Below are 56,826 nucleotides of genomic sequence, written 5' to 3' on the forward strand. Positions count from 1 at the left end.
GACGATCCGAGAATCGGCGAACTGTGCTTTCGGTGTCGCGCGCTTGGCGTTCGACGCGGGAGCTGCCCTCCTGTCCGTTGCCGTGGCGGTACCGGTCGCCTTCGCCGTGGGCGAGGCGAGATCGATGGCACTCACGGCACGTGGTGACATCACGCCGGCCGCCGGGACGGCGGACAGCGAGCATGTGCACGACCTGGGGACCGTCGTCGAACTGATCTAGCCGGCACCGAATCGTTCTACCCGCTCGTCACCCCGTGGTGGAGTGTGCTCCGGTCATCAGGGCGGCGAGGTCGTCCGGTTCGAGGAACGACGGGGGCGGCGGTGGCCCTCAGGCGTACAGCCCTTGCAGGCCGTGGAGCACTTCCGGTGACCAGAGTCCGTCCTCGGGGACGGTGTCCATGTCGGAGTAGTACTCGGAGAAGTTCCCCGCCGGGTCCGTGAGGTACCAGAAGAAGTTCGCGCCGGCATAGTGCCGTCCGAGGCCCCAGAAGTGGCGTTCGGGGTTGTTCTCGAGCATCGTGTGGGCGCCGCGGCCGACCTCGTCGATGTCGTCGACCTGCCAGCTGGTGTGATGCAGGAAGTTCACCGGTGCGGCCATGACGGGGACGGTGTGGTGCTCGACGGAGCACCGCAGGAACGCGGCGACGTCGGCGATCGTGGCGTCCGTGTCGAACGCGGAGTCCTCGTGGTTGGCGCCCTCGAGAAGGCGCAGGCGCACCGTCTCCCCCCGGCGTCGAAGTTCCTGTGCCATCCGCAGGCTCTGCTGCACCGACGTGACCGAGTCACCTGTTCCGTGGAGCAGGAAGACCGGCACGTGGATGTCGTGCGCCCTCGCGAACGGGCTGATGGCGGCGAGCTCGCGATCGCTTACCGCCGACTCGTCGCCACCCAGTAATCGGGCTCTCAGGTAGCGAGATGACGGCGGTGCGGGGACCCCTGACGGCCAGTCCTGCTCGAGGATCTCCCGAGGTATCGGCGAGCAGGTGTCCGGGCGGTCGAGGTCGCCGCGGGAGGTGAGGTCGTAACATCCGAAGTAGCCGACAGCGGCCTGCACGGGTGGACCCGGCACGTCGTGCGGTGCCTGCCGAATCGCCGGAGCGGCGGTGGCCAGAAGCGCGAGATGGGCACCTGCCGATGCGCCCCAGAGAGCGACACGATTCGCGTCGACACCGAAGGCTTGTCCGGGACCTTTCAGCCACTCGATCGCGGTCACGATGTCGAGGATCTGGGCGGGGAAGGGAGCCACAGTGGAGGGGCGGTAGTCGATGCTCGCGACAGCAAATCCGTGCCGCGCGAGCCGCTCCGCCCGTGCGGCATGACTCTTGCGAGATCCGATCATCCAACCACCGCCGTGCAGGTAGAGGACGACGGCGGTGGCGGCAACGCCGATCGGCAGAGACAGCTCGAGCCGGAGGACGTGCCCGTCGGGGCGCCCGAACTCGATGTCGGGACAGGATTGGATCTCGTATCGGGCGGACTGCCCGACCGGGGTTGTCACGTTGCCGTCACCTCTTCGTCTGGTCGCGGGATCCACTCATCGGGGTGGCCCGTGGCTCAAGGGTGGCGGATCAGGCAGTATTCGGGAATCGGCAGTTCTGTTTGGGGGAAATCCATCGGACGAATAGCGTCAGTTCGGGATGTGATTCGGGGTCGGCGGAGAACGACGGGGCCCCCGGCGCGGGAATACTCTGACTCATCCTCGCCCCTCCGAGGCCTACTCTTCTTGAAAGATGGTAATTCCATGGCAGATTCACGGATCAAAACCCTGAGACCGGCCGAGTTGGACGTCGAGCAGAAGGCGTTGTACGACAGCATCGTGACGGGTCCGCGCGCACAGGGGCCCCAGCTGTTCGCGCTTCGGGATGACGAGGGCAGGCTCAACGGCCCCTTCGGGTTGATGTTGCACGTGCCCGGACTCGGTTCTGCGCTGCAGGAACTCGGGAGTGCGGTGCGCTATCGGACGGCGATGACCGCCCGGATCAGAGAAATCGCGATACTCACGGTCGCTGCCGCAACGGAGAGCGAATTCGAACGCTATGCCCACGAACGGGTCGGACACGCCGCCGGGTTGAGCGCCGAAGAGACGACGGCACTTCGGAGCGGCGAGTTTCGTTCCGAAGACACCACCGAACAGGCTGCGTACGACGTGTGCCGTCGTCTGCTCGCGGGCGCCGGCACCCTCGGAGACGAGGACTTTCGTCGTTTCGAAGCCGGCCTCGGTCACTCGGCATTGCTCGAACTCGTGGTCCTGGTCGGCTATTACCGGACCCCGTCTCAGATGATGAATGTGTTCGGCGTCGGCGCACCGGCGGGTCTCGAAGACGAGTAGAACACCGCAGCATCTGTTTCAGCGCCGGCGGGGACGGCGCAGCCGGAGCCGGCTGTAGGTGACGACCGCGAGCACGCAACTGATGAGCACCAGCATGGCGATGTTGAGCAGCCACCACGATGCGGTGTGCTGCCAGAGCGTGTCGGGTTCGGTGCCCGTGGCGTTCGTGCGCAGGTCCACTGTCGAGGCGGCGGCCGCGAACCCCCAGCGGGACGGGAAGAGCCACGACACCTGTTCGAGCACGGCGCGTCCGGTGATCGTGATCAATCCTCCGCACATCACCAGCTGCACCATGATCGTGACCACCAGCATCGGCATCACCTGCTCGTTCGAGCGTGCCACCGACGACAACGCCAATCCGACGAGGACGCAGGAGCAGGTGGTGACGGCGATGTCCACGATCAATTCGACGGAGCCGGAGGGGATCACGCTGCCCCGGCCCGGAAAGCCCTTGCCCACGAACACGATCATCACCATGATCACCGACTGCACGATCGCGGCGGCGCAGAAGACGACGATCTTCGCCGTCAGGTAGGCGGACGGCAGCAGCCCGGCGGCGCGTTCGCGGTGATAGATCATGCGCTCACCGACCAGATCGCGGATGGTCAGTGAGCAACCCATGAACGCGGCGCCGAGGATCAGCACGACCAGGATCTGGGTGAGTTCACCGGATTCGTCGAGGCCCGACGGACCGAATCCGGTGTCGCCGGGCACGAGCACGGCCAGGCCGCCGAGCACGAACGGGAGAAGGGACAGGAAGATCAGGTACCCCCGGTCGGCGCGGATCAGCCGCGCCTGCCGGCGGACGACGGTGCTCAGCTGCTTGCGCCGCGACGTGTGCGCGGGACTGCCGAGAGGTCCGGGCGGACTCGGTGGTGGCACCTCTACGGCGGGGCGGGTGGCGCGGTACTCGGCGAACACCCCATCGGGGTCGGCCGCGACGCGGGCGAAGATGTCGGCCCAATCGGTGCTGCCCAGTGCGGCCCCGACCTTGTCCGGCGGTCCCACGTAGGCGGTCTTGCCGCCCGGTGCGAGGAGCAGGACCTGATCGCACATCTCGAGGTACGACAGCGAATGCGTGACGATGACGACGACGCGGCCCGAATCGGCGAGGCGGCGCAACGTCGCCATGATTTGCCGGTCGAGCGCAGGGTCGAGGCCCGACGTCGGTTCGTCGAGGATGAGCAGGGACGGGCCGGTGAGCAACTCCATCGCGACGGACGCGCGTTTGCGCTGTCCGCCGGACAGCCGATCGACCCTTGTGTCGGCGTGTTCGGACAGCTGCAGCTCGTCGAGCACGGTCTCTATCACCTCCTCGCGGTCGGTCCGGCTGGTGTCCGGCGGCAGCCTCAGCTCCGCGGCGTAGCCGAGCGCCTGCCGGATCGTCAACTGCCGGTGCACGACGTCGTCCTGGGGGACCATTCCGATGCGGGAGCGCAGCACCTGGTATTCGGCGTGCACGCTGCGCCCCTCGAACTCGACCACACCTTCCGTGGGGCGTTCCGAACCGGAGATGATGGTGGCCACCGTGGTCTTTCCCGCGCCGGAGGGTCCGATCACCGCGGTGAGACTGCCGGGCTGGGCAGTGAACGTGACGTCCTCGAGCAGCCGACGCCCGCCTTCGATGGTGAGTCCGACGCCGTCCACCCGCAGCCCGCCTGCGGTCGGAGCCACCGCCTGTCGTGGAACGAGCCTGCCTTCCTGCACGCTGAAATCGGTGTTGCCGATCGTGACGACGTCGCCGTCGGTCAGCTGCGCGCGCGACACCCGGATGCCTCCGACGAACGTTCCGTTGACGCTCCCCAGGTCGTCTATCTCGAGGCCGGACGGCACGTTGTGGACGATGGCGTGATGGCGTGAGGCCAGCACGTCCCGGACGACGATGTCGTTGTCGGGCGACCGTCCCACCGTGAGGGATCCTTTCGGGACCGCCTCGTGCGGGGTCGGGGTCGGGGGCGGAGCGCTCGGGGCGCCTACGCCGATCGTCGATTCGTCCCATCGAGCGCCCACGTCCTGTCGCGTGGCGTCCGGGTCCTCGACCGAGATCCGCACGACCGGCCCCTCGGCCGCGTCACCCAGGCGGACGACGACGGGGTTCGTGACGGAGACCTTTTCTCGGCGCGCACCGTCGACGTAGATTCCGTTCTTGCTGCCGGAGTCGACCAGCTGCCATCCCTCGTCCCAGGTGAGCCGTGCATGCTCGCGCGACACCACCGGATCGACGATCGTGATCTCCAGCTGCGGATCCCGGCCGATGCGGACGGCCTTGCCCGCGCCGTAGCTCGTCCGGCCGTGTTCGGTCTCGACCACGACCCGCGGGTGCGCTGTGTTCGCCCGGTCGTCCATCGCCACGGCCTCCGGTCAGCGTCATCGGGCGTAGAGCGTCGACTCCGTCCATGGTCGCATGCACGGCCCGGGGTTCGTCGGCATAACGGTCACTCTCGGTATTCCCGCGACCAGGAAGTGAGGAACACTGAGCCGGGTGAGTACGTCCTTGGCGAATCCCGGTGTCGGACTGGCTGTGCTGTGCACCGTGATGGTCGTGTGCGCGGCGGTGATCTACCGCGTCACTGACCTCGGCAGCCCACTCGTCGTACCGGCCGCGGCGATTCGCGGCGCCGCCCAGCTCGCCGCGGTGTCCCTCATCCTGGCCGCGGCTCTCGCGCATCTGTGGTCCTCGATCCTCGTGTTGACCGTAATGTTCGCGGCGGCGGTGGGAACGTCCGCTCGGCGCGCGAGAGCCGGGCGGTCGGCCGCGTGGCTGGCGCTGTCCCTCGCTGCGGGTGTGGGTATCGTCGTGCCGTTGATGCTGGTCAGCCGGGTGGTTCCGCTCGAAGGTGTCGCAATCGTTCCCGTCGGCGGAATCGTGCTCGGCGGTGCGATGACGGCCACCTCCCTCGCCGCGCGACGCGCGCTCGATGCGGTCGAACAACGATGGGGTGAGGTGGAGGCGGGGCTCAGTCTCGGACTCGACGTCCGCGATGCCCGCATGGAAGTGGTCCGGTCCGCGGCCTCGGACGCGTTGCTCCCGGGACTCGATCAGACCCGGACCGTCGGGCTGGTCACCTTGCCGGGGGCGTTCGTCGGGGTGCTTCTCGCGAGCGGTTCCGCCGTCCAGGCCGGGGCGGTCCAGATCCTCGTCCTCGTAGGGCTGCTGCTCGCGCAGACATGTGCGGTGGCCGTGACGATCGAACTGGTGGCCCGGGAAGCCGTTCACCGGCCGAGACTCCACACCGCGTGAACGTGAAGGATCCGGGTCTGGCCCGAACGCCGGTCAACTACATCGTCGGTCCCGCATACTGGTCGGTGGTCGGTCCCTGCTGACGAGGCGGTGTCTTGTGGTGCATCCCGAGGTATTGGTGGTCGGAGCGGGTCCGGTCGGTCTGACGGCGGCGATCGAACTGCGCAGGCGAGGTGTCGCCTGCCGCATCATCGATCCCCTGCTCGAGCCACCGCAGTACGCGAAGGCGGTGGGGATCCAACCGCGCAGCCTCGAGGTGTTCGAGAGCATGGGTGTACTGCGGCACATCCTGGACGCGGCGATCCAGATGCGCGGGCAGATCGTGTACGTCAACGGCGACGAGGTCGCCCGTCTGGAGTTGGCGTTACCGGCCGACGTCCCGTTCGAATTCATCGGTCTGCCCCAGTACGAGACCGAACGCATCCTCACCGAATACCTGGCCACGTTCGGAACCACGATCGAACGAGGTACGAAGCTGACGGCGTTCGAGCAGGACGACGACGGCGTCGTCGCCACGGTCACCGGCGCGGACGGCGACGATACCGTCCGAACCCAGTACCTTCTCGGCTGCGACGGCGCCCACAGCGTCGTCCGCAAGGGCCTCGGCCTCACCTTCGAAGGCGGTGCGTTCGTCGAGCAGTACATGCTCGGCGACGTCGAGGTCGACTGGTCCATGCCACGTGGCTACGGAATCCGGTCGATGCATCAGACGGACGGCGAGACCGACGATCTGCTCGTGTGCATTCCGCTACCCGGGCGCCGCCGCTACCGGATGTCGATGCTGGTGCCACGCGACCTCGCGGGCACCGGAACCCCGGCGACCGACAAGATCGCGCACGGATTCGAAGCGGGACCCAAACCGGAGCTGAACCACATCCAGGCCGTGCTCGACCGCCTGTCACCCGAACCGACGCGGGCGTCGAACCTCCGCTGGTCCTCCGTCTTCCGGATCAGTCACCGCATCGTCGACTCGTACGGGCGCGGACGGGTGTTCGTCGCGGGCGACGCCGCCCACATTCATCCGCCGACCGGCGCGCAGGGCATGAACACCGGCATCCAGGACGCCCACAACCTGGCGTGGAAGGTCGCGCTGGCCGTGTCCGGCGCCGCGGCCTCCGATCTGCTGGACAGTTACGACGCCGAACGGCGGCCCGTCGGCGAGGAGGTGGTGGGACGCACTGTGCGCAGCGCCCGGGAGGGGATCGGGGCGGGGTCGTCGGATCCCGACTACGTGATCCGACGCGAGGCTCAACTCCTCATCAGCTATGCGGACAGTCCGATCGTCGCCCAACCGGAGTCGAATGCGGCGCTCACCCCCGGCAGCCGGGCACCGGACGCCCGTGGGCTGACCCGCGCCGCGGTCGCGTTTCCCCTCCGGCTGTTCACTCTCCTCGCGGGACGGAACCACACGTTGCTGCTGTACGCCGACGAATCGGTCGACGCGCGCGGGCTGGAACTGCTCGAGGCCGCGGCGACGTCCGTGGAGTCGGCGACCCAGGGACTCGTCGACACGTACCTCGTCGCGTCGCCGTCCGCCGATGTCGGGGAAACGGTGCTACCCCTCGTCCGGGACAACGACGGCGAGTTCGCGCACGCGTACGGCGCGGAGGGTTCCGCCGCGTTCGTCGTCCGTCCGGACGGCTATCTGGGATTCCGGCAGAGTCCGGTCGCGGTCGACGGTCTCACGGAGTACCTGAAGTCGACTTTCCGCTGAGCTCGGCGGCGGGCGGGAGCCCACGCCGGATGTCGCCCGGCGCCGGCTTGCCGAGCGGCGATCCGGCCCGGGTGGCCGAATCCAGCAGCCACGGCACGCTCGTGACCATCACCCCGGAAGTGAACAGCAACCTCCCCTTGAGGCGCAGCGCACTCTGGTTGTGCAGCAGGTGTTCCCACCAGTGGCCCACCACGTACTCGGGGATGAAGATGGTGACCACGCCGTCCGGGATCCGCTTCCGGACGGATTTCACGTACCCCACGATGGGCCGGGAGACTTCACGGTACGGCGATTCGAGGACCTTCAGTGGCACCGGAACCTCGTACTTCTCCCACTCCCGCTGCAGTTCTCCGGTGTTGGCGCTGAGCACGGTGACCGCCTCGAGCGTCGTCGGATGGGTGGCGCGGGCGTAGGCCAGCGCCCTGGCGGTGGGTTTGTTGAGCACCGACACCAGCACGATGGTGTGCACCTGGGAGGGCAGGGTGAAGCTGTCCTCGTCGACGACGAGAAGCGCCGCGATCCGGTCGTAGTGCCGCCGCACCCCGCGCATCAGGAAGAACAGGATCGGCATGGCGATGACCACGAGATAGGCACCCTGGGTGAACTTCGTGATCGTGACGATGATCAGAACGGTGCCGGTGAGGACGGCGCCGGTGCCGTTGAGGGCCCGCCGGCCGTGGATGCGACGACGTTCGCGGGCGTCGGATTCGGTTGCCAGCACACTGTTCCAGTGCCGGACCATGCCCGCCTGGCTGAGAGTGAAGGACGTGAACACGCCGAGGATGTACAGCTGGATGAGGTGGGTGACGGACGCGTCGAACAGGACGATCAATCCACCCGCCGTCACGGCGAGAAGCACGATGCCGTTGCTGAACGCCAGCCGGTCGCCGCGAGTGTTCAGCTGGACCGGGAGGTAGCGGTCGCGGCCGAGCACCGACGCGAGCAGCGGGAAACCGTTGTAAGCGGTGTTCGCGGCGAGCACGAGGATCAGCACGGTGGTGGCCTGGACATAGAAGAAGCCGATGTTGGTGGTGCCGCCGAACACGGCCGCCGCGATCTGGGCGATGACGGTGCGCTGCGGATCGGTCTCGCAGTTCCCGGCGAACCCGATCAGATCGCACGGGTTCACCGCGACGTGCACCTTGGTGACGATGGCCAGCGCCGTGATTCCCGCGAACATCACGATGGCCGTCGCCGCCATCGCCATGAGTGTCTTCGCGGCGTTGGCGCTCTTGGGTTTACGGAACGCAGGCACCCCGTTGGAGATCGCCTCGACACCCGTCAACGCGGTACATCCGGACGAGAACGCGCGCAGCGCGAAGAACACGAGGGCCACACCGGTCAACCCGGACAGTTCCGGTTCGATGGTGTACCCGGCACTTTCGGCGACAGGTGTCGAGCCGGCCGCGACGCGGACGAATCCCGTCACGATCAGGATCATCACCCCGGCGATGAACCCGTACGTCGGGAAGGCGAACGTCGTCCCGGATTCGCGGATCCCGCGCAGGTTCATCACCGTCAGCAGCACGACGAACGCCACGGCCAGCGCCACCCGGTGCGTGTTCAGCGCGGGCACGGCGGAGATGAGATTGTCGACGCCGGCCGACACCGACACCGCCACCGTCATGACGTAGTCGATGAGCAGTGCCGACGCCACCGTCAGCCCCGCGGACGGACCGAGGTTCTTGGTGGCCACCTCGTACGAGCCGCCCCCACTGGGATAGGCGTACACCACCTGGCGGTACGACAGGGCGACCACGGCGAGCAGCACCACGACCCCGATCGCCAGATACGGCGTCAGGTAGAAGTACGCGAGACCGCCCAGGGACAGGATCAGCAGGATCTCCTGCGTCGCGTACGCCACGGACGACAGAGGGTCGGAGGCGAAGATCGGCAGCGCCAGTCGCTTGGTCAGTAACTGCTCGCCGATGTCGTCGCTGCGCAGCGGGCGTCCCAGAGCCAGCCGCCGGACCGCTCGAACGAGAGTCACCACCAGTTCAGCGTAGAACCTGGTGGATCATGGCGGAATGGACGCTGCCGGCTGGTGCATGCTGGGTGCACCGTGGGATTGCTCCGGCTCGGCTCGTGGCGAACAGGCAGCGCCGCACGCGTTTCGGGAGGCCGGCCTGTCCGCGATGGTCGGCCGGGATGTCGGTGACGCCGCGACCGTGATCGACCGCACCGACCGGGACGAACGGACGGGCGTGATCGCACTGTCCGAGACGGTGCGGGCCGCTCACGCGTTGGCGGATCTGGCGGTCGCGATGACGGACCTGCCGGGCCGGCGACCGCTGGTGGTCGGCGGCGGAGCTTGCGGTGCTCACCGGAGTCGGCGCCGAGGCATTGATCACGCTGGCCGGGACGCCCCCGATGGTGGGGGCGAGCGACACCGTTCTGATCGGTCATCGCACCGAGAGCCTGGACGCGGCGTCCGCCGCCGAACTGATCCGGTTGGCATCCGACTTGCGCCGCATCGACGCGCCGGCCGTCGTGCGTGACCCCGTCGCCGCAGGTCGGCAGGCTGTCGCAGAGCTGGCCGGCACAGGCGACGGGGTGTGGTTGCACCTCGACCTGGATGTGCTGGATCCCGAGTCGCTCGACGCGGTGACGTACCCCCAGCCGGGAGGCCTCGACTGGGATCAACTCGCCGACGTGGTCGCGCCACTGGCGCGGTCACCTCGACTCGTGGGAGTCAGCGTCGCCGACTTCCGCCCCGATCTCGATCCCACCGGCGACCAGGCGACCCGAGTGCTCGACCTTCTCGGACGCACCCTGCCGTGAGCGGGAAGATCCGGGTTCCTGTCGTCGTTGGACTGGGTCGGCACCGCCACGGACTTTCGTGATCGAGCTCACATCCATCCCTCTTGGGAATTGATCGCAGGGTTGGCATGTTAGTTGAGTGAGTAACGCTCAACTTATAGGAGGCTGAGGAATGCCAGCATTCTTCGGGCCGGAGGGCCCAGGTCGCATCGATATCAGTCGGCTCATGAGTCGCTCCACCCAGGAGCTCATGGCTGCTGCTGCCCGTTTCGCCGCAGGTCGTGGCGATGCGGAACTCGATGCACTCCACGTTCTGCGCGTCATGACAGAACACGAACCCGTCACTTCTCTGATGCGCCGCGCAGGCGCCGACACGTCGGCCGTAGCCGATGCCGTCGAACTGCGTCTGCCTCAGAGCCGTGACACGTCAGGCTTTGCAACACCCGCACTGAGCGGCGCGCTGAAGACGGCGCTGCTCGAGGCACACCAACTCGCGCGCGCCCTCGGGTCCACCTACATCGATCCCGAGCACCTCTTCCTGGCGCTCGCCGCGGATCAGGACCACGCCGCCGGACGCCTGCTCGCGTCCGAAGGAATCACCCCGGAGCGCCTGCAGACCGCCGTGCAGGGTGGATCGGTGGAGGAGGAGTCCTCGAACTCGGGGACCCCCACACTCGACAAGTACGGCTTCGACCTCACCGAACGCGCACGCGGCGGCGGAGTCGACCCGGTGATCGGGCGCGCCGACGAGATCGAGCAGACAATCGAAATCCTGTCGCGCCGCACCAAGAACAACCCCGTGCTGGTCGGTGAGGCCGGCGTCGGCAAGACGGCGGTCGTCGAGGGCCTGGCCCAGCGCATCGTCGACGGCGACGTCCCCGACCGCCTGACGGGCAAGCGCATCGTCCAGCTCGACCTGTCGAGCATGGTGTCGGGCACCCGGTACCGCGGCGACTTCGAGGAACGCCTCAACAAGGTGATCGACGAGATCTCGGCCCACTCGGACGAGCTGATCGTCTTCATCGACGAGGTCCACTCCATCGCCGGTGCCGGTGGCGGCGCCGACGGCGCGATGGATGCGGGCAACATCCTCAAGCCGAAGCTCGCCCGCGGTGAGCTGCACATCGTCGGTGCGACGACGCTCGACGAGTACCGCAAGCACATCGAGAAGGACCCGGCGCTCGAACGCCGTTTCCAGCCGGTGACGGTGGCGGAGCCGAGTGTCGACGATGCGGTGGCGATCCTGTCCGGTCTGCGTGACCGGTACGAGGAGCATCACGGCGTCCGCTACACGGACGAGGCGATCACGGCGGCCGTCGAGCTGTCGGCCCGCTACATCGGTGACCGCTTCCTGCCGGACAAGGCGATCGACCTGATCGATCAGGCCGGAGCCCGGTTGCGGCTGCGGATGCCGAGCGTCGATGTCGAGGCTCTGCGGGCGAAGCTCGCGGAACTCGAGCAGGCCAAGGAACAGGCCGTCGCCGACGAGCAGTACGAGAAGGCTTCGCGACTGCGGGACGAGACCATGGAGGTCCAGGCCCGGATCGAGGGGAAGGCGGTCGGCACGACCGACGTGACGCCCGAGGTGACTGCCGAGCAGATCGCCGAGGTCGTGTCGCGGGCCACCGGAATCCCGGCCAGCCAGATGACCGAGGAGGAGAAGGAACGCCTCCGCCGGCTCGAGGACGAACTGCATCGTCGTGTCATCGGCCAGGACGACGCCGTGCGGGCCATCGCCCGGGCGGTGCGCCGCAGCCGCACCGGTATGAACGATCCGGATCGTCCTGTGGGTAGCTTCCTGTTCCTCGGACCGACCGGTGTCGGCAAGACCGAACTGGCGAAGGCGCTGGCCGCCACGCTGTTCGGTGACGAGAACAAGATGCTGCGACTCGACATGAGCGAGTTCGGTGAACGTCACACGGTCAGCCGGCTCGTCGGTGCCCCTCCCGGCTACGTCGGATACGGGGAGGCAGGACAGCTCACCGAGCAGGTCCGCCGGAACCCGTACTCGGTGATCCTGCTCGACGAGATCGAGAAGGCACACCCCGACGTGTTCAACACGCTGCTGCAGGTGCTCGACGACGGTCGGCTCACGGACGGTCAGGGCCGGACGGTGGATTTCAAGAACACCGTTCTGATCATGACCAGCAACCTGGGATCCGACATCATCTCCAGCAAGTCGGGTGCGCTGGGCTTCAGCACCGGTGACGCCGAGGCTTCGGAGAAGCCGCTGCGGGATCGGGTGATGGGCCGGCTGCGCGAGTCGATGCGTCCGGAGTTCCTGAACCGGATCGACGAGATCGTGATCTTCCGCAAGCTCGACACCGAGCAGCTGCACCGGATCACCGACCTGCTGCTGGACGACAGCCGGAAGCGGCTGCAGTCCAAGGGCATCGAGATCTCGTTCAGCGAGGACGCGGTCGATTGGATTGCCGAGCACGGACACCAGCCCGAGTTCGGGGCGCGACCGTTGCGCCGGTCGATCCAACGGGCTGTCGACGATCGGATCGCCGATCTGCTGCTCGACGACGTCCTCGTCGAGGGTGGCAGCATTGCGGTCGGAGTGTCCGACGACGAGTTGGATCTCGTAGTCGGCTGATCCCGACGTGAGTGGCAGAGTGTGCTTCGGCACGCTCTGCCACTCACGTGTGTGGGTAGCCCCTTGCCCGCCCTCGCCATCTCGGATCAGCACCCGGTGATGAGCTGTGCGACGTGCACTGTCACCTGTGCGGTGTGCAGGGCCGCAGTGTGATCCGGGTGTGTGCCCGGAGCGTTGCCCTCCACGCCGGAGAAGAGCCGAATTACCGTCGACTCGCGGTGTGTGCTCGCTTCCGAGAGGGTTACCTACTACCCAGCCTGTTCAGTCGAGCAACTCGACTTCCCAATTCTCCCTCTGCACTTGCAGATCGATTTCCCGGATCTGCCGGGCGAGATCGTCGGCCGTCCGCCGAAGATCCCGGACGGGCAACGCCGCGACGAAGACGAGTTCGGAGCGGAGTTGCCTGCCGTATCGATCCTGCTCACGACCGGAGGCGGCATCCGCGGCGGCGGACACCACCCGGTGCCGGATGCGCAGCATGTCCCGGCGGGCCAGCGCGTCCGTGATGCTCGCGTCGCCCAGTGGCGCAGCGGTATTCGTTCGATTGATTCTTCGGACGAGGACCTCCAGGCGGTCCAGGACCTCCTCGAGTTCGACGAGGAGCGCCGCGGCGTCCTCCGCCGGCGACTCGCCCTCCTGATGACGCGCATTGGTGAGGATGCGCGACTTGAGGTGCTCCACCCGACGCGTCAGATCGCCGCGTTCGGCCAGTGCCTCAGCCAACTTCACGGTCACCTCCTTTCTCGAAGTCGTTGTAGGGCATCGCAAATAGGGGACCACGAAGTGCCCGTCCGGGCGCGGAGGGGTCGCGGCACCGCCGGGATGCCGAGCGAAGCGCGTCGAACGCGCGGGTGAATTCCCCGAACCGTTGTGCCGGAGAGATGTCTCGGTGGGCGCTCATGCGCCTTTCGTCGAGTCGAATTCGAGCATCTTCAATAGGTACCACATCCCCGCCCGTGTGACGACAGTCAATTCGCCCCAGGTGAGTGCCGAAGTGTGTTCCGCCGTTCGTTGGCACTCACGTGCTGGTGAGGGCGACTATCGTCGAGGGCATGCGAGCGGAAGACGGCGAATTGACCTCCAAGCACCAACCGTTGCTGGTGCTGAGCAAGATCACGGAGATCCTCGATGCGTTCAGCCTGTCGCGGCCGTCGATGACGCTGGGCGAGATCCATCAGGCGACGGGTCTGCCGACGTCGACGGTCCAACGGCTGGTCAGCAACCTGGTGGCGCAGGAATTCCTCGACCGGACCGGCGACCAGATCCGGATCGGCGTGAAGATGGCGTTCTGGGCCGCGACGGCCACCAAGGGACTCGACGTGCTGACTGTCGTGACGCCGGTGCTGAAGGAGATCCGCGACGCCACCGGCGAGACCGCCAGCTTCTTCCGGGTCGAGCAGGGCTACCGTGTGTGCGTGGCCATCGCGGAGACCGAGCACGCGCTGCGCCGGAACATGTACGTCGGGAAGATCGTCCCACTGCCCGCGGGTTCGGCGGGCCGGGTGTTGCTCGCCTGGAACCCGGACCTCACCGAACAGGTCCTCGCCGGCCCCATCGAGCCGATGACCGAGGGCACCGTCACCGACACCGCGGTGCTGCGCGAACTGATCCACCAGGCCAAGGCCGACGGGTACGCCATCACCGCGGGGGAGCGGGAGGACAGCGCCTCGGGATTGGCTGCGCCTGTGTTCGATTCGTCCGCCGACGTGATCGGTGCCTTGGCGATCAGCGGGCCGACACTGCGCATGCCGCGCGAACAGTGCGAGAAATGGGTGGATCTGCTCGTCGGCAGCGCCGAGCAGGTCACCCGGACGCTGGGTGGCCGCTACCCGTCATGAGCTGCGCCGCAATCGCGCGGCCGGCTTCGTGCATGGCCACCGCGTCCGTGGCGACGAGGACGCCGGCGAACCGGGACCGGTAGTCGCCGAGATCGTCGCCGACGGAGCCGACGACGGCGTACACCGGGGTGGTGCCCGCGCGGGCGAGGATCGCGGAGATGATCTTGCCCGCCTTCGTCTGTCCGTCGAGCCTGCCCTCGCCGACGACGATCGCCGACGCGTCCGCGGCCAGGGTGTCGAAGCCGATCACGTCGAGGATGTAGTCGGCGCCCGAGCGTAGTTCGGCGCCGTACCGCGCCCACATCCCGCCGGAGAACCCGCCTGCCGCACCGGTCCCGTCGACACTCGACGGGTCGCGGGGCAGAGCCCGCGCCTTCGCCTCGAGTTGCCGCGTGAGGACCTGCACGGCGCCCGCGTCGGCGCCCTTCTGCGGTCCGAACACTCGGGCGGCGTCGACGTACCGGGTGGTGACGTCGGTCAGCACGGTGACGGCGGCGCCCCGGAGTCCGCCGCCCGCCTCGATGGCGGCGATGGCCCCGGTGCCGCCGTCCGTGGTGGCGGACCCGCCGGCCGCGACGACGATGTGCCGGGCACCGCGCCGGGCGGCATCGGCGACGAGCATCCCGGTGCCGTAGGTGGTGGCGGTGATCGGGTCGCGGGGGCCGTCGTGCGGCGTGGTGATCCCGGAGGCTGCGGCGATCTCGATGACCGCGGTCCCGTCGTCGGACAGTCCGTACGTCGGCCGGCACGGGCTGCCCCAGGGGTTGCGGGCGCGGGTGGTGACCGGGCGCAGTCCGAGGGGGACGGTGAGAACGTCGAGGGTGCCCTCGCCGCCGTCGGCGACCGGCAGCCTGATCGGGGCACCGCCGGACGACTCGACCCCGCCGGCGACGGCGTCGGCGACCTCGCCTGCGGTGTAGGTGCCCTTGAAACTGTCGGGGGCGATCAGAACCGTCATGAGTTCCACGCTTCCGGGTTGACCGGATGCGGGGGAATCCGGTTCTGCGCCATGGCCACAGCGTTCTCGGCGCACAGCCTCGCCATCTCGGCGCGCACCGACACCGTGGCACTGCCGAGGTGGGGGAGCAGCACCGTGTTCGACAGTTCCGTGAGCCCCGGGGCGAGCGCGGGTTCGTCCTCGTAGACGTCCAGCCCGGCCCCGGCGATCTCCCCGGACTTCAGGGCGGCGACGAGGGCGGTTTCGTCGACGACGGGACCGCGGGCGGTGTTGATCAGGATCGCGGAGGGTTTCATCGCCGTCAGCACGCCCGCATCGACCAGGTGGCGGGTCTGCGCGTTGAGGGGGACGTGCAGCGACAGGTAGTCGCTGGTGGCGACGAGGGTTTTCCAGTCGGTGTGGGTGACGAGTCCGGCGAATTCGCCGAGTTCCTCGTCCGTCACCGGCCGGTCGCCGGGAGGCCGGGGGCAGAACTGCACCTGCATGCCGAAGGCCAGTGCCCGTTTTGCGGTCGCCCGCGCGATCCGGCCGAATCCGGCGAGACCGAGCGTGCGTCCCGAAACATCCTGGCCGAGGAGCAGGTTCGGTTCCCATCCGGTGAACTGCCCGGCGCGAACGAACGTGTCGGCCTCCACGGCGCGGCGGGCAGTGGCCATGATCAGCAGCATCGCGACGTCGGCGGTGGCGTCGGTGAGCACACCGGGTGTGTTGCCGACGAGTATCGAGTTCGTGGTGGCCGCCACGATGTCGACGTTGTTGAACCCGACCGCGTAGTTGGAGATCCCGCGGATCTTCGCGACGGCCAGGAGGTCGGCGTCGAACGTGTCGCGAAGCTGGGACACCACCACGTCGTAGTCGCCGGACACGCAGACCTCCCGCAGCCGGGCAGCGTCCGGAAGCTCGTCGGGGACATCGACGCTGCCCGCAGCGCGCAGCAGCGTGAGAGCGGGTTCGGGGATCGCAGTGGTGACGTAGAACCGGGCGCCGCTCATCGGCCGCCGCCGATGACCCACTCGAACGCGGTGGCATTGGAGCGTGCGCCCTGCGCGGCCTTGGACCGGTTGGCTTCGCCGAGTTCGGCGAGCGTCTTCTCGGACAGTTCCACGAGCGATCCGAATGTGGTGGGGTTCAGCCAGTCCGGGCGGGTGGCGAACAGCAGATCCTCGCTGGCGGTGTTGCCGCTGGCGCCGGGTGCGAACGGGCAGCCGCCGAGTCCGCCGAGGGCGCCGTCTACGGTCATGGCGCCGGCCGCGACCGCGGCGAGACTGTTCGCGACCCCCAGCCCCCAGGTGTCGTGGCCGTGGAAGACGATGCCCCGCTGCGGGGTTTCGAGCCGTACCCGGGAGACGAGCGAGTACACCTCGGCGGGAACGGCCTGGCCGAGGGTGTCGCAGACGACGACGTCGACGGCGCCGTGGGCGCGCGGATCGTTGGCGATGTCGATCACCCGCTGCTCCGGCACCCGGCCCTCGAACGGGCAGGTGAACGACGTCGCGATGCACAGCTGGATGCTGCCGCCGACCTCCTGCGCGAGTTCGATCGCGGCGGGCATCGCGGCGAGGCTGTCCTCGGTGGAACGTCCGATGTTCGCCTGGTTGTGGGAATCGGAGGCGGAGAAGCAGTACTGGAAATGGCGTGCGCCGGCGGCGGCGGCCTTCTCCACGTGCCGGGGCGTCGCCACCCACACCCAGCAGTGGTCCAGTTCCTCCGCGGTCAGCTCCGAGATCACCTCGACGGTGTTCGCCATCGGCGGGACGAGGTCGGGACGGGCCATCGACCCGATCTCGAGCGCGGGCACGCCGAGTTCGAGGAGCCGCCGGGCGATCTCGAGCTTCCGGGCGGTGGACAGCATCTTGCCCGTCAACTGCAATCCGTCTCGCAGGGTGACGTCGCGGAGCAGGGCGCGTGATTCGAAGGACTGCGTCATGAGAGGCCACCTACTGTGTCGTTGACGATGGAGTCGATCTGTTCCGGGGTCTTGCCGAGCACTGTTCCGAGGACCTCGCGGGTGTGCTCGCCGAGGTCCGGTCCGACACTGCGGATGGGCAGTGACTTGCCGCCGATCACCGGGACGATGCCGGGGAATCCGACCTGCTTCGGCTCGGCCTCACCGGTGTCGACGGTGAACTGCTGAATCATGTTGCGGGCCGCGTACTGCTCGTCGCTGCAGATGTCGGCGGCGGTGTTGATCGGACCCGACGGCACCCCCGCCGCATCGAGGACCTTCAGCGCCTCCTCGCGCGAGTGCTGGATCGTCCACTCACCGATCGCCGCGTCCAGTTCGTCGCGGCGCGCCCACCGTCCGGCGTTGGTGGACAGATCCGGGTCGGCGCCGAGGTCGGGGCGGCCGATGGTGTTCATGTAGCGCTGGAAGATGGCGTCACTGTTGCCGGCGATGATGATGCTGTCGCCGTCGCTGCAGATGTACGCGTTCGACGGGGCTATACCCTCCATCCGGCCGCCGACGCGTTCGCGTTTGATGCCGTACGCGAGGTAGTCGGGAATCAGCGATTCCATCATCGACAGGATCGATTCGTTGAGTGCGACGTCGATGATCCGATGCGGCAGGGACGGACCCTGGGTTCCGGCGACCTTCGCGGCCTCACGCTGGAACAGGGCCATCACCGACCCGAACGCCGCGTAGAGGCCGGCGATCGAGTCACCGATCGACACCCCCACCCGCACCGGTGGCCGGTCCGGGTCGCCGACGAGTTCACGGAATCCGCCCGCGGCCTCCGCGACCGCGGCGAACCCCGGGCGCTGCGACATCGGCCCGGTCTGCCCGAACGCCGAGATGCGGGTGATCACCAGGTCCGGATTGGCCGCGTTCAACGCGTCCGGTCCGATGCCCCACTTCTCCAGGGTGCCGGGCCGGAAGTTCTCCAGCAGGATGTCGCACTTGGCGGCGAGGTCCAGGACGAGCTGCCTGCCCTCTTCGGTGCGCAGGTCCAGCACGATCGACTTCTTGTTGCGGTTGATCGTGCGGTACAGCATCGAGGTGTCGCCGGAGTAGAGCCGCCAGTTGCGCAGTTCGTCGCCGGTCTTCGGGCGCTCCACTTTGATGACCTCGGCCCCGAAGTCGGCAAGCATCCGGCCCGCGGTCGGGGCGGCGATGTAGTTGCCCAGCTCGAGTACCCGAACCCCGTCGAGGGGCCGAATGGTGTTGTCGGAGAACATGGTGATCCTTAACTGATAGTGACGCTCAGAGAACGAGGCTCATGGGCAGGACGAGCAGTATTGCGACGACCGATGCCACCGATACTCCCACCGAACACGTCTTCAGCGTGCCTCGTGTGGTCTGACCCATCAAGGACTGCAGCAGCCAGAACGTGTTGCTGGTGACATGCACCGCGAACAGGGAGCCGGCGCCGGCGGCGAGGGCGATGAGGACCGGGTCGAGGCCGAGGGTCGGTGCGATGGGGGCGAGGACGCCCGCGGCGGTGATCGCGGAGATGGTCACCGAGCCGACGGCGACGTGCAGGACGGCGGCGATCACCCACACCATCAGGAGCGGAGCGGCGTGATTGGCGGTGAAGTGCTTGCCGAGGATGTCGCCGAGACCGGCCGCGGCGATGGTCGCGGCGAGGGACCCACCGACGCCGGTGAGGATGAGGATCTGGCCGCTCTCGCTGAAACCGCTGGCGATCGCCTTCTGGACGCGGTGCTGGCCGATGCTGAGCCGTCCGACGAAGCTGGTGCCGATCAGTCCGATCAGCAGCGCGATGAGCGGCTCGGACACGAACGACACGACGGGATTACTGATCTCGGCGATGTCCAGGATCGCGCCGGTCGCGATGAGCAGGAGGGAGACGAGCAGCGGAGCGAGGAGCAGGATCAGGGGGCGGTCGTGCGCCGCGCGCTCGGCCGTGACCTCGGTGACGGTCGCGGTGCGTTGCGCCTGGGCGACGCGTCCGCCGGCATCGGGCCGAGGGGTGGTCCCGCCGCTGCCGCCGTCGGTCCACTGGTCCTCTTCGTCGTCGACGACCGTCTGATGGAAGTGCTCCTCGTCCTTCTCCGGGTTCCACCAACCGCGGGTGAACAGGAACGACATGATCGCGACGGAGATCGCCACGGTCGGGATCACCAGGATCAACCCGAAGATCAGCATCTTGCCGAGCGGTACACCGAGAAGTCCGGCGAGGGCGAGGGCGCCGACACCGGGAACCATGAGCACGATGCCGCACTCCAGGCCGATGGCGAGGGCGGTGGCCATGCGTGCGGTCCCGACCCGGCCGACCTTCGGTGCGAGGTTGCGGGCGAGCGGGGCGGAGATGACGAGCAGGACGTCGAGGAAGATGGACTGCAGCAACGTCGCGATCGTCAGCGACATCGCATAGGGCATTCGTTTCGGCCCGAACACCCGCAGAAGTGTTCCGACCAGGCGCTGGATCGCGCCCATTTCTTTCAACATGGCGCCCATCAGGACGCCGAAGGCGATCAGAAGTCCCACTTCGGCCATGATGTCGCCGAAACCGGTGCTGATGACTTCCACCGTTTCGGCCGTGCCGAGTCCCGTCGTGAGTCCGAGGTAGGCGGATCCGACGACCAGTGACACCACTGGGTTGAACTTGAAACGCACGATCATCAGAACGACCGCCGCGACGGCGACCGTGGTGTTGATCAGGATTGCTACGTCTGACATGTGCGCGTCCTTATCGAGGAGGCGGGGTAGTGACTGGTGTCACAGGTACACCCATATTATGAGCACACACTCACGATATAAGCAATTGGCCTTCGGCCCCGTGCGGGTGGAATACTCGACGCATGGTCGTGCTGGATCCGTTTGCGGTGGGACGGCCGACGGCCGCCGAGCGCAGAGCGTCGGAGGACTGGAGCGAGATCCAACTCTGGTCCGACCGCGTGTACATGCCCTATGTCGTGCGTCCGCTCGGTGTCGGGCTGTCGCCCCGGTCGAGCATGTACTCCACGAAGATCGGCGACATCACCGTCACCCGGTTCTCCTACGGAATCCCCGTCTCGGTCGGCGACTTCTCGTCCGACGCAGGAAACGCGCTCGTTCTCACGACCATCCGGGGCAACGCCCGGCACCACCTCGACCACGACGCCACCGCGGACACACCGGCAGGTGACACGTTCGTCGCCGACTGCAGTCGCGTCGACTACCTCGTCGAGTTCTCGCCCGACCACGTCCAGCTCAATCTCACCGTTCCCCATGCGTTGCTCACGGACACGGCTGTGCGCTGGTGGGGATTCGACCCCGGAGATCTTCTCTGGCAACGCAAATGCGCCATCGGCGGCGGTGGATCCGGCTGGCAGGCGCTGCTCGCTTACGCGATGCGGACGACGGGAGAGCTACCGGGGCACGCCACCGAGGGGCGCATCGGACTCAACCTGCAGGAGTTGCTGGTCGGGCACCTGCTCACCGAATGGGCGGCTCGTGCCGGAGTGGACCCGGACAGGTCCACCGGCCCGGCGGCGCCCGGCTATGTGCGGCACGCCGTCCAATACATCCGCGAGTACGCCCGCGAACTGCCGACCGCTTCCGACATCGCCGACGCGGTGGGTGTCAGCGTCCGCACCCTGTCCGGGTCGTTCCGGAAATACCTGAACACCACCCCGGCCGAGTACGTGCGTGAGCAGCGCCTCCAGGGCATCCGGGAGGAACTGCTCACCGCATCGCCGGGCGAGACCGTCGCCTCGATCGCCGGCGCGTGGGGATACGTCAACCTCGGCCTCTTCGCGGCCGCCTACCGTCGCCGGTTCGGTGAGAATCCGTCGCAGAGCAGGGCCTTCGGCCCCGTGAGTGGTTGACGAGTCCAGAGACTCCTCAACCACTCACGGGCCGCGGAGCCGCCTACAGCTCCGCGCGGACCAGCTTCGCCGCGTCGACGAGGTTCCGCAGCGACGCCTCGACCTCGGCGGGACCACGGGTCTTCAGACCGCAGTCGGGGTTGACCCACAGCCGTTCCACCGGCACCGCCTTCAGCGCCTCCCGCAGCGACGCCGCGATCTCCTCGACACCGGGCACCCGCGGCGAGTGGATGTCGTACACGCCCGGGCCGACGCCGAGATCGAAGCCGACGGCGTTGAGGTCGTCGAGGACCTCCATGTGCGAGCGCGCGGCCTCGATGGAGGTGACGTCGGCGTCGAGCCTCGCGATGGCCTCGATGACCTCACCGAACTCCGAATAGCAGAGGTGGGTGTGGATCTGCGTCGAGTCCGAGACCCCGGACGTCGCGAGACGGAACGCCCCGACCGACCAGTCGAGGTACGCCGGCTGAGCCGCGGCCCGCAGGGGCAGCAGTTCGCGCAACGCGGGCTCGTCCACCTGGACGATCCGGATGCCCGCGCCCTGCAGGTCCACCGTTTCGTCGCGGATGGCCAGCGCCACCTGGTTGGCCGAGTCGGCCAACGGCTGGTCGTCGCGCACGAACGACCACGCCAGGATCGTCACCGGACCGGTGAGCATGCCCTTCACCGGACGCTGCGTGAGTGACTGCGCGTACGTGATCCATTCGACCGTCATCGGGTGGCTGCGGCGCACGTCGCCGTACAGGATCGGCGGGCGGACGCAGCGGCTGCCGTACGACTGCACCCAGCCGTTGTCCGTCGCGAAGAACCCGTCCAACTGTTCGGCGAAGTACTGCACCATGTCGTTGCGTTCCGGTTCGCCGTGCACCAGCACGTCGAGGTCCAGCTTCTCCTGCAGCGCAACCACATCGGCGACCTCGGCGCGCATCCGGTTCAGGTACTCGGACTCGTCGATCTCACCCTTGCGCCGCGCCGCGCGCGCGACCCGGATCTGCGTCGTCTGCGGGTAGGAGCCGATGGTGGTGGTCGGCAGCACCGGAAGCGACAGCGCCGACTGGGCTTCCCGACGTTCCGCGGCGGGACTGCGCCCCGGATCGGACGCGGTGAGCGCGTCCAGCCGGGCACGGACCGTGGCGTCGTGCAGACGCCTGTCGGTGCTGCGGGTGGACGCCGCCGCGCGGGCGAGCGCGAACTCGTCCTCGACGGATTCACGACCGCTGGTCAGTGCGGTGCCGAGGGTGACGACCTCGCGGACCTTCTCGGTACCGAACGCCAGCCACGACCGCAGCGCCTTGTCGAGTCCGGTCTCCGCGTCGAGCGTGTACGGGACGTGCAGCAGCGAGCACGACGTCGAGACGGCGAGCGAACCGGTGCTGCCCAGCAGGGTGCCGAGCGACGCCAGTGCCGCGTCCAGGTCGGTGCGCCAAATGTTGCGTCCGTCGACGACGCCGGCGACGACGTGCTTGCGGGTCAGATCGGGAACGGTGGCGAGAGTGTCGGATCCGGCGACCAGATCGATCGCAATTCCCTCGACACCGGTCGAGGCGATGGCGGGGAGTGCGTCACCGAGGCTGCCGAAGTAGGACGCGAGGAGGATCGCCGGCCGCGACGGTGCCGCGGACAACCGGTCGTAGGCACGCTTGGCCGCCGCGATCTCTTCCGGTGTGCGGTCGGCGACCAGCGCGGGTTCGTCGATTTGCACCCACTCGGCGCCGGCGTCGGCGAGCCGACCGAGCAGGTCCGCGTACAGCGGGACCAGTTCGTCGAGGCGGTCGAGGAGGGGTACCTCCGAGCCGACGGCCTTCGACAGCAGCAGGAACGTCACCGGACCCACCACCACCGGGCGGGCCGGAATGTCCAGGGCACGTGCCTCTTCGAGTTCGCGGAGCACCTTCGACGGGTCGAGGGCGAACGTCGTCGATGGGGAGATCTCGGGCACCAGGTAGTGGTAGTTGGTGTCGAACCACTTGGTCATCTCGAGCGGGGCGATCGTGTGGTTGCCGCGGGCGGCGGCGAAGTAGCGGTCGAGGTCGCTCTCGATGCCGGCGACACGGTCGGGCAGGGCGCCGAGCATCGCCGCGGTGTCCAGCACATGGTCGTAGTACGAGAACGTGTTGACGGGAACGGAGTCGAGCCCGGCGTCGCGCAATCTCGTCCAGGTCCGGCGTCGCAGATCCTGGGCGAGCGCGTCGAGCCCTTCGGCGTCGAGGCGGCCGGTCCAGTACGACTCGACGGCCTTCTTCAGTTCGCGATTCGGACCGATGCGAGGTGAGCCCAGCACGGTCGCGGTGAAAGAAAATGTCACGGTATCTCCAGTTGCGTACGCGGTACGGCTACCGCCGGCAAACGGGTACACCTCTCGAGCCCAGGGACCTGCTGCAGCGCGAGAAGGTCTACACGCCCAATCCACGAGGCGGTAACCGTCGGGCACGGCGTGCCCGACACAGTCGGCAGGTCTTCGGACTTGCAGGCAGCCGGTGTGACATCACACCGGACCTAGTGGCCGTCGCTTCCCAGGCGGTTGCCCAGTGCATGGTGACGGCGGTCGTTCCTGCTCACCGCTGCGGGACAGTCCCGGATTCTCACCGGGTTCCCTCTCACACGCGGACTCCGGAGAGGCCGACGTGCTTCGACGCCAGGTGCGGTCTTCGGGGCTCCTCACGACCGTGCCGGGCGAACCAGCTGCACCGGCCAGCATAGGCCTCCGGCCCGTGCGCCTTCTTGGTAGCCCCAACTACCAAAAAGGGGCTCTACTGCTGTGATCGTGGGTGGTAGCTGGGCATCGTAGGGGCGCACGCCGTTGTCCCAGTAGCGTTCTGGCTTGTCTAGGGTCAGTCGGCTACATGTGTGGGAGAACGGCGTGCGCGAAGCCAGGATATGGCGTCAGGTGTTGGGTGTCGAAAAGACGGTGATCGAGCACGTTGATTTCGATGCCACGGCCGTGGCGGTGATCGTCGCGGTCCGGCCGCAGGCCCGGGCCCGGTCCCGGTGCGGGCTGTGCGGTCGCCGTAGCCCCGGCTACGACGGCGGCACCGGGCGGCGGCGATGGCGCGGCCCGGACTGCGGCCTGGTCCGCACCTTTATCGAGGCCGACGCCCCACGGGTGTCCTGCCGCGAACACGGGGTCACGGTGGCCGCTGTGCCCTGGGCCCGGCACCGCGCCGGGCACACCCACGCGTTCGACCAGACGGTGGCGTGGCTGGCCACGCACACCTCGAAGGCCGCGACCTGCGAGGTGACGCGCACCGCCTGGCGCACGGTCGGGGCGATCGTGGACCGGGTGTGGGCCGACACCGCACCCGCCCGGGACCCGCTGGCCGGGCTGCGTCGGATCGGGATCGACGAGATCTCCTACAAGAAGGGCCACAAGTATCTGACGGTCGTCGTCGACCACGACTCCGGCCGGCTGGTGTGGGCCGCCCCCGGCCGCGACGCGGCCACCCTGTCCGGGTTCTTCGACCGGCTCGGGCCCGAACGCTGCGCGAAAATCACCCACGTCACCTCGGACGCGGCCGGGTGGATCGGATCGGTGGTGGCCCGGTACTGCCCGGATGCGATCCGCTGCGCGGACCCGTTCCACGTGGTCGCCTGGGCCACCGAAGCCCTCGACGCGGTCCGCCGGGCCGCGTGGAACCGGGCCCGGGCCACCGAGAACGCCTCCCGCGGCGGCGGCTGGAAACCACGCCGCCGCCCGAAGGCCGGACCAGCTCAAACGGTGAAACGCAGCCGGTGGGCGTTGCTGAAGAACCCGGACACCCTCACCACCGGGCAGCAGGCGACGCTACGGTGGATCGAACTGCACGACCCGGTGCTGCACCGCGCCTACCTACTCAAGGAAACCTTGCGGTTGATCTTCCAACTCCCGGCCGAGAACGCCGCCACCGAACTCGATCGATGGATCGGCTGGGCGAGACGGTCCCGGATCCCGGCCTTTGTCGCGTTGCAGAAAAGCATCCGCGCCCACAAACCCGCCATCCTCGCCGCCATCGAACACGGCCTGTCCAACGGGCGCATCGAATCGGTCAACACCAAAATCCGCCTCATCACCCGACGCGGATTCGGGTTCCACACCCCCGAGGCCGTCATCGCACTCGCGATGCTCAGCCTCGGGGGCGCTCGACCACAACTACCCGGCCGAACCCACCCACGAATGAGTCAGTAGAGCCCAAAAAGGCGCACGAGCCCGGAGGGCCTACAGCCAGCCGTTCGACTCCGCGGCGCGGACGGCCTCGGCGCGGGTGCTGGCGCCGGTCTTGCCGATCGCCGAAGACAGGTGATTGCGTACCGTGCCTGCCGACAGGAACAGTGCGGCAGCGATCGAGGCGACCGGCGCACCGTCCCGCGCCGCCCGCAGCACGTCGGTCTCCCGGTCGGTGAGCGGTGATTCCCCGCTGACGAGACTGTCGGCGGCGAGAGCCGGGTCGACGACGCGCAGTCCGGCATGGACGCGCCGGACGGCGTCGGCGAGCTGCCGGGCCGGGGTGTCCTTCACGACGAACCCCGATGCACCGGCCTGCAGTGCCTTGCGCAGGTACCCGGGACGACCGAACGTCGTCACGATCAGGACGCGGGTCTGCGGCATCTCGGTCCGCAGTGCCGTGGCCGCGGCGATTCCGTCCAGGCCGGGCATTTCGACGTCGAGGAGCGCGACGTCGGGGGAGTGCTCGCGCGCCGCCGCGACGACCTCGTCGCCGCGCCCGACCTCCGCGACGACCGTGAGGTCCGCCTCCAGGTCGAGCAGGGCGGCGAGGGCACCGCGGACGAGTGCCTGATCGTCGGCGAGCAGCAGCCGGATCGTCACGGGGCCTCTTCCTTCAGCACGTGCAACGAGAACCCGCCGGGTTGCGGATGGGTGATGACGACCCGGGCTCCGGCGGCGGCGGCGCGCTCCCGAAGGCCCACCAGCCCGTTCCCGTGCACGGATTCACGACACCCGGCGCCGTCGTCGACGACGGTGACCTCGCGTTCGCCCACCGTCACCGAGCAGTGCGTTGCGCCGCTGTGCCGGACCACGTTCGTGACACCCTCCCGGACGGTCCACGCGAACAACTCGCGCAGTCCGGTGGGCACCGACTCGGTGCTGTTGGGCAGCTCCGCCTCGATTCCGGCCGACCGCAACGCTTCCCCGGCCCGGGCGATCTCCACCGGAAGCGACAGCCCCCGGATTCCCTGCACGGCCTGCCGGACGTCCGCGAGCGCGTCGCGGGAAAGGCGTTCCAGGTCTGCCACTTCCGTGCGGGCCCGGTCGATGTCGATGTCGAGGAGCCGGCCCACGAGTTCGGCCTTGACGGTGATGACGGTGAGGGAGTGCCCCAGGATGTCGTGGAGGTCGCGGGCCATCCGGGTGCGTTCCTCCTGCACCGCGAGCCGTTCGCTCGCTTCCCGTTCCCGGACCAGTTCGATGTTGCGGTTGATCAGCTTGGTCACCCCGAACATCGCGAACGCTGCCGCGCACACGCCCAGCGAGAGCCCGGTGCCGGACCCCCAGTCCAGCACCGTGGAGATCACTTCCACGAGAACTGCGACGGTCAGGGCGGTGATCCCGCCGAGCCACGCGGGGAACAGCATGACCGCGGAGACGGCGAGGAAGACGCCGGCGGACAGCCCCGACGACCCGACGGCGACCACCATGACGGCTGCTAGTACTACAGTCGCGTTTATTTTGATCTTGTCGGTGTGTCGGCGCAGGTTCCGGCAGTCGCAGGATGCATGGTCCGTGTGTGGGCGATGATGTGTGCGTGGCGCATGTGCAGGAGTGGGCGGAGGGGCTGGCGGAGATCGATGCGTTGATCGGGCATCGTTTCGCCAGGTCCGAGCCCCGCAAGCATGCGGTGGAATACGTGCAGGGGCTGCTCTCGGGTGAGGAACGGAAGAATTCGTGGACCCTGTCCGAGCGTGCGGGCGATCGGTTGCCGGACGGGATGCAGCGACTGCTCTCGACGGCGGACTGGGATCCCGACGCGGTCCGCGACGACGTCCGCGATTATGTGGTCGATCATCTTGCGGATCCGTCCGGTGTGTTGATTCTCGACGAGACCGGGTTCTTGAAGAAGGGCACCCGCTCGGCCGGGGTGGCCCGCCAGTACTCGGGGACCGCGGGCAGGATCGAGAACTGCCAGATCGGGGTGTTCTTGACCTATGCCACTGCGGTGGGTCGAACGTTGATCGACCGAGAGTTGTACCTGCCCAAAGCCTGGACCGATGACCGTGACCGCTGTGCGCGGGCCGGGATCCCCGCCGAGCGTGAGTTCGCGACCAAACCCGAGCTGGCGATCGCGATGCTCGAACGTGCCGTCGCCGCGGGCGTGCCGGCACGGTGGGTCACCGGAGATGCCGTGTACGGGCAGGTGTACCAGCTCCGTGCCCGGTGCGAAGAGCTCGGATTGTCCTATGTGCTCGCTACTTCGGTGAACCAACGCGTCATCACCGTCGACGGCGCCGAACTGCGGGCCGACGAGGCGATCGCGGCGTTGCCTGCCCAGGCCTGGCGAACCCGCTCGGCCGGCGAAGGCAGCAAAGGTGTCCGGCTCTACGACTGGGCGCGCACCCCGATCCGCGGGCTGAACTGGCCGACGACGGTGTACTGGCTCCTGGCCCGTCGCAGTCGCACCGACCCGGCGGATCTGGCGTACTACCTGTGCCACTGCCCGGCGCGCACCACCTTGACCGAATTGGTCACCGTCGCCGGAACCCGGTGGGCGATAGAGGAAACCTTCCAGACCGCGAAGGGCCAGACGGGCCTCGATCACTACCAGGTTCGGCAGTACGCGGGCTGGTACCGGCACATCACCCTCTCGATGCTCGCGCACACCTTCCTCACCGTCACCCGGTCAAAAAGGGGGCCCGAGAACCCGGCGACGACAGCGAGTTGATCGCACTGAGCGTGCCGGAGATCCGACGGTTGCTCTGCCAACTGATCTGGACGTATCTACCCGATCCCCGGCACGTCCTCGCCCGCTCCCACTGGCGCCGCCGCCATCAACACCGAGCCCGGCAAAGCCACTACCGAGCCCGAGGACACCTGCCCTAAACGCGACTGTAGTACTAGCCCGAACAACGCCACCACGAGCGGTACCGCCTGGTTCAGCGGTGGCCGAAACTCGTTGTGCGCGCGCCGGGTATGCGACCACCGGAACATCGCAAGGTACGTCACCGCGAATGCCAGCGTGGCGATCATCCCGATCCAGCCCCGGACCTGATCGCGGGCGGCCCACCCGTCGAGGAACGGCTGGAACAGGAAGACCGTCCACGCGGCGGCGAAAATGAATCCGAAACGGCCCCATCGCCTGGTCACGACGGGGCCGTCGGGGGTGGTCACGGCAGTCACGATACCGCCGTCACACTCGCTCGGTGTCGCGCTGGAAACGCCACGCCGCACCGCCGACGAAGATCGCCAGCCACACCGCGACGTTGAGGAGCCACGTCCACTGCATCGCCTCACCGGTGAGCGGTGCGTGCACCAGCTGACTCAGCCCGTACGTGGGCATGAACTGCGCGATCGACGCCCACACCGAACCGCCCTGAAGCGGCATGAACAGCCCGCCCGCGAAGCCGAGCACGGCGAGCCCGGGGCCGAGGATCTGCATGACGTTCTCGCTCGGCAGCAGGTACCCCATGAACAGGCCGAACGCGGCGAACACTGCGGATCCGAGCCAGGTGATCAGGGCCGTCGCGAACCACAGGGACGTGTCCATCCGGACGGACGTGAACGCGCCCACGAGGTAGACGACGCCGACGGCCCCGAGCCCGAGCATCATCGCGACGAGCACCTTGACGAAGATGTAGACCCCGGGGGACAAGGGGGTGAGCCGCAACTGCCGGCTCCATCCCGACGCCCGTTCCACCGACACCGTCGCGCCGCCGCTCGTCGTCGCGATCATCGCGCCGTACAGCGCCATGCTGATCATCACGTACGCCGAGACGTTCCCGTTGCCCGCGCTCTCACCCGAGTAGCTGGGGTTCAGGCCGAAGATGAGGAAGAAGACGACCGGCATGACGAGAGTGATGATCATCGTGCGCCGATTGCGCAGCAGCCGGCGCAGTTCGAGTCCGAGGAGGGTGGTGTTGAGGCCGCCGAGCGGGGGAACGCGGCGGGGTGCGGCGAGGGTGGTCATCAGTTCGATCCTTCCGTGGCGGAGTCGTCGGAGGTGAGCGCGATGAACGCGTCTTCGAGTCCTCGGGAGACGATTTCGAGGTCGCAGGCCGGTGTCTGCGTGAGGAGGTGGCGGGCCACGGCGTCGGTGTCCGTCGAGTGGACGAGGACGCTGTCACCGCGCACCTCGATGCTGTCGGCGCCGGGAATCGCGAACAGCTGTTCCCTGTCGGCGCCCGGGAAGTGGGCGCGCACCGTGCGTCCCGAGGCCAATGCCTTCACCTCGGCAGCGGTGCCGTCGGCCACCACTTTTCCCTTGCGCACCAACACGATCCGGTCGGCGTAGGCGTCGGCCTCCTCGAGATAGTGCGTCGCGAAGACGACGGTCCGGCCGCTGTCCGCGTCGGCGCGGATCGCCGACCAGAAGTCCCGCCTGCCCTCGACGTCCATGCCCGTGGTCGGCTCGTCGAGGATCAGCAGCTCGGGATCGGAGAGCAGTGCCATCGCGAACCGCAGTCGCTGCTGCTGACCTCCGGAACACTTGCCCACCAACCGGTTTGCGAGATCGGCGATGCCGGCCCGGGTGAGGACCTCGTCGACCGGCCGCGTGTCGGCGAACAGGCTCGCGGTGAGCCGGACGGTCTCCTCGACGGTCAGTTCCTTCAGCAGGCCGCCCGTCTGCATGACCGCCGAGACCAGACCCTTCGCGATCGCGGTGCGCGGATCGGTGCCGAAGACGGACACCTCACCGGCTGTGGGGCGGGACAATCCGAGGACCATGTCGACGGTGGTGGTCTTGCCGGCGCCGTTGGGGCCGAGGAACGCGACGATCTCGCCGGGCCGGATCTCGAGGTCCAGGCCCCGGACGGCGTGAACGTCACCGAAGTGCTTGTGGACGCCTCGCAGGCTGACTGCCGGAGCCGGCGACGCGGAGGCCTTCGTGGAGGTGTGGAGCGCTGTCGATGTCATGCAATCAGCGTGCGATCCCGACCGTCGCCGACCCCCACACGTCCGTCACGACCTCACCGTGACAAATGTCAGGGGCCAGGGGTAGGTGTGGCGCCGATCGGGGGCAGCCGTTACTGTGGGCGCCATGCAGCGCGCATATTTCTGGTTTAGCAGGCCGGCCCCGGGTGGGCCGGTCGGCGTAACCACGCGCTGACTTCTTCCACCCCAGAGCCGGATTACAGACCGGCTCGCGGGAATCTCCACAGTCTTCGAGGGCCGGCCTGAGAACAGGAACCCGAACCCATGACTGTCACCCTCGACACCACTACCAGCACTGATCGGCTGGACGACCAGCGCACCGTGAGCATCAGCCCGCTGGTGGCCCCGTCTGTCGTGCGCCGCGAACACGCCCCTGACGACGTCGCGTCCGCGACCGTGCGCTCCGGCCGCGCCGACACGGTGAACGTGCTGAACGGCGACGATGATCGACTGCTCGTCGTGGTGGGCCCGTGCTCGGTGCACGACCCGGACGCCGCCATGGACTACGCCCGCAGACTCGCCGCGAAGGCCGAGGAATTGCGCGACGACCTGCACATCGTGATGCGGGTCTACTTCGAGAAGCCGCGCACCACCCTCGGCTGGAAGGGTCTGCTCAACGACCCGCACCTGGACGGCACGTTCGACATCGACACCGGGATCCGCATGGGCCGCAAGCTGCTGCTCGACGTGTCCTCGCTCGGCCTGCCGGTCGGCTGCGAGTTCCTCGACCCGATCATGCCGCAGTACATCGCGGACCTCGTCACGTACGGCGCGATCGGTGCCCGCACCGCCGCCAGCCAGGTGCACCGCCAGCTGTGCAGCGCGCTGTCGATGCCGGTCGGGATCAAGAACTCGACGGAGGGGGACGTGCAGGTGGCGGTCGACGGCACCCGCGCCGCCGCGGCGAGCCACGTGTTCCCCGGCACCGACCTCGACGGGCAGGCCGCGCTGATCCGCACGGTCGGTAACCCCGACTGCCACGTCATCCTCCGCGGGGGCAGCGACGGACCGAACTACGACGCGGAGACGGTGGCGGACACGCTCGCCCGGCTGCGCAAGGGCGGTCTGCCGGAGCGGGTCGTCATCGATGCCAGCCACGGCAACAGCAGCAAGAACCACGAGAAGCAGGTCGACGTGCTGAACGACATCGCGGTGCGGCTCGAGGAAGGCGAGAAGGGGATCGTCGGTGTGATGGTGGAGAGCTTCATCGAAGCCGGTCGTCAGGACCTCACGCTCGGGAAGGCCGAGGACCTCACGTACGGCCAGTCCATCACCGACGCGTGCATCGACTGGAACACGACGGCGGCGCAGCTGGACCGTCTCGCGCAGGCAGTGGCCGCACGTCGGAAGTGATCACCGCACGCCTCTCGTGCGGAACTGCACGCTGATCCGCGGTCCGAGCGGGCGGGTGCTCTTCGGTACGCAATGCTCCCAGGTGCGCTGGCAGGAACCACCCATCACCAGCAGGTCACCGTGGCCGAGCGAGTACCGGATCGAGTGCCCGCCGCCGCGCGGACGCAGCAGCAGCGGACGCGCGGCGCCGAGCGAGAGGATGGCGACCATGGTGTCTTCGGTGCGGCTCCGGCCGGTGTCGTCGCCGTGCCAGGCGACGCTGTCGGAGCCGTTGCGGTAGAAGCAGAGTCCGGAAGTGGCGAACGTCTCGCCCAGTTCGGGCAGGTAATGCGTGCTCAGGGCGTCGCGTGCCGCGACCAGCAGCGGGTCGGGGAGCGGCTCACCCTCCGGGTAGAACCGGAGGAGGCGCGGGACGTCGACCACCCGGTCGTACATCTGGCGCCGCTCCGCCTTCCACGGCACCGTCTCCGCGAGCGTGGTGAACAGCTCGTCGGAACCGGTCAGCCACCCCGGCCGCACGTCGACCCACGCTCCCGCCGTGAGCATGCGACGCTGCACCGTCGACCCGAGCGCGCCCAGATCGACACCGAACGACGCGTCGTCGAACAGTGAGGCCTGGAGCGCATGCCGCGCATCCGCGGAAGTCATGCCGCCATGCTACCCGATATTCGAACGTATGTTCTTATCGTTGTCGGGGCGGGAAGTACGCCGTCGCTCGGAGAGAAACCACGCGACCGCGCCCAGGAGCGGGACGGTCCAGACGGCGACGAACCAGAGTGCGCCGCGGAGGACACCTGGTCTCGCCAGGACTATCGAGAGGGTCGCCGACATCGAGATCGCGAACGCCATTCCGATGGTGAAGAGCGTGAGCAAGGAGAGGACGAGGAACGTGCCGAAGCCCGGCATGCAGTCCATGTTCTCCCGCGCGCATTCGCTGAGGCCGGCTTCGGCGAATGCGCTCATGGAACCGAGCGCAGTGACCTCCGCGCAGACGCACCCGATCTCTGTAGCCGCACTACTTTTCGGGCCCTAGAAGTGCGGCTGCGAAGAAGGGGTGCGTCTGTGCAAGGACGCGTTTGACGACAGAAGTTACCGCGGCACGGCAGGCTCGCGGTCGTCGCCGGTGTCGACGGTCGCCTTCTGCCTGCTCGGCCACCAGAAGGCGCGACGTTCGAGTGCCGACAGGCTCGGTACCAGCATCGGGGCCATCGCGAAGGCGGCGATGGCGACACCGATCGCGACACCGAAGCCGAGTTCGGCGAGGTTGGCCAGTCCGGTGAGGGTCAGGGAAGCAAAGGTCAGCGCCAGGATCAGACCGGCGGCGGCCACCGTGGGAGCGTCGTTGGAGACGGCGATCCGCGCGGACTCACGCGGGGTGTACCCGTTGCGGAATTCCTCTCGCAGTCGCGAGGCCAGCAGGATGTTGTAGTCGGTGCCGATCGCGACGACGAACAGGTACAGCACGATCGGAATCGAGAAGTCGATCCCGTCGTAGCCGAGGCCGTGCAGGAACAGGAGCACCACGGCGCCGAGCGTGGCGACGAACGTGAGGGCGACGCACACCAGCAGGTTGAGCGGGGCCGGCACTGCGAGCAGAAGCAGGGCGAGAATCAGCGCGATGGCGACTGCGGCGACGGGGAACACGAGGCGCGTATCCGCCGCGAGTTGCGCGCGGACGTCGACGAACGTGGATGTCTGCCCTCCCACAACGACTTCCGAGCCGGGGACCGCTCCGTGGGCGGCGTCGCGGATCGGTCCCTCGACGAGGTCGAGGGACGCGTTCGAGTAGGGGTCGTCGGCGAGTACGACGTTGACGAGCGCGGCTCGACCGTCCTGACTGGGTCGCGGCGGGGCGACCGAGGACACTCCCGGCACCTGCGTGAGAGCGGTGACGAGCGGGGTCAGCGACGCGGGATCCAGCGGTCCGGGAGCCACGACGTACACCTGCGTCGGGCTCAGCGCACCCGCGGGGAAGGATTGATCGAGGGTGTCGAAGGCCTGCTGTGACGGCGTGTCGGAGGGCAGTTCCCCCAGCGTGTTGTACGTCGACTTGTAGCCGGACGCGAAGGAGGCGAGCGCGATCAACACGACGCCGATCGCGACGGCGAACACCGCTGGCCGGCGCCCGATCGCGGCGCCGATCGAGGCGAACGGGGTGTGGGGGCTGTCGTGCCCCGGTCCGAGCGGCCAGAACAGGTGGCGGCCCAGCACGGTGAACACGGCGGGGATGAGCGTCAACGCCGTCACCAGCATGACGGCCACGGCGACGATGAGTCCCGGCGCGAGCGTGGTGAGCGAGCCGAGTTTCGCCAGTAGCAGGGCGGCGAACGCGACGATGACCGTGAGCGCCGACGACGCCACGACGCGCCCGACGACGTCGGTGGAGAACACGAGGGCCTCTCGATGGGTGTCGGTGGTGGACCCTGCCGCGGCCTGCTGCCGGAGACGTTCGCGATAGCGGAACAGCAGGAAGACGATGTAGTCGGTGCCGACACCGAAGAGGACGACCACGAGTATGGATTGCAGCGATGTGCTGACCTGGAAGTCGAACAGATCGGCGAGCACGGCGGTCAGTCCGGTGACCACCGACAGCACCACACCGATCACGACAACCGGCAGCACGGCGATGACGGGGCTGCGAAAGATCAGGCCGAGCAGGGTGAGGATGACGATCACTGTGGCGATCGTGATGACCTTGTCGGCGTTGTCGTAGGCGGCGGTGGTGTCGACCTGAATGGCCGCGTTCCCGGTCAGCCCGCTCACCAGGCCGGTGCCGTTCAGTTGCTGCTCGGCGTCGCCCCGGATGACCGGCACGGCGTCGTTGACCTGGTCGTCGCCGGGTTGTCCGTCGAACACCACCTGCAGTGCGGCGGCCTTCCCGTCGGCGGACAGCGACGCAGGCGACCCCTGCACGCTCACGACTCCCGGGATCGCCGAATTCTGCAGCGTGGTCGCGAGATTCAGTGCCGTCTGCTGGTCGGCGGGTGACAGCGGGGCGGCGTCGGCGCGGACCACCACCAGGCTGCCGGTGGCGCCCGACAGGCTCGGGAAGTATTCGTTGCCGACGGCCTGCGCCTCGGAGGACTCGAATGAACTGGGCAGGAACGTCTGCTGGTTGCCGGTGGTGTAGTCGTCGAGACTCGGTGCGAACAGGATGACGGCTATTGCCGCGACCACCCAGGTCGCGATGACGTGCCACGGGTGTGCGACGACAGTGCGCGCGATGTAGGCAAACATCATTCCCCGTTCCGGGAGATGAAGGTTCGGCCGGCGCCCGGCCGGGCGGTCGAACCGTGCCCAGTCATCGTCGCATGCAGGACGGCGCGAAGGCTACGGGTTTCGCGGCATCGACAGACCGCGGCCCCGCTCCGACGTCAGGGAGCGGGGCCGCGGTACGTCATGGTGCTCGTTACCGCAAGGGGGTGAAATCCCGGCTACCGAGGTAGTCGGGGCGCGGTGCGGGCGCCGAGAACGGATTCGTCAGGGTGTTCTCGACACTGTTGAACACGATGAAGAGGTTGGAACGCGCGAACGGCGTGATGTTGCCGTTCGAACCGTGCATGCAGTTGGAATCGAACACGGTGGCGGAGCCGGCCGGTCCGGTCATCATGTCGATGCCGTACTCGTTCGCCATCCGGGTGAGCGTCGGCTGATCGGGCGACCCCGTGGGTGGAACGTAGCTGACCAGCGATTCCTTGTAGTAGTCCTCGGGGGTCTCGCCGGCGCACGACACGAACGCGCGGTGAGATCCGGGCATGATCATCAGCCCGCCGTTGTGCCCGTAGTTCTCGGTGAGCGCGATCGAGATACTCGCGGCGCGAGGAGTGGGCATGCCGTCCTCGGCGTGCCAGGTCTCGAAGTCGGAGTGCCAGTAGAACGGGCCGCCGGAGAAACCGGGCTTGAAATTGAGTCGCGACTGGTGGACGTAGACGTCCGAACCGAGGATCTGCCGGGCGATACCCACCACCTCGGGGCGGCGGATGATCTCGTCGACGACGTCGCTGAGACGGTGGACGTCGAACACGGAACGGACGGCGCCGTCGCCGTTCTCCCGCACGACCCGGCCGTCGCCGCGCAGCGTATCGGTCTCGGCGAGGCGGGTCATCTCGTCGACCAGGTTGAACACGTCGCGTGGCGGGATGATCGACTCGGCGGAGTGATATCCGCGTTTGTCGTAGACGGCAATCTGATTCGCGGTGAGCGGACCGGAGCGGGTATCACCCCGTTTCTGGTCCGACCAGGTGACCGGGTCCTGGCGGACGGTCATCGTGCACTCGTTGCGGTCCCTCGTGGGGTAGTTGTCGGCTACGGCCGTACGCATAACTCGTGTTTCACCCTTTCGGATTGGACAACGCTTTACTCGTTCGACGTTCCCACTGGTCGTCGACGAATGCAACCCGGACACAGGTCCACCGAGGCCGGACTGGACCGCGACGGCGCGTCGCCGCGGTGGGATCGTCACGGGCATGATCGATTCGGCGGCGGTACTCGGAGTGGCGGCGATCGCCCTCGGTATGGTTCTCACACCGGGACCGAACATGGTGTATCTGGTCTCGCGCAGCATCACTCAGGGCAGGGTGGCGGGGCTGGTCTCGCTGGCTGGGGTCGCTCTGGGATTCCTGTGCTATCTGGCTGCTGCGACACTGGGTATTTCGGCGGTGTTCTCCGTCGTACCGCAGGCGTACACCGCGCTGAAGCTGGCGGGCGCGTGCTATCTGGGCTGGCTGGCGTGGAAGGCGTTGCGGCCGGGCGGGCACACGCCGTTCGCTCCGTCCCGGGCGCTGCCCCGGGATTCGTCCGCCCGGCTGTTCCTGATGGGCCTCACGACCAACCTGCTCAATCCGAAGATCGCGGTGATGTACCTGGCGCTGATCCCGCAGTTCGTCCATCCCGGCGCCGGGCCGGTGTGGTTGCAGAGCCTGCTGCTGGGCACTGTGCAGATCGTGGTGGCGCTCACCGTGAACGCGCTGATCGTCTGCGTCGCAGGAGCTGTCGCGGCGTTCCTGTCCGGACGCCCGGTGTGGCTGCGTGCGCAGAAGTTCGTGATGGGAAGCGTCCTCGGCGGCCTCGCCGTTCACCTCGCCCTCGACCGGACGCGGCCCGCGATGGTCTGAACCGGCATTGGCCTGAATCATGCACACCTGAGCATGTTTCGCGGGTACCGTCGGGAGCGACGACGACGAAGGGTGAGAGATGGCCGGGACCATGCGGGCGCAGCGATTCCACGCGGACACGAAAACCATTGCTGTGGAGGATGTTCCGATTCCGGAACCCGGTCCCGGTGAGGTGCTCGTCAAAGTGGAGTTCTGCGGCATCTGCCATTCCGACCTGAGCCTGATCGACGGCACGTTCCCCGCGCTGCTGCCCGAGGTGACGCAGGGCCACGAGGCGTCGGGCACCATCGCGAAACTCGGTGCCGGAGTGACCGGCTGGTCCGAGGGAGACCGCGTCGTGCCGTCCGCGGGCAGGCCCTGCTTGGGGTGCCGCAACTGTCGCCGCGGGGACCTCACGAACTGCCTGAACATCCAGCTGATGGCGTTCGCCTACGACGGCGCGTGGGCCGAGTACACGGTGGCGCAGGCGGGGGGACTGACCCGCATCCCGGACAACGTTCCGTTCGAGCAGGCGGCCATCCTCGCCGACGCGGTGTCGACGCCGTTCGGCGCGGTTGTGCGCACCGGCAAGGTGGTGGTCGGGGAGACCGTCGGCGTGTGGGGTGTGGGCGGAGTCGGCACCCACATCGTGCAGCTGGCACGCCTTGTCGGCGCTGTCCCCGTGATCGCGTTCGACATCAATCCCGCTGTGCGGGAACGTGCCCTGGAGCTCGGGGCCGATTACGCATTCGACTCCCGGGACGAGAACCTGAAAGAGAAGGTCGCCGACGCGACGGGCGGCCGGATGCTCGACGTCGCGTTCGACGCGGCCGGACTGACAGTGACGTTCGAGCAGGCACTCGACTGCCTGACGGTGGGAGGCCGACTCGTCGCGGTCGGGCTGAGCGCCCAGGAGGCCTCGGTGGGCACCACCGCGCAGTTCGGACTGTCCCAGAAGCAGGTACTCGGCCACCTCGGCTACAAGAACGTGGACATCGAAACCCTCGCCGAACTGGTGTCCCGTGGCCGCCTCCACCTGTCACGGTCGATCAGCGAGATCGTCCCGCTCGAAGACGTCGCAAAGGGCATCGAGAAGCTCGCGAACCACGAGGGAGACCCCATCCGGATCCTCGTCAAACCCTGACCCGGCAGGTCCCGGACGCGGCTCACCGGGACCTGTCGGTGCCCCGCTGTACCGTCGGGCCATGGGATATGAATTTCAAGTCACAGTGGACTCGGAGAACCCGCATACCCTGGCCAAATGGTGGGCGCAGGCGCTCGGCTGGGAGGTGGAGCCGAGCAACGAGGAGTTCATCCGCGGGCTCGTCCAGGCCGGCCACGCGCAGGAGTCCGACACCATGGAGTTCGAGGGTGTCCTGGTCTGGCGGGAGGGCCAGGCCATCCGCGATCCGGAGCACCCGGAGCGCCCGCGCGTGCTGTTCCAGCTGGTTCCCGAACGGAAGACGGTGAAGAACCGGCTCCACCTGGACATCAGGGTCGGCGACGCCCGCTACGAGGTCGCCGAGAAGCTGGAGCAGTCCGGCGCCACCGTGCTGCATCGCGGCCGCCAGGGACCGAGCGAGTGGGTCACGATGGCAGACCCCGAGGGCAACGAGTTCTGCGTCAGCTGACGCGCTGTCACGCTCCGCGGTAGGAACTCGGGGTGCTGCCGGTCCAGCGTTTGAAGGCGCGACGGAACGCGCTGGGCTCGGAGAAGCCGAGTCGCGCCGACAGGTCCTCCACGGTCTCGCCTCGTCGGAGCCCGGCCACGGCGGCGTCGCGGAGCACTTCCTCGCGCAGCTGATTCAGCGACGTCCCCTCCTGCCGGAGCAGGCGGCGCAGGTGGGGGACGCTGATCGACAGCATCTCCGCGATGTCCTCGGCCGTCGACGTCCGGCCTTTCATGCCCAGCTCGAGGACCCGGCGCACCTGCGCCGACGCCGTGCTGTCGTAGTCACGCTCCGACATCAGCAGCGTCGGTGACTCTCGGAGGTAGTCCTCGAGCGTCTCCTCGGTCTGGATGATGGGCGCCCGCATGACGGCGTTGTCGAATTCGACTGCGGGAATGTCGGAATCGAATGTCACGGGGACACCGAAGATGTGATCGTAGTTCTCGGCGAGGTGCGGCAGCGGCGCCGGATACGGCAGTTCCACTGCCAGCAACCGGACCCTCTTGCCCACGAGCCACGCCGCGAAACGATGAAGCAGGATCAGCAGGAAATCGGTGGTCACCCGCGTCGCCTCGAGCGACGACTGCACGTCCTCGGTGGACCGTTCGGCCGCGGCCGGGCGGATGTCGATGGTCATCCGGGTTCCGCCGTTGACACCGGGACCGATGTGCAGCGCGGGCAGCGACGGCAGGGCGCGCAGGATGTCGGCCATCCGCTCGAGAGCGGCGGACAGATCCGCGGTGTGGATCAGCGCGAGGCAGACGAGCCGAAACGTGCCGCGGGGGACCGGGGCCGGCCCGAGCCCGAACAATTCGTCGCCCGTGATCTGCCAGACCGCCTGGGTGAACGCGGTGACCTGGGTCGGCGTCAACCGGGCCAGCGGATCCTCCAGCGACGCCGTCGTGATTCCCGCCGCCGACAGCGCGGGGGAGAGATCGACCCCACTGCGCGCCGACAGCTCGAGCGATCGCCGGACGAAGTCGGCGGGGATGGTGCGGGCAGTCACGATCCGGGCTCCCCGAGAGTCCGGAGCCGCCGCGCCGCCTCCTCGAGCACGTGGTCCTGTTTGCAGAACGCGAACCGCACCAGCGGGTTCCACGGCTGCGGATGGTCGGTGAACACACTGACCGGCACCGCGGCCACGCCGATGCGCTCCGGGAGCCTGCGGCAGAAGTCGATGCCGTCGCGTTCGCCGATCGCGGTGATGTCGGCGCACAGGTAGTACGTGCCGCCGCCCGAATGGACCTCCAGACCGGACGCGACGAGCGCGTCGTACAGCACGTCCCGCTTGGCCTGCAGACTGTCCCGCAGCTCTTTCACCCACTGCTGCTCGTGGCTCAGCGCATGCGCCACCGCGGGTTGGAACGGTCCGCCGCCGACGAAGGACATGTACTGCTTCGCGGTCCGGACGGCGTCGATCAGTTCCGCCGGACCGCACGCCCAGCCGATCTTCCACCCGGTGACGTTGAACGTCTTGGCGGCGCTCGACACCGAAACGGTCCGTTCGTACATTCCCGGCAGAGTGGCCAGGGCGGTGTGCGTTCGGCCGTCGAAGACCAGGTGTTCGTACACCTCGTCGCTGAGAACCAGCAGGTCGTGCTCGCAGGCCAGCTCCGCGACGGCGGCGATCTCCTCCGGGGTGAACACGGTGCCGGTCGGATTGTGCGGGGTGTTGATCACCAGCATCCGGGTCTTCGGTGTGATCGCGGCTCGCAGAGCATCGAGGTCGACGACGAACTTCGTGCCGGAGCGGGCGAGCGGCACGCTGCGTCGCACCGCTCCCGCCAGCGCGACCGACGCCGCGTAGGAGTCGTAGTACGGCTCGATCAGCACCACTTCTTCACCCGGTTCGACCAGCCCCAGAATGGCGGCGCTGATGGCCTCGGTGGCGCCGACGGTGACCAGCACCTCCGAGTCGGGGTCGTGGTCGAGCCCGTACCGCGCCAGGCGGTCGGCCGCGACAGCGTGTCGGAGCACGGGCATGCCGGGGCCGGGTGGGTACTGGTTGAGCCCGTCCGCGATGGCTCGGCGCGCGGTGTCGAGCATGGACGCGGGACCGTCGGTGTCGGGGAAACCCTGGCCGAGGTTGATGGCGTCGTGGCGCACGGCGAGCGCCGTCATCTCGGCAAAGATGGTGGAGGCGAACGGCTGCAAGCGCTGGACGGTGCGGTTGCGCGGCGTTGCGGGCATTACTGCAGCGTAGTCGGTGTGGCGGCGAGGGTTGCACAGGGCCGCGTCACGTTCTGCGGGGCTGTCTCGTCTTCTCTGTAGACGGCGCGCGAAGGGCGCCCGGTGACGATGGAGGACGCAATGCCCCGCATTCCCGCAGTGGCCCCGGCGGACGCGAGCCCGCTGGTGAAGGTCGCCTACAAATATGCTGCCCACAAGTTCGACGAGGTGCCCGAGCCGTTCACCGTGCTCGCCCATCACCGCAAGCTGTTCGTCGCCTCGGCCCGGCACGAGCTGGCGGTGCAGAAGGCGTCGACCGTGCTTCCCGCGAATGTGCGGGAGATCGCCGTCTACCGCGTGGCGTGGACGATCGGCTGCTCGTGGTGCGTGGACTTCGGCACGATGCTGCAACGCCTCGACGGCCTCGACGTGGAGCGGCTCCAGCACATCGCCGATTACGCCGACTCGCCCGCGTACAGCGAGGACGAGCGCGCGGCCATCGCATACGCCGACGCGATGACGGCGACGCCCACCACGGTCACCGACGAACAGGTCGCAGACCTCGAGCGCCGGTTCGGCCGGGCCGGTGTCGTCGAACTGTCCTACCAGATCGGCATCGAGAACATGCGCGCCCGGATGTACTCGGCGCTGGGCATCACGGAGCAGGGTTTCGGCACCGATTCGTGCCGGGTGCCGTGGGCCGACGACGCCGCGGTCACGAAGAAAGGCCCGGGAGCCTGATCCCGCCGAACTTCTCCGGATTGGCGATGTCGTACGCCGCGTAGACGAGTCCGTCCCGGACGGTGAACCCACCCACTCGCGGCGGCGAGCTGCGGTGGGCCTCGTCGCCGGTGAGTGCGGCACTGAAGAAGCCCAGCTGGCCGTTGACCAGGACCGGATGCATGACGGTGAACACCGCCGGCCCGTACCGTTCGATGAGACCGAGGAAGAAGCGGGCGAACTTGTCCGCGCCGCGGATGACGTTGACGGCGGTGCTCGTGGTGCCGTTGGCGTCGCCGATGACGAGAGCATCCGGGTGCAGCGCCGCGACCACCGCGTCGAGGTCGCCGGCGGCGAGTGCCTCGAGCAGTCGCTGCACGGCGAGCGCATGCTCCTCGTCGGGAACGGCGGGTGTGGTTGCGGCAGCGGCCTTCCGGGCCCGCGACGCGAGCTGACGCGCCGCGGGCGTCTCGATTCCGAGAATCCCGGCTACCTCGTCGAACGGCACCCCGAAACCGTCGTGCAGCACGAATGCAACCCGTTGCGCAGGGGTGAGCGTGTCGAGCACGATCAGCGCGGCGAGGCGGTTGTCCTCGTCCCGGACGACCGCTTCCAGCGGGTCCGGCTCGGCTGACGGCGACAGTCCGGTGACGATGGGTTCCGGAAGCCATTGGCCGACATGCTGTTCCCTCCGCACCGCGGCCGACCGCAACCGGTCGAGGCAGATCCGCCCGACCACCGTCGTGAGCCACGGCCGGAGGTCGCGGATGTTCGCGGCGTCCGCGTCGTCGAGTCGTAGCCACGACTCCTGCACGGCGTCCTCCGCGTCGCTGACGCTTCCCGTCAGCCGATAGGCCACGGACAGCAGATGCGGCCGGTGGGACTCGAATTCGTCTACCAGCGTCGCAGTGGGCATGCCGATATCCTACGTGCGGTCCAGACATAAAATCCGTCGTGTGCGTAACCGTTGACCCTGGTGGTGGGTCCGGACGTATGGTGTGGCGACCACACCACGTCCAGGGAGTCTGCCATGTTCCAGTGTTTCGGCTGTCGTAGCTGACCTGGCTTTTTCGCACCCCTTTTTCTTCTGCACGTCCTGCTCACCCGTCCGGCGACCGCCGGGCGGGTTCGGGAGTGCGCTCGCAGGACCCGCCGCTTCGTCGTGGGCGGGCATCACACACTAGGAAGACCTTCGATGATTCGTCCACGTTTCGCGCGGACTCTGGCCGCAGCGGCCGCCCTTCTCACGTTCACCAGCCTCGCTGTCGCGTGCTCCGGTTCCGAGACCACCACGACAGCCGACGGAAAGACGGTGTTGCGCTACGAGGGGACCACGGGACAGGTCTCGTTCCCGGAACTCGCGGCCGACCTGGGCTACTACCAGAAGGTCGAACTGAACTGGATCGGCGACACCACTAGTGGGCCGCAGAGCATCCAGAATGCCGCCACGGGGCAGACCGACTTCGGTGGCGCGTTCAACGGTGCGGTGTTGAAGCTGGCCGCGGCCGATTCGCCGATCACGTCCGTCATCGGCTACTACGGCTCCGACAAGGAGACGTTCAATGGGTACTACGTGCTCGACGGAAGCCCGATCACGTCGGCACGTGACCTGATCGGCAAGAAGGTCGGCATGAACACGCTCGGCGCACACCACGAGTTCCTCGTGCGTGAGTGGCTGGCGCGGGAGGGGCTGACCCCCGACGAGATCAAGCAGGTCGAGTTGACCGTCGTTCCGCCGGTGAACACCGAACAGGCGCTGCGGCAGGGTCAGATCGACGTCGGCACGCTCGGAAGCGTGTTCCGCGACAAGGCGGTCGAACGCGGCGGCATCCGCCCGCTGTTCACCGACGAATCCATCTTCGGTTCCTTCACCTACGGTTCGCTGCTGTTCCGCGACGACTTCATCGCGAAGAACAAGGACGCCGTCGCGGACTTCGTGCAGGGCACGGCACGCGCGATCCGATGGACCCAGACGACTCCGCGCGACGACGTGATCGCGAAGTACAAGGACATCATCACCAAGCGCGGCCGCAACGAGACCACCGACCTCGTCGACTACTGGAAGACGCCGGGTGTGGCGGGTCCCGGTGGCGTGATCACCGACAAGGAGATTCAGACCTGGATCGACTGGCTGGTCCGCAACGGGGAACTCGAGGACGGCAAGCTCACGCCCGCCGACGTCTACACCAACGAGTACAACCCGTACGCCAACGGCACGTACCCCGCCGACAGCGGCCCCGACGGACAAGCGCTGGCCGCCAAGTGAACTCCACCCAGATCCCCACGAGAAGAAAGTGATGTCGATGTCCCACTTCCGGCGCGGCGCCGTGCGCGCCCTCGCGGCGACCGCAGCACTGTTCACGTTGGCCTCGGGAGTGGCGGGGTGCGCCGGCTCGTCGGAGACCGCCACCACCGAGGACGGGAGCACGGTCCTGCGTTACCAGGGGTGGGCCGGGGACGTGGGATTCCACGAACTCGCCGAGGACCTGGGGTATTACGACAAGATCACGCTCGAATGGGTCGGCGACACTACCAGCGGCCCGCAGGACATCCAGTCGGCGGCCACCGGTGACATCGAGTTCGGCTCGGCGTTCAACGGAGCCGTCGTCAAGCTCAATGCTGCGGGGGCACCGATCACGTCGGTGCTGAGTTCCTACGGTGCGGATGCCGGCGAGTACACGGGCTATTTCGTGCTGGACGGCAGCCCCATTCGCTCGGCGCGCGACCTGATCGGCAAGAAGGTCGGGATGAACACGCTCGGTGCGCACCACGAGTTCCTGGTCCGGGAGTGGCTGGCCCAGCAGGGGTTGACCCAGGACGAGATCAAACAGGTGGAGCTGACCGTGGTTCCGCCGGTGAACAACGAAACGGCCCTGCGCGAAGGTCAGATCGACGTGGCCGCCATCAACGGCATCTTCCGCGAAACAGCCCAGGAGCGTGGGGGTATCCGGCCGCTGTTCACGGACCGGGATCTGTTCGGCGCATTCAGCTACGGAACCTACGTGGTGCGCGACGACTTCCTGGCGAAGAACAAGGACGCCGTCGCGGACTTCGTGCAGGGCACGGCCCGGGCCATCCGATGGACCCAGGTGACTCCGCGTGAGGAGGTCGTCGCACGGTTCAAGAGCATCATCGACAAGCGTGGCCGCAACGAGAGCGACGAGGCCATCGACTACTGGCGCAGCTCCGGGATTCCCGTCGCCGGGGCCGTGATCCAGGAGAAGGAACTGCAGACCTGGATCGACTGGCTCGTCCGCAACGGTGAGCTCGACGAGGGCAAGTTGACCGCAACCGACCTCTACACCAACGAATTCAACCCGTACGCCAACGGCACGTTCCAGCCCGAGAGCGGGCCCGACGGAGAAGTACTGGAAGGACAGAAATGAGCACCACCGCCTCGAACCCCGATCGGGTTCAGACGCCCAAGCTCCGCCTCGAGCACGTCACCAAACAGTTCGACGTGCGAGGGTCCAAGGACAAGTTCACCGCGATCGAGGACATCGACATCGATCTCGCAGACGGCGAATTCCTCGTCCTCGTCGGGCCGAGTGGTTGCGGGAAGTCCACGCTGCTCGACCTGCTCGGCGGACTCAGCACCCCGACGTCGGGCCGGATCCTGCTCGACGGGCAGCCGGTGACCGGGCCCGGTCTCGACCGCGGAATCGTCTTCCAGCAGTACGCACTCCTGCCGTGGCGGACGGCCCGGCACAACATCGAGTTCGGGCTCGAGGCCAAGGGACTGCCCAAGAAGGAACGGCGCGAACTCGCTGAGCACTACCTCGAGCTCGTCGGCCTGAAGGGCTTCGGCGACCGGTACCCGCACGAGCTGTCGGGCGGCATGAAGCAGCGCGTCGCGATCGCCCGCAGCCTCGCGTTCGATCCCGAGGTGCTGCTGATGGACGAGCCGTTCGCGGCGCTCGACGCGCAGACCCGTGAGTCGCTGCAGGACGAACTGCTGCGCATCTGGAAGGCCACCGGCAAGACCATCCTGTTCATCACGCACGGCATCGACGAGGCCATCTACCTCGGGCAGCGGGTCGCCGTCCTGACGTCGCGGCCCGGCCGGGTGAAGACGTTCGTGGACATCGACATCGACCGCAGCGGCGAGGACGTCCGGTCCAACGAGCAGTTCCGGCACTACCGCCACCGCATCTGGACGCTGCTGCACGGCGAAGTGGAGCGTGCACAGGTGATCGAGAAGGAGGAAGCACATGTCTAGCGCACTCGCGTCACCGGAAGCCCCCGTCGCAATCGATCCACCCGGGACGTCGGCTCCGTCGCCCGCTTCCACCCCGCCGCAGCCGGGTGTCGTCCAGCGTGCCGGTGCGGCACTGCGTCCGATCGCTTGGCGGATCCTCAAGCCGTCCGTCGCGATCGTCGCCTTCCTGGCACTGTGGGAGATCGCTCCACGGGTGGGTCTCGTCGACGAGGTATTCCTGCCCCCGTTCAGCACGGTGATCGAGGCATTTTTCGATCTGGTGCAGAGCGGTGAGCTGTGGCAGCACGTGTCCGCCAGCCTCTCCCGCGCCCTGATCGGATTCTTCGTGGCGGTGGTGATCGCGATCCCGCTGGGCATCGCGATCGCCTGGTACCGCCCGGTGTCGGACTTCCTGAACCCGATCCTGGAGCTGTTCCGAAACACGGCGGCGCTGGCGTTGCTGCCCGTGTTCATCCTGATCCTCGGCATCGGTGAGGAGTCCAAGATCGCCCTGGTGATCTACGCGTGCACCTTCCCGATCCTGCTGAACACGATCTCCGGTGTGCGCACCGTCGACCCGTTGCTGATCAAGTCGGCGTCCTCGCTGGGACTGTCGCCCGTGCGCCTGTTCCAGAAGGTCGTGCTGCCCGCCGCCGTTCCCACCATCTTCACCGGAATCCGCATGGCGGCGGCGTCGTCGATCCTCGTGCTGATCGCCGCCGAGATGGTCGGGGCCAAGGCAGGCCTCGGCTACCTGATCACCGCCTCCCAGTTCAACTTCCAGATCCCCAACATGTATGCGGGCATCGTCGCCATCTCGGTTCTCGGGCTGACACTCAACGCCGTTCTCGTACTGATCGAACGCAGGCTGTCCCGCTGGCGGGTCTAGTCACTTACCGGAAAAGAAACTCCCATGTCACAGGAATCCCAGTTCCACCTCAACGCGTTTCTCATGGGTGTGGGACATCACGAGGCGGCGTGGCGCCATCCCCGCACCGAGGCACACCGCGTTCTGGACGTCGCACACTTCCAGGAACTCGGCCGGATCGCGGAGCGGGGCAAGCTCGATTCGGTGTTCTTCGCCGACGGTCTCGCCGTCGGACCGCGGATCAAACACAACACCCAGGCGATCTTCGAGCCCGTCACGTTGCTGTCGGCGATCGCCGTCGCCACCGAACACGTGGGGCTGATCGCCACGGCCTCCACGAGCTACTCCGACCCGTACAACCTGGCACGCAAGTTCACGTCGCTCGACCACATCAGCGGCGGCCGGGCGGGGTGGAACATCGTGACCTCGGCCGGTGCGGACGAGGCGGCGAACTTCGGCGTCGACGGCATCCCCGCCCACAGCGGACGGTACGAGCGCGCAGAGGAATTCGTCGACGTGACGCTCGCCCTGTGGGACAGCTGGGAGGGCGGCGCGGTGGTGCTCGACCCGGAGACCGGCGTGTTCGCCGACCCCGGCAAGGTCCACACCATCGACCACGACGGGCCGCGGTTCCGGGTCAAGGGGCCGCTCAACTCGCCGAGGTCCGCCCAGGGGCGGCCGCTGCTGGTGCAGGCCGGATCGTCCGAGAGCGGCAAGGAGTTCGCCGCGCGGTACGCCGAGGCCGTCTTCACCGCGCAGCGCACCCTGGAGCAGGGCCAGGAGTTCTACCGCGACCTCGAGGCGCGTGTCGTCAAGCACGGCCGCAATGCCGGCGACCTGAAGGTGCTGCCCGGCATCGTGCCGTTCATCGCGGACACCGAGGAGGAGGCGAAGGCGCTCGAGCAGTCGTTCACCGACCTGATCTCGCCGGAGTACTCGCTGCGGCAGCTGTCCACGATGCTCGGTGTCGACCTCACGAAGCATTCCCTCGACGCCCCGCTTCCGCCGCTTCCGCCGCTGGACGAGATCCAGGGCAACAAGAGCCGCTACCAGCTGGTGAAGGATCTCGGGGCGGACGGTTCACTCACCGTCCGGCAACTGATCGGGCTGCTCGGTGGCGGACGCGGGCACCGCACGTTCGCCGGCACGCCCGAACAGGTGGCCGACGAGCTGCAGACGTGGTTCGAGCAGGGCGCGGCCGACGGTTTCAACATCATGCCGCCCTACCTGCCCGGCGGACTGGACGACTTCGTCGACCGTGTCGTCCCGATCCTGCAGCAACGCGGACTGTTCCGGACGGAGTACACCGCGACCACCCTGCGCGGTCACTACGGTCTCACGGACGCCGGTAACCGGTTCGCGGGCGCGGTCGACGAAGCGAGCGCATGAGCGGCGAGACCGGTCTGAAACCTCTCGTCACCACCGTCTTCGTCCCCGCCGCGATCTTCGGCATCGGCCAGGGGGCCGCCGCCCCGGTCATGGCACTGACGGCCCGCGAACTGGGTGCGTCTGTGGCCGTGTCCGGGCTGATCGTCGCGGTCGTCGGGCTCGGCGCCGTCCTGGGCGACCTGCCGGCGGGCCGGATCGTCGCCAGGTTCGGGGAGCGGCGGTCCATCATCGGCGGCAGTACCGTCGGCGCCGCCGGAGTGCTGGTCTGTCTGCTCGCGCAGACACCGTGGATGCTGGGTGTGGGCGCACTGCTGACCGGGCTCGCCAACGCCGTGTGGGGGCTGGCCCGCCAGAGCTACCTGGCCGATGCCGTGCCGATCGGGCTGCGCGCCCGGGCGATGTCGTCGTTCGCGGCGATGTGGCGGCTCGGCTTCTTCGTGGGACCGCTGCTCGGTGCCGCCGTGATCCTGATGGTCGGCGCCCGGGGCGGATTCATGGTGCAGTTCGTCGGCGTCGTGCTGTCCGGATGGCTGATGTCGAGGGTCCCCGACCCGCCGAGGCGCCACGCAGGCACCGCCGGTACCCACGCGACGCTGTCGTCGATTCTGCGCCGGCACCGGAAGTTGCTGGCCACGCTCGGCGCCGGGTCGCTCCTGATGGGTGCGGCCCGAGCCTCGCGGGAGGCGGTGCTACCGCTGTGGGCTGCCCATCTCGGACTCGATGCCGCCCAGGTCAGCTTCGTCTTCGGGGTCGGAGCCGCCGTCGATCTGCTGTGCTCGTATCCGGCCGGACACTTCATGGACCGGTACGGCCGCCGGTTCATCGCGGTGCCGTCGCTTCTGGTGATCGGGGCGTCCTACCTGGCGTTGCCGTTTTCGCACGACCTCCTGTCGATCGGGGTCGTCGCCGTCGTGATGGGCATCGGCAACGGGCTCGGCAACGGCGTCATCATGACGCTCGGCGCCGACATCGCCCCACCGGCGACGCGCGCCGAATTCCTCGCTGCCTGGCGGCTCACCCACGACACCGGCATGTTCGCCGGACCCTTCGGCGTCGGCGCGCTCGCCGCGGTGGTCCCGCTCGGGGCTGCCGTCGCCGCGATCGGGGGAGCGGCGCTGGTCGGCGCAGGTCTCCTGTTCCGGTTCATCCCGGTCTATTCCCCGTGGCCACCGCCGACCGCGTCGGAGCCCGGTTCCTCACCGCTCGAAAAACAGGAAGCATAGGTACATTCGTTTCATGCGCTTCGGATTGTTCGTTCCTCAAGGTTGGCGTCTGGATCTCGTCGGAATCGATCCCTCGGATCAGTGGTCGGTGATGCGCGACTTCGCGTTGCGCGCCGATCAGGGTTCGTCCTGGGATTCGCTGTGGGTCTACGACCATTTCCATACCGTCCCGGCACCGACGGAGGAGGCCACGCACGAGGCGTGGACCCTCATGTCCGCGTTCGCGGCGGTCACCTCGCGGGTGCGTCTCGGCCAGATGTGTACGGCGATGAGCTACCGCAACCCGGCCTACCTCGCGAAGGTCGCCGCCACCACCGACCTCATCTCGGGCGGACGCGTCGAGATGGGCATCGGCGGCGGCTGGTACGAGCACGAGTGGAAAGCGTACGGATACGGATTCCCCTCCGCCGGTGTGCGTCTCGGCCGACTCGACGAGGGCGTGCAGATCATGCGTCAGGCCTGGGCCAATGGCACCGCGACCCTCGAAGGCAAGCACTACCAGGTCGACGGAGCCATCGTCCGCCCACTTCCGTTGCAGGAAGGCGGCATTCCACTGTGGATCGCCGGCGGCGGCGAGAAGGTGACGTTGAAGATCGCGGCAAAGTACGCGCAGTACACCAACTTCGACGGCACACCCGAGGGTTTCGCGCACAAATCCGAGATCCTGCGGAAGCACTGCGACACCGTCGGCACCGACTTCGGCGCCATCACCCGCTCGGCCAACTACAACGTCGCGATCGGCACCACCGAGGCGGAGGTCGAGCAGCGGTTGCTCACCCTGAAGGACCGGCTCACCCCCCACGTCGGCGCCGAGGCCGCCGAGGGTGCGCTGGGAGCCTTCCGCGGAATGCCCGGCGTGGGAACGCCGGAGCAGATCGTCGAGAAACTGTCGGTGCTGAAGGAGCAGGGCATGTCCTACGGCATCTTCTACTTCCCCGAAGCCGCGTACGACACCTCGGGCATCGAACTGTTCGAGAACGAAGTGCTGCCCGCGCTGCGTTGATCAGCAGACCGCGTCACCGGGCATAGAGTGGCGGGCATGTTCGTCGTCACCCTCGCCGCCGACAACGTGTGGCTGAGCCCGCCGGTCGTCACCGACATCGACGAGATCTGCGCGGCATGCAGCGACGCGTCGATAGCAGAGTGGACGACGATGCCCGCGCCGTACGGCCGCTCGGACGCCGAGCAGTTCGTGCGGCAGACGGTGCCGTCCGGCTGGGCCGACCGCAGTCCCACCTGGGCGCTGCGCGAACGCGAGGACGGTCCCGTGCTGGGGATGATCGGACTGATGGCGCGGGACGTGACGGCGGCGGAGATCGGATACTGGCTGTCGCCTGCGGCACGGTCGCGGGGTCTCATGACGACCGCGGTGAACCTGGTGTGCGATTTCGCGTTCCGGCCGGACAGCCTGGGGCTCGAACGCATCGAATGGCGCGCGTTCGTCGGCAATCTCGACTCGGCGGCGGTCGCCCGCCGGGTGGGCTTCCGGTTCGAGGGCATCCAGCGCGCCGGGCTCGTGCAGCGCGGCGTCCGGCGCGATTCGTGGGTGGCCGCCCTGCTCGCAGGCGACCCGCGGCAACCGGCCGAAGGCTGGCCCGACTAGCGGCCGATCAGCGCAGGCCCTCGGGAAGGTCGTGCTCGGACACCGCGACTCGCTGCTCGGGGCTGGTCCGGATCTGCTCGGACTCGGGGATCCGGCTCTGCAGGAAATCCCATTCGGCCTGATCGATGGCGTCCTCCGCGCGGGAACGCACCGCCGCGTCGCGGGTGCCCCACGCGATCGGCATCGGGCTGACCATCTCCCACGTGGCGGCGTCGCTGTGGGTGCTGCGGTCGTTCAGCAGGGCGACGGACGGCACCCGGTCGCCGACCCTCTGCTTCTGACCGGTCCGGATCGGAACGTTGCGGGTCACGAGGGCGTACGACGCCCGGCCCGCGGAGGGCTTCGCGACATCGATCAGCGACAGCAGGGTGACCGCGCGGGGATGGACCTCCGAGACGACGGCAGGCACCAGCGGGCTCTTCGCGTACAACTCCTCGATGCTGCCGACCTTCTTCGGCACCCAGAACGCCACCCACACGGACGTCAGTGCGGCGATCGCCACGACGACACCGAGGATGATCGACCAGGGGTGGGCGAGCAGGATCAGACCGACAGCGGCGGCCGCGAACAGCAGCGCCACCACGATCGCCGACACCTGCAGGCGTCGCATGTCGGCGAACGTCTGGTTGACAGACTTCGCGTAGGGCCGGTCGACGGTGAACTCGAAATGTCGCACGGCCCCAGCTTAGAGCCCCCGGTCCGGGGGCCGGCGGTTACCCGATGGCCGGGCCCAGCAGGTCGTCGGCGTCGGTGATCCGGTACGCGTACCCCTGCTCGGCGAGGAAGCGCTGCCGGTGGGCGGCGTACTCGGCGTCGAGTGTGTCGCGGGCCACCACCGAGTAGAAATGGGCCTGGCCGCCGTCGTGCTTGGGTCGCAGCAGCCGGCCCAGCCGCTGAGCCTCCTCCTGGCGGGAACCGAACGTACCCGAAACCTGGACGGCGACAGACGCTTCCGGCAGGTCGATAGAGAAGTTCGCGACCTTGCTGACGACCAGCGTCTGGATCTCACCCGCCCGGAAACGGTCGAACAGTTCCTCCCGCTCCTTGTTCTTGGTCGACCCCTTGATGACCGGGGCGTTCAACGCCTCACCCAGTTCGTCGAGCTGGTCGAGGTACGCGCCGATGATCAACGTCGGTGCGTCGGTGTGCCGTTCCAGGATCGACTTCACCACCGCGATCTTGGTGTGCGCGGTGGAACACAGCTTGTACCGTTCGTCGGGTTCGGCGACGGCGTAGGACATCCGTTCGGCGTCCGTCAGGGTCACCCGCACCTCGACGCAGTCGGCGGGCGCGATCCACCCCTGCGCCTCGATGTCCTTCCACGGCGCGTCGTACCGCTTGGGTCCGATCAGCGAGAACACGTCGCCCTCACGGCCGTCCTCGCGCACCAGGGTGGCGGTGAGGCCGAGGCGTCGACGGGACTGCAGGTCGGCGGTCATGCGGAACACCGGTGCGGGCAGGAGGTGCACCTCGTCGTAGATCACGAGACCCCAGTCGCGGGAATCGAACAGTTCCAGATGCTTGTATTCGCCCTTGGTGCGCCGGGTGATCACCTGGTACGTGGCGATCGTGACCGGGCGGATCTCCTTGCGCTCGCCCGAGTACTCGCCGATCTCCTCCTCGGTGAGCGACGTGCGCGCGATCAGCTCGCGCTTCCACTGCCGTCCCGCGACCGTGTTCGTCACCAGGATCAACGTGGTGGCCTTCGCCTTGGCCATCGCCGCCGCACCGACCATCGTCTTACCCGCACCACAGGGCAGGACGACGACGCCGGAGCCGCCCGCCCAGAACGAGTCGGCGGCCATCTCCTGATAGTCGCGCAGGTGCCACTGGCCGTCCGCGGACCCGGGAGACGTGCCGTCGAAGTCCAGGTCGATGGCGTGCGCCTCGCCGTCCACGTACCCGGCAAGATCCTCCGCGGGCCAGCCGACCTTGAGCAGCAACTGCTTGAGACGGCCGCGCTCGCTCGGGTGGACCACGACCGTGTCGTCGTCGACCCGGGCACCGAGCATCGGGGCGATCTTCTTGTGCCGGGTCACCTCGGTCAGGACCGCGCGGTCCAGGCTGACCAGCGTCAGACCATGGGCCGGGTTCTTCACCAGCTGCAGCCGCCCGTACCGGGCCATCGTGTCGACGATGTCGACCAGCAGCGGCTGGGGCACCGCGTACCGGGAGAAGTTGACCAGCGCATCGACCACCTGTTCGGCGTCGTGTCCGGCGGCGCGCGCGTTCCACAGGGCCAGCGGGGTGATCCGGTAGGTGTGGACGTGTTCGGGCGCGCGCTCGAGTTCCGCGAACGGCGCGATCGCCTGGCGGGCGTCGTTCGCGCGTTCGTGATCGACCTCCAACAGCAGGGTCTTGTCGGATTGGACGATCAACGGTCCGTCGGTCACGGAAGCCTCCTCGAAAATGCGGTGCCGGATGTAGCCAGCCTGTCCATTGTCCTGATCTGAGCGACACCGCGCCACGTCGCAGCCTCCGATGCGGCCCGATACCTGCACATCCGGGGCGGTCGGGGCCTAAATTGAGGGACAGCCGGATGGATCGACCCAGAGACGAGGCTCGCGATGACCCAGCCCCCCGACGACCCCGACCGTCCCGATCCGAACGTCCCCGGCGAACCGCCGAACAACCCGCAGCAACCGTACCCGCAAGGTGGGCCGCAGCAGCCCTACCAGCAGGGGCAGTATCCGCAGCAGCCGTACCCGCAGGGGCAGTACGGGCAGCAGCCCGGTCAGTACCCGCCGGGCCGGTACGGGCAGCAGCCCGGCCAGTATCCGCCCGGCCAATACCCGCCGCCGCCGAAGAAATCGCGGAAGGGGTTGTTCATCACTCTCGGTGTCGTCGCCGTCGTGATTCTCGCCGCCATCGCCGCGTTCGGTGTGTTCGCCGTGAGGAGCGCCGACAAGAACGCTCTCGACGTCGGCGACTGCCTGTTCTTCGAATCCGCGTCGACGACCGCGGCCGACACCTCACACGAGAAGCGGGACTGCTCCGACAGTGAGGCCACGTACGAGGTGGCGCAGAAGAACGACGGCGACGTCCAGTGCGCGGAAGACTACTTCTCCTACACCCTCGTGAGCGAGGACGAGGGCGTGCAGACCACGCTCTGCCTCGTTCCGAACATGATCGAGGGGTCCTGCTACCTGCTCGAGGACGACGGCCGGATCGTGCCGTCCGACTGCACCGACACGCAGACCGTCAAGGTAGTCAGACGCGCGGACGGCGAGAACGACGAAACCCTGTGCAACGAGTTCGACACCGCATTCCCCATCGCGTTCTCCGAACCCGAGCGCACGTATTGCATCGAGGTCAATCTGGGTGGCTAGCGCCGCGTGAGTACTTGTTAACCGCGGGACGTTAGTAAGTACTCACAGGGAGTTAAATTCACGGGAATCGAGTCCGTTGAACTGCACGTTCCCCTTCGTTAGCGTTCGAGATCAACCGAGATCACTGCGCACGGGGAAGGTGGGAACGATGGCGCGAACCCAGCCCGACACCCGGCGGGGTGCCGGCCGTTCCGGCGCCAGCGCGGGCACGGTGCTGCGCACCGTCCTCGACCGCGGGCCGATCGCGCGCAGCACGATCGCACGGGTCACCGGGCTCTCACCCGCGACGGTGACCACCGCCAGCGCACAGCTCGTCGAACGCGGTCTACTGCCGGAACTGCCCGAGATCTCGGGACCCACCGGTCTGGGACGGCCACACGTCCCGGTGGACCTCGACGACAGCCGCTTCGTCGTCTACGGCATCCATCTGGCGATGACCCACGCCGCCCGACACGGCGACGTATCCGTCCCGATCGGCGTCGGTTTCGCGGCCGGTGGCTGGATCGACTCGGAATCGGGTGTGGTGCGTGAGCATCCGATCCCGGGATGCAACGGGTACCCGGTCGGGCGGATCTCGAGCACCGCACCGGTCTGGACGTCCGGATGGATTCGCACGCGCGCGCCCTCATCGACGCGGAGGTGTTGTTCGGGGAGCCGCGGGCGCGGGACAGCGTGGTGCAGCTCTTCGTCGGGAACGTGGTGGACGCCGCATTCGCCACCGGAGGAGTGTTCCACCACGGCCCTCGCGCGGCGGCCGGTCACCTCTCGCCAGCTTCGTGCGGCCGTTGGCCGGCATATCGTGACGTGTATCACAGGGCCGGAGTTAATTCGGTGGGAAGCAATGTTGACGTCGATTGCACTGGATCGCAAGGATATTGGTGTGAACACCACCATGGCGGAAGCGTGCGTACATCCTCGTGTCGCTCCGAGTCCTGTTGTCGCTGCTCGCGACCGGGTCTCATCTGACGTCTCCGCGCTGACCTCGGCGGACGCTCGAAATACCTTTCCGTTCTGCCTTTCTCGCTCCATGTGGCACTCGACCGACCGCGTCCGGTGTGCCCGACCGGAGATCACATAGCTTCGAAGGATCATTCATGTCCAGTTCACTCGTGTCTTCCGCCGGGTATCGGTGCCTCACACGCACCGCCTTCGCCGGCGTCGTGGCGCTCGGGCTCGCGTCCTGCTCCTCCGGTTCCTCCGGCGGGCTGGCTCTCGATGACGCTGTGCCCGATCAGGTTCCGGAGGGAACCTCGCTCAGCGTGTCGATCAAGACCACCCGGCTTCAGCTCGAGGCGACCGATCAGCTCGCGGAACCCTCACCGTCGGCACCCTGATTGCCTTCGTGCTCTACGTCGAACTGTTCTTCGCTCCCGTGCAACAGCTTTCGCAGGTGTTCGACGGCTACCAGCAGTGCGGGGTCTGATGCGGACACCGACCACCACGCCGCAGGCGGGCGAGCCGATCGTCCTCGACCGCCTCCAGGGCGGCATCGTGTTCGACGACGTCCACTTCGCGTACGAATCCGGCAAGGGGGAGGCGCTGCGAGGGGTGGCGCTTCGCATCGAACCGGGCGAGACGGTCGCCCTCGTCGGCCAGACCGGCGCGGGCAAGTCGACGGTGCTCGAGTTGCTCGCCCGGTTCTACGACCCCACCGACGGCGCGGTGCGGGTCGACGGTATCGACACCCGGTCACTGGACCGCGCGTCGTTCGGGCAGCGACTCGGTGTCGTTCCGCAGGAGCCGCACCTGTTCGGCGCCACCGTCCGCGACGCCGTCGCCTACGGGCGCCCGGACGCGACAGACGCGGAGGTGGAGGCCGCCAGCTGGCCCTCGCCCGCGCCGAATTGGTGGACCCCGACATCCTGCTGCTGGACGAGGCCACGGCATCACTGGACCTGGCCACGGAGGACCGCGTCCGGCTCGCAACCGAGAACCTGTCCCGGCGGCGCACCACCGTCGTCGTGGCGCACCGGTTGAGCACCGCGGCGCGAGCCTATGCGGCTTCGCCGCCCGTGAGTACTTATTAACCGCGGGATGTTAACAAGTACTCACGGGGCCGGAGGCCATGGTCAGGCGCCGATCGACGCCTTCATCATCGGCAACATGGCCCACAGCTGGTCCTGCCAGTAGCCCCAGCTGTGGGTTCCCGTCGCCGGAAAGTCGTAGTGCGCGGGGATGCCGAGGGTGTCGAGCCGAACCTGGAAGGCACGGTTCTGGGCCAGCGCGATGGCCTCGAGGCCCATGCCGGTTCCGACGTTGAACACGTCGATGGCGGATTGCGGCTGATCGTGCGGGCCGGGGAGGCCGGCGCCCGCCGAGATCCACATCGGCAGCCCGCGCATGAGGGGCGCCGCGACGAACGGGTCGTTGCGGAGCCACGCCGGATCCCACGGCGGACCCCACATGCAGTCGGCGTTGTAACCGCCGGAGTCGAGCATCGCGATACGGATCGCCTCACGCATGCCCGGCGCGGACAGGTTCAGGTACCCCGACATCGAGCCCGCGAACGTGAACTGGTCGCGGTGGTAGGCGGCGAGGATCAACGCCGCGTTGCCGCCCATCGACAGCCCGGCGATGGCGTTACTGGTACGGCTGATGCCGTAATTGTTCGCCAGGAAGTCGGGCAGGTTCTGGGTGAGGAACGACTCCCACTTGTACGTGTACGGCTGACCGTTGGTGTTGCTGGGCGCGTACCAGTCCGTGTAGAAGCTGGACTGTCCGCCGACCGGCTCGACGACCGTGATCCCGTGGTCGGACAGCCACGCGGCGTTGGTCTCGTGTTCCCACCCGCTGACGTCGTTGGTCGCGCGGAGGCCGTCGAGCAAATAGAGGGCCTTGTTGCTGCCGTTGTTCGCGAGCCACATCCGCACCTTGATCTGCCCGACCCCGCCGGGGGCGTCGACCCAGTGCTCGCGCAGACG

Annotated in this window: 52 protein-coding genes, 1 pseudogene and 1 riboswitch (2 of these 54 only partly in view); of the genes and pseudogenes, 26 read left to right on the forward strand and 27 right to left on the reverse strand. The window is 67.9% G+C overall.

From position 1 onward, the window contains the following. A protein-coding gene (locus FND50_RS07290; protein WP_144285287.1) for a hypothetical protein crosses the window boundary here: on the forward strand, positions 1-220 show its 3' portion. The gene continues 2 nt to the left of window position 1, outside the view; the window shows 220 of its 222 coding nt (coding positions 3-222); the start codon is cut by the window's left edge — 1 of its three bases falls inside, at position 1; the stop codon is at positions 218-220. A 27-nt stretch (positions 221-247) separates the two neighbouring features. On the opposite strand, the pseudogene FND50_RS37745 reads toward FND50_RS07290, so the two are convergent. After that, positions 248-1,339, reverse strand: a pseudogene (locus FND50_RS37745) (alpha/beta hydrolase fold domain-containing protein). 402 nt (positions 1,340-1,741) lie between these two features. Between FND50_RS37745 and FND50_RS07300 the strand changes: the two are divergent. Continuing rightward, positions 1,742-2,329 (forward strand): carboxymuconolactone decarboxylase family protein, encoded by a 588-nt coding sequence (locus FND50_RS07300; RefSeq protein ID WP_144285288.1) that lies wholly within the window; start codon positions 1,742-1,744, stop codon positions 2,327-2,329. Between the two features lie 18 nt (positions 2,330-2,347). Here the strand turns inward: FND50_RS07300 and FND50_RS07305 are convergent, their stop codons facing one another. Further along, positions 2,348-4,675 (reverse strand): ATP-binding cassette domain-containing protein, encoded by a 2,328-nt coding sequence (locus FND50_RS07305; protein ID WP_144288995.1) that lies wholly within the window; start codon positions 4,673-4,675, stop codon positions 2,348-2,350. A 136-nt stretch (positions 4,676-4,811) separates the two neighbouring features. On the opposite strand from FND50_RS07305, the gene FND50_RS07310 reads away from it, so the two are divergent. Together FND50_RS07310 and FND50_RS07315 are read left to right on the forward strand one after the other, a co-directional pair. Beyond that, positions 4,812-5,570, forward strand: coding sequence for an ABC transporter permease (locus tag FND50_RS07310; protein ID WP_144285289.1), 759 nt, complete (start codon positions 4,812-4,814; stop codon positions 5,568-5,570). Between the two features lie 97 nt (positions 5,571-5,667). After that, on the forward strand, positions 5,668-7,284 hold the full coding sequence (locus FND50_RS07315; protein ID WP_144285290.1) for an FAD-dependent monooxygenase: 1,617 nt from the start codon (positions 5,668-5,670) through the stop codon (positions 7,282-7,284). Here the strand turns inward: FND50_RS07315 and FND50_RS07320 are convergent. Continuing rightward, positions 7,253-9,277, reverse strand: coding sequence for an APC family permease (locus FND50_RS07320; protein WP_144285291.1), 2,025 nt, complete (start codon positions 9,275-9,277; stop codon positions 7,253-7,255). The genes FND50_RS07315 and FND50_RS07320 overlap by 32 nt on opposite strands. Positions 9,278-9,600: 323 nt before the next feature. On the opposite strand from FND50_RS07320, the gene FND50_RS36460 reads away from it, so the two are divergent. Together FND50_RS36460 and FND50_RS07330 are read left to right on the forward strand one after the other, a co-directional pair. Beyond that, positions 9,601-10,065, forward strand: a complete 465-nt coding sequence (locus tag FND50_RS36460) for an arginase family protein (protein ID WP_260850931.1) — start codon at positions 9,601-9,603, stop codon at positions 10,063-10,065. A 151-nt stretch (positions 10,066-10,216) separates the two neighbouring features. Next, entirely contained in the window at positions 10,217-12,643 is a 2,427-nt protein-coding gene (locus FND50_RS07330) for an ATP-dependent Clp protease ATP-binding subunit (RefSeq protein WP_144285292.1), read from the forward strand. A 261-nt stretch (positions 12,644-12,904) separates the two neighbouring features. On the opposite strand, the gene FND50_RS07335 is transcribed toward FND50_RS07330, so the two are convergent. Then, on the reverse strand, positions 12,905-13,372 hold the full coding sequence (locus FND50_RS07335) for a DIP1984 family protein (RefSeq protein ID WP_144285293.1): 468 nt from the start codon (positions 13,370-13,372) through the stop codon (positions 12,905-12,907). A 323-nt stretch (positions 13,373-13,695) separates the two neighbouring features. Between FND50_RS07335 and FND50_RS07345 the strand changes: the two genes are divergently transcribed. Next, positions 13,696-14,481: an IclR family transcriptional regulator gene (locus FND50_RS07345; protein WP_005571793.1), complete on the forward strand. Its 786-nt coding sequence runs from the start codon at positions 13,696-13,698 to the stop codon at positions 14,479-14,481. Here FND50_RS07345 and FND50_RS07350 read toward each other — a convergent pair. From FND50_RS07350 to FND50_RS07370, 5 genes are read right to left on the reverse strand one after another with little or no spacing between them, the layout of a single operon-like run. Beyond that, positions 14,447-15,439: a glycerate kinase gene (locus tag FND50_RS07350; protein WP_144285295.1), complete on the reverse strand. Its 993-nt coding sequence runs from the start codon at positions 15,437-15,439 to the stop codon at positions 14,447-14,449. The genes FND50_RS07345 and FND50_RS07350 overlap by 35 nt on opposite strands. After that, positions 15,436-16,431, reverse strand: a complete 996-nt coding sequence (locus FND50_RS07355; RefSeq protein WP_144285296.1) for a D-glycerate dehydrogenase — start codon at positions 16,429-16,431, stop codon at positions 15,436-15,438. Before FND50_RS07355 ends, FND50_RS07350 begins: the two co-directional genes overlap by 4 nt. Beyond that, on the reverse strand, positions 16,428-17,366 hold the full coding sequence (locus FND50_RS07360; RefSeq protein ID WP_005255200.1) for a hydroxymethylglutaryl-CoA lyase: 939 nt from the start codon (positions 17,364-17,366) through the stop codon (positions 16,428-16,430). Before FND50_RS07360 ends, FND50_RS07355 begins: the two co-directional genes overlap by 4 nt. Further along, entirely contained in the window at positions 17,363-18,616 is a 1,254-nt protein-coding gene (locus tag FND50_RS07365) for a CaiB/BaiF CoA-transferase family protein (RefSeq protein WP_144285297.1), read from the reverse strand. The genes FND50_RS07360 and FND50_RS07365 overlap by 4 nt, the downstream gene beginning before the upstream one ends. A gap of 25 nt (positions 18,617-18,641) precedes the next feature. Next, positions 18,642-20,081 carry a GntP family permease gene (locus tag FND50_RS07370; RefSeq protein WP_144285298.1) on the reverse strand — a complete coding sequence of 480 codons (1,440 nt, stop codon included), beginning with the start codon at positions 20,079-20,081 and terminating at the stop codon, positions 18,642-18,644. Between the two features lie 122 nt (positions 20,082-20,203). Here FND50_RS07370 and FND50_RS07375 point away from each other — a divergent pair, with 122 nt between their 5' ends. Continuing rightward, positions 20,204-21,211 carry an AraC family transcriptional regulator gene (locus tag FND50_RS07375; protein ID WP_005571800.1) on the forward strand — a complete coding sequence of 336 codons (1,008 nt, stop codon included), beginning with the start codon at positions 20,204-20,206 and terminating at the stop codon, positions 21,209-21,211. Positions 21,212-21,254: 43 nt separating this feature from the next. On the opposite strand, the gene metE is transcribed toward FND50_RS07375, so the two are convergent. Continuing rightward, positions 21,255-23,516 carry a 5-methyltetrahydropteroyltriglutamate--homocysteine S-methyltransferase gene (gene metE, locus FND50_RS07380; RefSeq protein WP_144285299.1) on the reverse strand — a complete coding sequence of 754 codons (2,262 nt, stop codon included), beginning with the start codon at positions 23,514-23,516 and terminating at the stop codon, positions 21,255-21,257. Positions 23,517-23,642: 126 nt separating this feature from the next. Next, positions 23,643-23,850, reverse strand: a riboswitch (cobalamin riboswitch). A gap of 221 nt (positions 23,851-24,071) precedes the next feature. On the opposite strand from metE, the gene FND50_RS07385 reads away from it, so the two are divergent. Beyond that, the gene (locus tag FND50_RS07385; protein ID WP_144285300.1) at positions 24,072-25,373 is read left to right on the forward strand and encodes an ISL3 family transposase; all 1,302 of its coding nucleotides are present in this window, start codon (positions 24,072-24,074) and stop codon (positions 25,371-25,373) included. 30 nt (positions 25,374-25,403) lie between these two features. On the opposite strand, the gene FND50_RS07390 is transcribed toward FND50_RS07385, so the two are convergent. Both FND50_RS07390 and FND50_RS07395 read right to left on the reverse strand, forming a co-directional pair. Beyond that, positions 25,404-26,012: a response regulator transcription factor gene (locus tag FND50_RS07390; protein ID WP_005255215.1), complete on the reverse strand. Its 609-nt coding sequence runs from the start codon at positions 26,010-26,012 to the stop codon at positions 25,404-25,406. Next, complete coding sequence (locus FND50_RS07395; protein WP_260850932.1) at positions 26,009-26,842, reverse strand: sensor histidine kinase; 834 nt, start codon at positions 26,840-26,842, stop codon at positions 26,009-26,011. Before FND50_RS07395 ends, FND50_RS07390 begins: the two co-directional genes overlap by 4 nt. Before the next feature lie 74 nt (positions 26,843-26,916). On the opposite strand from FND50_RS07395, the gene FND50_RS07400 reads away from it, so the two are divergent. Then, entirely contained in the window at positions 26,917-28,083 is a 1,167-nt protein-coding gene (locus FND50_RS07400) for an IS701 family transposase (protein ID WP_397493507.1), read from the forward strand. A gap of 56 nt (positions 28,084-28,139) precedes the next feature. Here FND50_RS07400 and FND50_RS07405 read toward each other — a convergent pair whose 3' ends face one another. The 3 genes from FND50_RS07405 to FND50_RS07415 are packed head-to-tail and all read right to left on the reverse strand — an operon-like array spanning position 28,140 to position 30,272. Then, positions 28,140-28,529, reverse strand: a complete 390-nt coding sequence (locus FND50_RS07405; RefSeq protein WP_260850933.1) for a hypothetical protein — start codon at positions 28,527-28,529, stop codon at positions 28,140-28,142. A gap of 19 nt (positions 28,530-28,548) precedes the next feature. Beyond that, on the reverse strand, positions 28,549-29,325 hold the full coding sequence (locus tag FND50_RS07410; protein WP_144285301.1) for an ABC transporter permease: 777 nt from the start codon (positions 29,323-29,325) through the stop codon (positions 28,549-28,551). Then, complete coding sequence (locus FND50_RS07415) at positions 29,325-30,272, reverse strand: ABC transporter ATP-binding protein (RefSeq protein WP_144285302.1); 948 nt, start codon at positions 30,270-30,272, stop codon at positions 29,325-29,327. Before FND50_RS07415 ends, FND50_RS07410 begins: the two co-directional genes overlap by 1 nt. Before the next feature lie 282 nt (positions 30,273-30,554). Here FND50_RS07415 and FND50_RS07420 point away from each other — a divergent pair, with 282 nt between their 5' ends. After that, positions 30,555-31,643 carry a 3-deoxy-7-phosphoheptulonate synthase gene (locus FND50_RS07420; RefSeq protein ID WP_144285303.1) on the forward strand — a complete coding sequence of 363 codons (1,089 nt, stop codon included), beginning with the start codon at positions 30,555-30,557 and terminating at the stop codon, positions 31,641-31,643. On the opposite strand, the gene FND50_RS07425 is transcribed toward FND50_RS07420, so the two are convergent. From FND50_RS07425 to thpD, 4 genes are all read right to left on the reverse strand, one after another. After that, a complete protein-coding gene (locus FND50_RS07425; RefSeq protein ID WP_144285304.1) occupies positions 31,644-32,291 on the reverse strand; it encodes an alpha-ketoglutarate-dependent dioxygenase AlkB in 648 nt (215 codons plus the stop codon). A 9-nt stretch (positions 32,292-32,300) separates the two neighbouring features. Continuing rightward, positions 32,301-32,606, reverse strand: coding sequence for a hypothetical protein (locus FND50_RS07430; protein ID WP_144285305.1), 306 nt, complete (start codon positions 32,604-32,606; stop codon positions 32,301-32,303). 126 nt (positions 32,607-32,732) lie between these two features. Further along, positions 32,733-34,883, reverse strand: a complete 2,151-nt coding sequence (locus FND50_RS07435) for an MMPL family transporter (protein ID WP_144285306.1) — start codon at positions 34,881-34,883, stop codon at positions 32,733-32,735. A gap of 169 nt (positions 34,884-35,052) precedes the next feature. Further along, positions 35,053-35,964 (reverse strand): ectoine hydroxylase, encoded by a 912-nt coding sequence (gene thpD / locus FND50_RS07440; RefSeq protein WP_144285307.1) that lies wholly within the window; start codon positions 35,962-35,964, stop codon positions 35,053-35,055. A 145-nt stretch (positions 35,965-36,109) separates the two neighbouring features. Between thpD and FND50_RS07445 the strand changes: the two genes are divergently transcribed. The 3 genes from FND50_RS07445 to FND50_RS07455 all read left to right on the forward strand — a co-directional run bounded on the left by FND50_RS07445 (position 36,110) and on the right by FND50_RS07455 (position 38,367). Further along, a complete protein-coding gene (locus FND50_RS07445; RefSeq protein ID WP_144285308.1) occupies positions 36,110-36,757 on the forward strand; it encodes a LysE family translocator in 648 nt (215 codons plus the stop codon). A gap of 79 nt (positions 36,758-36,836) precedes the next feature. After that, positions 36,837-37,880 carry a zinc-binding dehydrogenase gene (locus FND50_RS07450; RefSeq protein ID WP_144285309.1) on the forward strand — a complete coding sequence of 348 codons (1,044 nt, stop codon included), beginning with the start codon at positions 36,837-36,839 and terminating at the stop codon, positions 37,878-37,880. A 61-nt stretch (positions 37,881-37,941) separates the two neighbouring features. Then, positions 37,942-38,367, forward strand: a complete 426-nt coding sequence (locus FND50_RS07455; protein ID WP_144285310.1) for a VOC family protein — start codon at positions 37,942-37,944, stop codon at positions 38,365-38,367. Between the two features lie 7 nt (positions 38,368-38,374). Here FND50_RS07455 and FND50_RS07460 read toward each other — a convergent pair whose 3' ends face one another. Next, positions 38,375-39,412: an AraC family transcriptional regulator gene (locus FND50_RS07460; protein ID WP_064080136.1), complete on the reverse strand. Its 1,038-nt coding sequence runs from the start codon at positions 39,410-39,412 to the stop codon at positions 38,375-38,377. Next, a complete protein-coding gene (locus FND50_RS07465; protein WP_005255237.1) occupies positions 39,409-40,596 on the reverse strand; it encodes a pyridoxal phosphate-dependent aminotransferase in 1,188 nt (395 codons plus the stop codon). The genes FND50_RS07460 and FND50_RS07465 overlap by 4 nt, the downstream gene beginning before the upstream one ends. A 120-nt stretch (positions 40,597-40,716) precedes the next feature. Between FND50_RS07465 and FND50_RS07470 the strand changes: the two genes are divergently transcribed. Beyond that, positions 40,717-41,316: a carboxymuconolactone decarboxylase family protein gene (locus FND50_RS07470; protein WP_144285311.1), complete on the forward strand. Its 600-nt coding sequence runs from the start codon at positions 40,717-40,719 to the stop codon at positions 41,314-41,316. Here FND50_RS07470 and FND50_RS07475 read toward each other — a convergent pair. After that, positions 41,291-42,211: a sigma-70 family RNA polymerase sigma factor gene (locus tag FND50_RS07475; protein ID WP_144285312.1), complete on the reverse strand. Its 921-nt coding sequence runs from the start codon at positions 42,209-42,211 to the stop codon at positions 41,291-41,293. The genes FND50_RS07470 and FND50_RS07475 overlap by 26 nt on opposite strands. A gap of 279 nt (positions 42,212-42,490) precedes the next feature. Between FND50_RS07475 and FND50_RS07480 the strand changes: the two genes are divergently transcribed. From FND50_RS07480 to FND50_RS07515, 8 genes are read left to right on the forward strand one after another with little or no spacing between them, the layout of a single operon-like run. Continuing rightward, positions 42,491-43,561 carry an ABC transporter substrate-binding protein gene (locus FND50_RS07480; protein ID WP_005561795.1) on the forward strand — a complete coding sequence of 357 codons (1,071 nt, stop codon included), beginning with the start codon at positions 42,491-42,493 and terminating at the stop codon, positions 43,559-43,561. 31 nt (positions 43,562-43,592) lie between these two features. Next, complete coding sequence (locus tag FND50_RS07485) at positions 43,593-44,681, forward strand: ABC transporter substrate-binding protein (RefSeq protein WP_144285313.1); 1,089 nt, start codon at positions 43,593-43,595, stop codon at positions 44,679-44,681. Further along, positions 44,678-45,514: an ABC transporter ATP-binding protein gene (locus tag FND50_RS07490; RefSeq protein ID WP_005244194.1), complete on the forward strand. Its 837-nt coding sequence runs from the start codon at positions 44,678-44,680 to the stop codon at positions 45,512-45,514. Before FND50_RS07485 ends, FND50_RS07490 begins: the two co-directional genes overlap by 4 nt. Beyond that, positions 45,507-46,382 carry an ABC transporter permease gene (locus tag FND50_RS07495; RefSeq protein WP_144285314.1) on the forward strand — a complete coding sequence of 292 codons (876 nt, stop codon included), beginning with the start codon at positions 45,507-45,509 and terminating at the stop codon, positions 46,380-46,382. The genes FND50_RS07490 and FND50_RS07495 overlap by 8 nt, the downstream gene beginning before the upstream one ends. A gap of 24 nt (positions 46,383-46,406) precedes the next feature. After that, positions 46,407-47,750 (forward strand): LLM class flavin-dependent oxidoreductase, encoded by a 1,344-nt coding sequence (locus FND50_RS07500; protein ID WP_144285315.1) that lies wholly within the window; start codon positions 46,407-46,409, stop codon positions 47,748-47,750. Further along, the gene (locus FND50_RS07505; protein ID WP_144285316.1) at positions 47,747-48,973 is read left to right on the forward strand and encodes an MFS transporter; all 1,227 of its coding nucleotides are present in this window, start codon (positions 47,747-47,749) and stop codon (positions 48,971-48,973) included. The genes FND50_RS07500 and FND50_RS07505 overlap by 4 nt, the downstream gene beginning before the upstream one ends. A 13-nt stretch (positions 48,974-48,986) precedes the next feature. Further along, complete coding sequence (locus FND50_RS07510; protein WP_144285317.1) at positions 48,987-49,976, forward strand: LLM class F420-dependent oxidoreductase; 990 nt, start codon at positions 48,987-48,989, stop codon at positions 49,974-49,976. A 36-nt stretch (positions 49,977-50,012) separates the two neighbouring features. Beyond that, the gene (locus FND50_RS07515; protein ID WP_037203425.1) at positions 50,013-50,576 is read left to right on the forward strand and encodes a GNAT family N-acetyltransferase; all 564 of its coding nucleotides are present in this window, start codon (positions 50,013-50,015) and stop codon (positions 50,574-50,576) included. A 7-nt stretch (positions 50,577-50,583) separates the two neighbouring features. Here FND50_RS07515 and FND50_RS07520 read toward each other — a convergent pair whose 3' ends face one another. Together FND50_RS07520 and FND50_RS07525 are read right to left on the reverse strand one after the other, a co-directional pair. After that, on the reverse strand, positions 50,584-51,252 hold the full coding sequence (locus tag FND50_RS07520) for a DUF3239 domain-containing protein (protein ID WP_144285318.1): 669 nt from the start codon (positions 51,250-51,252) through the stop codon (positions 50,584-50,586). A gap of 37 nt (positions 51,253-51,289) precedes the next feature. Continuing rightward, positions 51,290-52,969: a DNA repair helicase XPB gene (locus FND50_RS07525; RefSeq protein WP_005244182.1), complete on the reverse strand. Its 1,680-nt coding sequence runs from the start codon at positions 52,967-52,969 to the stop codon at positions 51,290-51,292. A 174-nt stretch (positions 52,970-53,143) separates the two neighbouring features. Between FND50_RS07525 and FND50_RS07530 the strand changes: the two genes are divergently transcribed. Continuing rightward, the gene (locus FND50_RS07530; RefSeq protein ID WP_144285319.1) at positions 53,144-53,905 is read left to right on the forward strand and encodes a hypothetical protein; all 762 of its coding nucleotides are present in this window, start codon (positions 53,144-53,146) and stop codon (positions 53,903-53,905) included. 111 nt (positions 53,906-54,016) lie between these two features. On the opposite strand, the gene FND50_RS36015 is transcribed toward FND50_RS07530, so the two are convergent. Next, positions 54,017-54,175, reverse strand: coding sequence for a hypothetical protein (locus FND50_RS36015; RefSeq protein ID WP_186301249.1), 159 nt, complete (start codon positions 54,173-54,175; stop codon positions 54,017-54,019). 55 nt (positions 54,176-54,230) lie between these two features. Continuing rightward, on the reverse strand, positions 54,231-54,440 hold the full coding sequence (locus FND50_RS36020) for a hypothetical protein (protein ID WP_186301250.1): 210 nt from the start codon (positions 54,438-54,440) through the stop codon (positions 54,231-54,233). A gap of 559 nt (positions 54,441-54,999) precedes the next feature. On the opposite strand from FND50_RS36020, the gene FND50_RS07540 reads away from it, so the two are divergent. Together FND50_RS07540 and FND50_RS07545 are read left to right on the forward strand one after the other, a co-directional pair. After that, positions 55,000-55,239: a hypothetical protein gene (locus FND50_RS07540; protein WP_260850934.1), complete on the forward strand. Its 240-nt coding sequence runs from the start codon at positions 55,000-55,002 to the stop codon at positions 55,237-55,239. Between the two features lie 88 nt (positions 55,240-55,327). After that, positions 55,328-55,882: an ATP-binding cassette domain-containing protein gene (locus FND50_RS07545; RefSeq protein ID WP_397493517.1), complete on the forward strand. Its 555-nt coding sequence runs from the start codon at positions 55,328-55,330 to the stop codon at positions 55,880-55,882. A 92-nt stretch (positions 55,883-55,974) separates the two neighbouring features. Here FND50_RS07545 and FND50_RS07550 read toward each other — a convergent pair whose 3' ends face one another. Continuing rightward, positions 55,975-56,826 carry the 3' portion of an alpha/beta hydrolase family protein gene (locus FND50_RS07550; protein WP_260850935.1) on the reverse strand. 132 nt of this gene lie beyond the right edge of the window, so the window shows 852 of its 984 coding nt (coding positions 133-984); its start codon lies beyond the right edge, outside the window; its stop codon occupies positions 55,975-55,977.

This window comes from Rhodococcus sp. WB9 (assembly GCF_007558985.1).
Classification (GTDB): domain Bacteria; phylum Actinomycetota; class Actinomycetes; order Mycobacteriales; family Mycobacteriaceae; genus Rhodococcus_F; species Rhodococcus_F opacus.

Excerpts from the sequence above, each read along its gene's own strand:
- FND50_RS07300 (WP_144285288.1), top strand. The coding sequence starts at position 1,742 with ATGGCAGATTCACGGATCAAAACCCTGAGACCGGCCGAGTTGGACGTC.
- FND50_RS07305 (WP_144288995.1), bottom strand. The coding sequence starts at position 4,675 with ATGGACGACCGGGCGAACACAGCGCACCCGCGGGTCGTGGTCGAGACC.
- FND50_RS07330 (WP_144285292.1), top strand. The coding sequence starts at position 10,217 with ATGCCAGCATTCTTCGGGCCGGAGGGCCCAGGTCGCATCGATATCAGT.
- FND50_RS07345 (WP_005571793.1), top strand. The coding sequence starts at position 13,696 with ATGCGAGCGGAAGACGGCGAATTGACCTCCAAGCACCAACCGTTGCTG.
- FND50_RS07350 (WP_144285295.1), bottom strand. The coding sequence starts at position 15,439 with ATGACGGTTCTGATCGCCCCCGACAGTTTCAAGGGCACCTACACCGCA.
- FND50_RS07355 (WP_144285296.1), bottom strand. The coding sequence starts at position 16,431 with ATGAGCGGCGCCCGGTTCTACGTCACCACTGCGATCCCCGAACCCGCT.
- FND50_RS07360 (WP_005255200.1), bottom strand. The coding sequence starts at position 17,366 with ATGACGCAGTCCTTCGAATCACGCGCCCTGCTCCGCGACGTCACCCTG.
- FND50_RS07365 (WP_144285297.1), bottom strand. The coding sequence starts at position 18,616 with ATGTTCTCCGACAACACCATTCGGCCCCTCGACGGGGTTCGGGTACTC.
- FND50_RS07370 (WP_144285298.1), bottom strand. The coding sequence starts at position 20,081 with ATGTCAGACGTAGCAATCCTGATCAACACCACGGTCGCCGTCGCGGCG.
- FND50_RS07375 (WP_005571800.1), top strand. The coding sequence starts at position 20,204 with ATGGTCGTGCTGGATCCGTTTGCGGTGGGACGGCCGACGGCCGCCGAG.
- FND50_RS07395 (WP_260850932.1), bottom strand. The coding sequence starts at position 26,842 with ATGGTGGTCGCCGTCGGGTCGTCGGGGCTGTCCGCCGGCGTCTTCCTC.
- FND50_RS07400 (WP_397493507.1), top strand. The coding sequence starts at position 26,917 with ATGCATGGTCCGTGTGTGGGCGATGATGTGTGCGTGGCGCATGTGCAG.
- FND50_RS07410 (WP_144285301.1), bottom strand. The coding sequence starts at position 29,325 with ATGACCACCCTCGCCGCACCCCGCCGCGTTCCCCCGCTCGGCGGCCTC.
- FND50_RS07415 (WP_144285302.1), bottom strand. The coding sequence starts at position 30,272 with ATGACATCGACAGCGCTCCACACCTCCACGAAGGCCTCCGCGTCGCCG.
- FND50_RS07420 (WP_144285303.1), top strand. The coding sequence starts at position 30,555 with ATGACTGTCACCCTCGACACCACTACCAGCACTGATCGGCTGGACGAC.
- FND50_RS07425 (WP_144285304.1), bottom strand. The coding sequence starts at position 32,291 with ATGACTTCCGCGGATGCGCGGCATGCGCTCCAGGCCTCACTGTTCGAC.
- FND50_RS07430 (WP_144285305.1), bottom strand. The coding sequence starts at position 32,606 with ATGAGCGCATTCGCCGAAGCCGGCCTCAGCGAATGCGCGCGGGAGAAC.
- FND50_RS07435 (WP_144285306.1), bottom strand. The coding sequence starts at position 34,883 with ATGATGTTTGCCTACATCGCGCGCACTGTCGTCGCACACCCGTGGCAC.
- thpD (WP_144285307.1), bottom strand. The coding sequence starts at position 35,964 with ATGCGTACGGCCGTAGCCGACAACTACCCCACGAGGGACCGCAACGAG.
- FND50_RS07445 (WP_144285308.1), top strand. The coding sequence starts at position 36,110 with ATGATCGATTCGGCGGCGGTACTCGGAGTGGCGGCGATCGCCCTCGGT.
- FND50_RS07450 (WP_144285309.1), top strand. The coding sequence starts at position 36,837 with ATGGCCGGGACCATGCGGGCGCAGCGATTCCACGCGGACACGAAAACC.
- FND50_RS07455 (WP_144285310.1), top strand. The coding sequence starts at position 37,942 with ATGGGATATGAATTTCAAGTCACAGTGGACTCGGAGAACCCGCATACC.
- FND50_RS07465 (WP_005255237.1), bottom strand. The coding sequence starts at position 40,596 with ATGCCCGCAACGCCGCGCAACCGCACCGTCCAGCGCTTGCAGCCGTTC.
- FND50_RS07470 (WP_144285311.1), top strand. The coding sequence starts at position 40,717 with ATGCCCCGCATTCCCGCAGTGGCCCCGGCGGACGCGAGCCCGCTGGTG.
- FND50_RS07475 (WP_144285312.1), bottom strand. The coding sequence starts at position 42,211 with ATGCCCACTGCGACGCTGGTAGACGAATTCGAGTCCCACCGGCCGCAT.
- FND50_RS07480 (WP_005561795.1), top strand. The coding sequence starts at position 42,491 with ATGATTCGTCCACGTTTCGCGCGGACTCTGGCCGCAGCGGCCGCCCTT.
- FND50_RS07485 (WP_144285313.1), top strand. The coding sequence starts at position 43,593 with ATGTCGATGTCCCACTTCCGGCGCGGCGCCGTGCGCGCCCTCGCGGCG.
- FND50_RS07490 (WP_005244194.1), top strand. The coding sequence starts at position 44,678 with ATGAGCACCACCGCCTCGAACCCCGATCGGGTTCAGACGCCCAAGCTC.
- FND50_RS07495 (WP_144285314.1), top strand. The coding sequence starts at position 45,507 with ATGTCTAGCGCACTCGCGTCACCGGAAGCCCCCGTCGCAATCGATCCA.
- FND50_RS07500 (WP_144285315.1), top strand. The coding sequence starts at position 46,407 with ATGTCACAGGAATCCCAGTTCCACCTCAACGCGTTTCTCATGGGTGTG.
- FND50_RS07505 (WP_144285316.1), top strand. The coding sequence starts at position 47,747 with ATGAGCGGCGAGACCGGTCTGAAACCTCTCGTCACCACCGTCTTCGTC.
- FND50_RS07510 (WP_144285317.1), top strand. The coding sequence starts at position 48,987 with ATGCGCTTCGGATTGTTCGTTCCTCAAGGTTGGCGTCTGGATCTCGTC.
- FND50_RS07515 (WP_037203425.1), top strand. The coding sequence starts at position 50,013 with ATGTTCGTCGTCACCCTCGCCGCCGACAACGTGTGGCTGAGCCCGCCG.
- FND50_RS07530 (WP_144285319.1), top strand. The coding sequence starts at position 53,144 with ATGACCCAGCCCCCCGACGACCCCGACCGTCCCGATCCGAACGTCCCC.
- FND50_RS36020 (WP_186301250.1), bottom strand. The coding sequence starts at position 54,440 with ATGCTCACGCACCACACCCGATTCCGAGTCGATCCAGCCACCGGCCGC.
- FND50_RS07540 (WP_260850934.1), top strand. The coding sequence starts at position 55,000 with ATGTCCAGTTCACTCGTGTCTTCCGCCGGGTATCGGTGCCTCACACGC.
- FND50_RS07545 (WP_397493517.1), top strand. The coding sequence starts at position 55,328 with ATGCGGACACCGACCACCACGCCGCAGGCGGGCGAGCCGATCGTCCTC.